Genomic DNA, 55,878 nt, shown 5'->3' with positions numbered 1-55,878 from the left:
GGCGGCCACCACCGAATTTGGAGCGCACATCACAGGCGTGACCTTGTCCACCGAGCAACTCGGCTTTGCCAATGCCCGCATGCAGGCCCAGGGCGTGCAGCAGCATGCTGATTTGCGCTTGCAAGATTACCGGGACATTGCAGACGAACCCTTCGACGCCATTTGTTCCATCGAGATGATCGAGGCGGTGGGGCAAGCTTATTGGCCCACATATTTCCAGACCATCAGCCGCCTGCTGAAACCCGGCGGCCGTGCGTGCGTGCAAAGCATCACCATCGATGACAGTCTGTTTGAGCGTTACCTGCAATCGACCGACTTCATTCAGCAGTACATTTTCCCAGGGGGCTGTTTGCCAAGCCCTGGCGAGTTTCGCAAACAGGCGCAGGCCGCAGGCTTGCAGGTGGTGGACGAGCTGAACTTTGGTCCCGACTATGCCGAGACATTGCGCCGCTGGCGAGAGCGTTTCATGCAGCAAGTCGACGAAGTGCAAAAGCTGCAGTTTGACGACCGCTTCATCCGCCTGTGGGCGTTTTACCTGGCCTATTGCGAAGCTGCGTTCGACGAGGCCAACATCGATGTGATCCAGTTCACGCTGACCAAACCAGGATGAAACCCATGAATGCACACTTTGACAAGACCTCGACATGGGCGCATGGTGTGCGTCGGCACTGGGTCGGTTACTGTCTGTGCATGGGCATTGTGGGTGGGGCGTTCTTTGCCGCCAAAGCGCAAGCCCAAGCCAGCATGGAGAGTTCGAACATCAACCCCAATGCCGAGTTCAGTCGCCCAGAGGTTGCAGCTTTGAGCGGCGTGGTGCCTACAGCGCCCGTGCGTTTGCGCGTCTGGGGTTTTGAGGTTTACGACGCCCGGCTTTGGACGCCTTTGGGGTTTCGCCACAGCCAGCACGCACAACACCCGTTCGCGCTGGAGTTGCAATATTTGCGCCGCCTGGAAGGGGCCTCGATTGCAAGCCGATCGATTGACGAGATGCGGCGCGTGGGCAGCTTCAGCGACGCCCAGGCGCAAGGCTGGTTGTCGGCCATGAGCGCCTTGTTTCCCAATGTCAGCCAGGGCGATCGCATCACCGGCGTCAACCTGCCAGGTCTGGGCGCTGAATTCTGGGTCAACGGCCAACGCGTCGGGATGGTGAAAGACCCCGCCTTTGCGCGTTTGTTTTTTGGTGTCTGGCTGGACGAGCGCACTTCCGAGCCCAAGATGCGTGCGAAATTGTTGCAAGGCCTTCAGCCATGAGCATCGCCACATCGGCATCTGGCCCAGACCGTCAGCGCCGCGCCGCAGCGGCCTATGGCCTGCTGGGTTTGCCACTGGCCTTTGTGGCCTTGCCGGTGTATGTGCATTTGCCCAATTTGTATGCCCAGCAATATGGCGTGCCTTTGGCGGCATTGGGCGCGGTGCTCTTGCTCAGTCGCAGCATCGATGCCGTGGTCGATCCGTGGCTGGGGCGCTGGGGTGACCAACTTTTTCGCCATTCATGGCGTGCCGTCTGGCTGGCGGCGATGCTGTTGGCTTTGGCAGTGGCCCTGGGCTTTGCGGCTCTGTTTTTTCCGCCGTCGGCGGTTTTGTCGGCGCCGCAGTTGCTGATCTGGGTGGGCGGTGCGCTCACGCTCAGTCACCTGGCCTACAGTGGACTGGGCATCTTGCACCAGGCTTGGGCCGCGCGCCAGGGCGGTGGTGGCATCGCGCAAAGCCGGTGGGTGGCCTGGCGTGAAGGCTGGGCCTTGGTGGGTGTGTTGTTGGCATCGGCCTTGCCCGCCCTTTGGGGCTGGCCCATGACCACGGCCCTGCTGGTCATCATGTTGGCCCTTGGCTTGTTCACCTGGCAGCGCACGGCCAGGCAAGCCGCACCCATGCAAGCCCCATTGCCGTCCGAACTCGACCCTGCACACAATGCCGTGAGTTTGTGGCAGCCCTGGCGCTATGCCGGCTTTCGCCGCTTGTTGGTGGTTTTTGTTTTGAATGGCTTGGCCAGTGCTGTGCCCGCGACCCTGGTGCTGTTTTTCGTGCAAGACCGTTTGCAGGCGCCCAAGGCCATGGAGCCGCTGTTTCTGGGTTTGTACTTTGCCGCCGGTGCCTTGTCGTTTCCACTGTGGCTCAAGGTGATCGACCGCATCGGCCTGTTGCGAACCTGGGCGCTGGGCATGGCCTTGTCGGTGTTGGCCTTTGTGAGTGTGATCGGGTTGGGCGCGGGCGATACCACCGGGTTTTTGCTGGTGTGCGCGTTGTCGGGCATGGCGCTGGGGGCAGACCTGACGGTGCCTGGTGCCCTGCTTAACCAGTTGATCGACCGCTGCGGTGAGCGCGGCCGCACCGACGGCGCCTTCATGGGCTGGTGGAATCTGGCCACCAAGCTGAACCTGGCCTTGGCTGCTGGCCTGTCGCTGCCCTTGCTGAGCTTGTGGGGCTATGCGCCGGGACGGCAAGACACAGATGCTTTGTTGGCGCTGGGCCTGGCGTATGGCTTGCTGCCATGCGTGCTCAAGCTGATGGCTGCACTGGCTTTGTATGTGGGTTTGATGCGTGCACCCGCTTTGGCACACACGGCCTGATGCGAGCGCCATGCCTCCGTATGAATTCGACTCAAATTTTGAAAATGGGAGCTTGCACATGAGTACAAAAATGGATCGCCGAAACGCAATGGTCCGCCTGGGTGCTTTGCCCGTTGTTGCCACTGTGCCCTTTTTGGCCAGCTGCGCGGGGCCGCAGGTGCAAAGCTATGCGCAAGAAAAGCCTGTACTGGATTTGCGCACCTACTTCACGGGCACCATCGACGCCTGGGGCGTTTTTACCGACCGCAGCGGCCAAGTGGTCAAGCGCTTCACGGTGGTGATGGACTGCAGCTGGAATGGCGATGAAGGCGTGCTCGACGAGGCCTTTGTTTATTCGGATGGCACCCGACAGCGTCGCATTTGGCGCCTCAAGGCGGGGCCCAATGGCGCCTACACCGGGCGTGCCGACGACGTGGTGGGCGAGGCCGCAGGCCAGGTCAGTGGCAACGCGTTTCGCTGGGGCTACACACTGGCGCTGCCGGTGGATGGCCGTACCTGGCATGTCGATTTTGACGACTGGATGTACCTCATGGACGACCGTGTCATGCTGAACAAAGCCACCATGAGCAAATGGGGCGTGAAGCTGGGTGAAGTCACCTTGTCGTTCACGCGCCGAACGCCTGTGTTGGCCAAGCCGGTTTGAGCCGCATGAGTGCGACCCCTTCCATCGCCGCCAACCGTGCCGACGATGTGCTGCAAAAAAGCAGCCCGCAGCCCCGGCTTGCAGTGCCCAAGCGCAGCTGGCTGCAGCTGAACACGCCCATCGCCCACTGGCATGGCCGCAGGGTCTGGCTGGTGGGAGCGTCAACAGGCATTGGCCTGGCGTGCGCCCAGGCTTTGCGTGCGGCTGGCGCCATGGTGGTGGTGTCGGCGCGCAATCCGCAAGGCGTGCAAAACTGGGCTGCGCAAGACCCGCTTGTGCAGTGGCGCCCACTTGATGTGGCTGTCAACGCCGATGTACAAGCCACCGCCCGTGCCATTTTGAGCGAGGGCCCGCTGGACCTCGTGGTTTACGCCGCCGGCTACTACCGCGCCCAGCGCGCGACAGCCATCGATCTGGACGATCTGTTGCAGCATGACAAAGTCAATTACCAGGGCGCGCTGCAAGTGATCAACGCAGTGTTGCCCGATATGCTGGCGCGGCAAGGCGGACACATCAGCTTGCTCAGCAGCGTGGCGGGTTGGCGCGGTTTGCCCAACGGTCTGGCCTACGGCCCGACCAAGGCGGCGCTCACGCATCTGGCAGAAACCCTGTACCTCGATTTGCAAGACCAGGGCATTGGTGTGAGCGTGGTCAACCCCGGTTTTGTAGATACCCCACTCACCGCCCAGAACCAGTTCACCATGCCGGCGCTCATCAGCTCCGAGCAGGCCGCGCTTGAAATGCTCAAGGGCTGGGCGCAGGGACAGTTTGATATTCATTTCCCCAAGCGCTTTACCTTGTGGCTCAAACTGCTGCGGCTGCTGCCTTACCGCTTGTACTTTCCGCTGGTGCGCAAGTTCACAGGCTTGTGAGGGTGGGTTTTGAAAGTCTCCATGAACACCCGACAATTCACCCAAAACCTCGCCACATTTTTTGAAACGCTGTCACCACAAAGCGTCGCGCAACTGCACACGCTCTACGATGCGCAAGCCCGGTTCAAAGACCCTTTCAATGAAGTCCAGGGGCTGCCCGAGATTGAGCGAATTTTTCGCCATATGTATGTGGCGCTCGACCGGCCCCACTTCGTCATCACAGGCCAGCTGGTCGATGGTCAGCAGGCATTCCTGACCTGGGAGTTCCGCTTTCATTTCAAGCGCTTTGACACCACCACCTTGCAAACCGTGCGGGGCGGTAGCCACGTGGCGTTCAACGAACAAGGCCTGGTGACGCTGCACCGCGATTACTGGGATGCGGCAGAAGAGTTGTACGAAAAATTGCCGCTGGTGGGCGGCGTCATGCGCTGGCTGAAAAAGCGCGCTAACACCTGAGCCCTTGCAGCAGCTGCACTCAGCGGTAAGTGCCTATGACTCAGAACTCAAACCCACCCTGCTGGCGCACCGCTGCCGATGCGCTGCCTGCAAGCAAATCGACCAGCAGCTGTGCTTGCGTCAAATCTTGGGTCTGGGTGCAAATGCCCAAGGTGTAGTCGGTGCTCAGTTCAAATTCGGGTGGCAACACATCCACCAGTGTCACCCCTTCGGTGTAGTTGATTTCGGTCACTTGCGTGCATCCAATCAAGCCACTTTCGAGACTTTTGCCCATTTCACCCATGGCCGTCGCACCGTTGGGAAATGGGCGAAATTTGTGGCGCAGGCTTTCATCGAGCCCCAGCGCCTTCAACACCCGCATGAAGTGGATGCCAGCCGTCGACATGTCTGGGTCTGGAAAATAAATGGCTTTTGCTGCGCTCATGGCTGCGTGCAGTTCTGCGCGTGTTTTCACCGATGGATGAGGCGTGCCGCTGCGCACGGCCACGCCTGTCCTGACCTTACCCAGCGAACGGACGCTTTCGGGGACGACATGGCCCGAGGTCACCAGTTGATCGATGAGGGGCTTTGTCAATATCACTACATCGCAAGGTGCACCCTCCAACAATTTGGCGTGCATGGCACCTACTGCGCTGAAGGTACCGATGATCTGAGCATGGGTCGATTTTTCGAACTCGGCCTGAACCGCTTTGACCACTGCTGCGGCTGCGCCGCCACTCAATACATGCATGTTGCTCTTTCAATCAAGGGGGTTAATGGTGGGGTGGGGTGCTGTCGGCATGGAGGATCTTCAGCATGTTTTCCGGCGTGAAAGGCATGTGCCGCATGCGCACACCCATGGCATCAAAAATGGCGTTGGCAATGGCTGCGCCAGTTGGACCCGAGCTGCACTCGCCAGCACCCAGCGAGGGTCTGCCTTGGCCGGTCATCAGGCTGACCTCAACCAAAGGCATGTCGCTGAATTTCAAAATGGGGTAACTTGTCCAGTCGCTTGACGCAATGCCTTGTGGGCTGAGCTGAGCCGATTCACAAAGAGCCCAACTGGCCGATTGCAAGGCGCCGCCCTCCAGCTGGTTAACGGCACCTTGGGGATCGACCACATGACCCAGGTCGGCGACCCAGAGCCTTTTCAGCCTGATCTTTTCAGCCACCACCAACTCGACCGCCACTGCACAATATGCGCCCATATTTTTGTACCGCGCATAGGCCAGACCTCGGCCCCAGCCTTCCGGTTTGTTGCCGGGGCGGGTGCTTGTCCAGCCCGCCATAACGGCCAGCTTTTGCAAGACCTCAGCAGCGCGCACATCAGCAGTGCCGCTCAGATGGTCCAGCCGGAACGCCAGAGGATCTTTGCCATATCGGTGTGCCAGTTCGTCCATGAACGACTCTGCGGCAAATACATTGGCTGGTGCACCCAAGGCGCGCATGGCTGAAACGCGAAAAGGCATGTTCAGCACGCGGTGGTTGAGTACCTTGACGCAGGCGATGTCGTAGGGGGGTTGTGCGTTGCGCTCTGAACCACCGCCCACGGCCATGGCGGCATTCACCGCCATGGTGACCGGGAGCGCATTGGCTGTTTGCCATGCGCCGAGCAAGGCTGGTGTTTTGCCGCGTCCAGGGCGGGTGCCATGGCCCTGGCTCCAGACGGATTGGGTCCATTCGAGCAATTGCCCTTCAGGGCTGATGCCCGCCTCGATGTGCACAAGCATGGCCGGTGCCAAGGGCGCATGGGCCAATTCGGCCAGGCGCGTCCACTGTACCCGCACAGGTCGACCTGCTGTGTGTTGTGCCAGCCATGCCGCATCGAAGGCCACATCGTCGGCGCCATTGTGGCCATAGCAACCAGCCCCTTCGACATGTGCGACTTGTACCTGTTCGGGGGCTATTTCAAAAGCCAACGCCAAGTCACGCCGCAAGTTGAAAATGCCTTGGCTGTGGCTCCAGACCTCGAGCCGCTGGTCTTCACGCCACACCGCAAGGGCGCAGCACAGGCCAATCGAGGCATGCTGCAGAAAGGGCCGGTGATACGCCGCACTCACACGTTGCATTTCAGTTTCAGTGGGCTTGTCCGCACCTTCAATGGCTTGCAGGGTATTGACCACCACCGTGGTTTCAAGGGCCTGCGATTTCAGCCAGCCAGGCAAGTCGTCAGGGTTCGGCACTTCGGCCCTGCAGCACCAGAGTTTTCCCTTTGCGGCATCTTCTTCAACCATTTGGGCGATGCGGGTGAGGGCGCTTTCAGACTCGGTCAATACACCCAGCAAGAGCCCATCGCGGACCACCTTCAAAACACCCGCACGTTTTTGCAAGTTGTTTTGCAAAGTCAGCATGTCGCTTTCAATCACAGTGGCCGTAAGCGTGCCCGGTCGAAACACCATGCCATGACACATGCCCGTCATGACGCGGTCTTGGATAAATTCGAATTCGCCAAAAACCTTGGCGACCATGTCGGGTCGCACGGCGTATTTGACTGACGGCGAACTGTCCAGCGATTGCAAGTCATTGCCAGTAACTGCATGGGCAGTATTGATGACGCTGTCCCAGAGAGTGCGGTCTGCCAGTTCGCTGTAGGTGGCTGAAGAGGCTGGGTCTGGCACGGTAAAAAGACCGTTGTCGCAGTGCACTGCGTCGATTCCCACGCCGCAGCGCTGGGCCATTTGCAAGCGGCAGGCTTCGCGCAAATGGGCGGCGGCGCAACGCAAAGCGGCCCCTGAGTGCTGTACCGACAAACTGCCTGAGGTCACGCCTTCATCAGGACTCAAGCGTGTGCTGGCGGGCACCATGTCGATCTGCGTTGCAGGCAGCCGCAATTCTTCGGCAACGATCAGCCTCAGCGCGTGCGAAATGCCTTGCCCCAGGTCTACCTTGCCCGAAAAAGCCTGGATTTGCCCTGCCGGCCCCAAGCCCAGCCATTGGCGCAGCAGAGGGTTCGCCTTGAGTGATTCGGTGTTCACACAGGGCCCAGCCGGGCAGCGGCTTTTTCAATCGCCCGAATCACCCGATTGTGCGCACCACAGCGGCACAAATGGCCATCGAGCGCTTGTACGATTTCTTGTCGGGTGGGTTGGTTTTGGCGTTGCAGCAAGGCAGCGGCAGACATCAAAATGCCACTGGTGCAAAAGCCACACTGCATGGCTTCCTCTTCAATGAACGCAGTCTGCAAAGCGTGCGGTTTGTCGCGGCTTCCCAAACCTTCCACTGTGGTGACAGATTTGTTTTCCACCGCCCACAAGGGTGTTTCGCAAGCGGCCACGGCATGGCCATCGACCATCACCCGGCAAGCGCCGCATTGGCCTTGCCCACAACCCATGCGCGTGCTTTTCATGTGCAGCGTGTTGCGCAAGACATCGAGCAGGGTTTGACCGCTTTCATCCGCCACGGACACGCCCTGCCCGTTCACGCAGAACGCCACTTCCCGAGTGATCATGGCTCAGTCCGGCTTGGCACCCGAGGCTTTGACGATGTTGGCCCACTTGGCGATGTCGGCGTTCAGGTATTGGTCAAACTCGGCCACATTCATCGACATGGGCACAGCACCCTGTTTGGCCCAAGCGGCCTTTACATCCGGGTTGTTCACGATCTTGCGCACTTCTGCGTTGAGTTTGTTGACCACATCGGCGGGGGTGCCCTTGGGGGCCATCAGGCCCAGCCAGATGGTGGCTTCGTATTTGGGCACGGTCTCGGCCACAGTGGGCAACTCCAGCAGGTTGGCCGAGCGCGCCAATCCGGTGCCGCCCAGTGCACGCACTTTGCCGCCTCGTGCAAACTCGGCCATGGTGGTTTCGGCATCGAACATCACATCCACCTGCCCGCCCACGATGTCGGTCCGGGCGCCGGAACTGCCTTTGTAGGGCACATGCGTCATGTCCACGCCAGCCATGTACTTGAACAATTCACCGGCCATGTGGTACGGCGTTCCGTTGCCCGATGACGCGTAGTTGAGCTTACCGGGTTTGGACTTGGCCAGTGCCACCAATTCACCCACTGTCTTGACGGGCACGGAGGGGTGCACCACCAGCAGCAGGTTGGAATAGTTCACCGGCGCGACGCCGACAAAGTCTTTCATCAAGGCAAAGGGCTTGCTTTGAATCAGTGACTCGTTCACCGTGTGGGTGTTGGACATCATGAGCAAGGTGTACCCGTCGGCTGGCGCCTTGGCTGCCAAGTCGGTGCCAATGATCGAGCCCGCACCGGGTTTGTTGTCAATCACAAACGACTGCTTGAGCTCTTCACCCAGCCGCTGTGCCATGAAGCGTGCATAGTTGTCAGCGGGCCCGCCTGAGGCAAAGGGCACCACGATTTTGACGGGGCGGTTGGGGTAGCTTTGCGCGTGTGCCAGGCCAGAGGCCATGGCCAAACTGAGGGCCAGCAGTTTCAAGTTATTGTGCAAGGTGAACATGTCGTGTCTCCGGTGGGTGGAAAGGGGGCGTCTCAAAATGGCCGTTGAACTCTGTGGATCAATCGACTTTGCCAATGCGGGTGACCAGGGCGCTCATCTCTTTGGCATCGGCTTGGACAAAACGCTCAAAGTCGGCGGCGTCCTGGTACATGAACGAAGTGCCAGAGGCCGTCAAGGCGGCGACCGCACGCGCATCTTGTGCGGCAAATCGAGCAGCTTGGCGCAAGCTGTCGACTACGGCAGTGGGTGTGTCGGCCGGCACAAACAGGCCCGACCACTGCGAGTACTGGATCGGCACACCCAACTCCTTCAAACTGGGCACATCGGGCATGCTGGCCAGCCGCCCCTCACCCCAGTGCGCCAGGGCGCGCAAGCGGCCCGAGGCAATGTGCTGTTTGACGCTGGCGGGGCCAGTCGACAAAGCTTCGATCTGACCACTCAGCAATGACAAAACAGCCGGACCTGCACCGGTGTAAGGCACATGCAGCATGAAGGTCGATGTGGCGGCCTTGAGCTGTTCCATCGGCACGTGCATGGTGCCGTAATTGCCCGATGAACCAAAGGAGATGCGCCCCGGGTTGGTCTTCACATAGGCCATGAAGTCGCCATAGGTTTTCCGGGGGCTGTCTGCGCGCACGACCAGCACCGTCGGGTCGGCCGTGAAGCGGGCAATCGGCTTGAGTTGGCTGACCAGAAACATGGGAGCACGCTGTAGGATTTTGTCTGCTTCGGGCAGGACCACCAAGGAAGACAAGGACATCAGCAAGGTGTAGCCATCGCCCTTGGACTTGGCGACTTGCGCCATGCCAATGCCGCCGCCCGCGCCGCCCTTGTTTTCGACCACGATGCTTTGCTTGAGGTGCCGTGACATGGCCTCGGCCACGGGGCGACCCACGGTGTCCGCCACCCCGCCCGGTGGGAAGGGCACCACCATCGTGATGGCCTTGTTTGGGTAGGTTTGCGCCAGAGCGCCCAAGCCCGAGCAGGCCATGACTGCACCCAGTGCGGCCCAGATCAATGCGCGTGTTGTCATGATTTATTCCTTTGTTTTTGCAAGCCGGCGCTTGTGCCCTGACGGCTATCCTGCAGTCAAACGAAACGGTTTTCGATGCTACCGACACCCTCAATTTCAACGCGGATCACATCGCCTTTGTTGATGTAGCGCGGGGGCTTCAGGCCCATGCCCACTCCAGCAGGGGTGCCCGTGGCGATGATGTCGCCAGGGTAGAGCGTGATCCCTCGCGAGATGGTCTCGATCAGGGTGGGGATGTCAAAAATCATGTTCTCGGTGGGACCATCCTGGCGCAACTCGCCATTGACCCAGCACCGCACTCGGGTCTTGCGTCCATCGATTTCATCTGCGGTCACGATCCATGGACCCATGGGGCAAAAGGTGTCGAATGACTTGCCCATGTCCCATTGCTGGTGACGCATTTGGACATCGCGGGCCGTCACATCGTTGACCACCGTGTAGCCAAAGACGTGCTTCATTGCATCGGCCTGGCTGATGTTTTTGCCGCCAAGTCCAATGATCACTGCCAACTCGGCCTCGTAGTCGATCTGTTCGGATACGTCCGGACCAGGCAGTTGCACATCATCGCTAGGGCCAATCACGCATTCGGGCACCTTGGTGAAGACGATGGGCCATGCCTGAGCGTCGGTGTTGCTGTCTTTGAAGACCGATGCTTGCAGTTCTTTGGCGTGCGCATGGTAATTGCGCCCCACACACCAAACATTGCGGCGCGGCAAAGGCAGTGGCGCTTCAAGCTTCACCGAGGCGATGTCCAGCGGCGGTCCTGAAAAAGCCGGCAAGGCATGGCCCGACACCATGGCCTCGATCAGGGCTTGGGCCCCGCTCGCGGCTTGGGCATCCGACAGGGCAAAAGCGGTGACTTGCAGGCCATCGGCAGAAACCTGGCCCACATGGCGTTTTCCGTGGTGGATAAAAGTCGCAATGCGCAAAGTGTTCTCCTTGGGGGGGTGTGGCAAACCCCGCGCCCATTGACCCGGTGTTTTCAACCAATTCGAACCATAATACGGAAAATTACCGGGTGGTCAAGACGCATACAGGACACGCCGCTTTTTCGGTTTACCCCCTGAGCGGGTCATTTTTCAAAGCATTCATCGGCAATCATCAGGTCCTCTGCCTATTTCAATTCGAGGCGGATCATTGGTATGATTTGGTTTTGTCAAAGCCGATACCCCCGTGGACTCTTCCTATCTTTTCCGTGCCAGCTTGCTCGCTGAGCTGCACAGTGGCCAATGGCAAATCGGGGAACGCTTGCCCACAGAGCGCGAATTTGGCCTGAAGTACCAGATCAGCCGCAGCACGGTGCGCAAAGTGCTCGCGGACATGAAAGCCCAGGGCTTGATTGAACAGACGGTTGGCAGCGGCACCTATGCCACTGAAAAGGCAAAGGCGTTCACCGGACCTCACCCAGCCAAGCCTGCGGCCGCCTCAGGCCTTGCTTGGCAAACCAGCCCTGCTGAACTGATGGAGGCCCGAATGGCCCTCGAGCCCGCCATCATTGAGATGGTGATAGGGCACGCCACACCGGCCGACTTTGCGCAAATGGCGCGCTGTTGCGACCACGCCGAAGCAGCGACCAGCGTGGAGGAGTTTGAGGTGTGGGATGGCTTGTTTCACGAAGCCATTGCAAGCGCTGCGCACAACAGCTTTGTGGCCAGCTTGTTCAAGCTGATGAACCAGGCCCGTGCCCAGGGCGAATGGGGCATGCTGAAAAAACGCAGCCTCACCCCCGAAAGGCGGCTCGCTTACCAGGCGCAACACCGAGCACTGCTGGCGGCCATTCAGGCCCGTGATCCCTTGCAGGCCAAAGAGCTGGCTACCGATCACTTGCGGCATGTCCGCAGGAACTTGTTGAACCATTGATTCAGGTGAGCGTGTGTGCGTTCCGGGTTGGCATGGCACGCTTGGCGTGCATGTTTTGCAGGCGATGGATCAGGTGGGCAAACTGTCGATGAAGCTCTGCCGTTGCGCCAGCTTGTCGTACAGCTTGTGCAGATTCGGGTAAGGCGTGCGCCAGTCGATTTGGGGAAAACGGAAATCCAGATAACCGACAGCGCAGCAGACAGCAATATCGGAAAGACTCAGGTGGATGCCTGAACAAAATGCCTTGTCACCCAGCCCGTTGCTCATGGCCCGCAGCGCATGCTGTATTTTGTCCAGTTGTCGATCGATCCAGGCCTGGCTGCGCTGGCTGTCGTCGCGCCCGGCCCACCCTGACTCCATGCGTGCAAGTATCGCTGCGTCCAGCAGGCCATCGGCCAGAGCTTCCCATGTTTTGACTTCTGCGCGTTCGCGCCCTCCTGTGGGGATGAGCTTGCCGACTGGTGACAAGGTGTCCAGATATTCCACGATCACCCGTGAATCGAAGACGGCCTCGTGGCCTTCCATGATCAGGCAGGGCACTTTGCCCAAAGGGTTGGATTCGTGAATGCGTGTGTCGGCTGACCAGACGTCCTCGCTTACAAATTGGTAGTCGAGTTTTTTCTCGGCCATGACGATGCGCACTTTGCGAACATAAGGACTGGTGATGGAGCCGATGAGTTTCATGTTGAACCGTGTCTGAGCAGAATGGCTGTTGATTCTAGAGTGTCCGGGTTCTTGCACGCTGACAGGCACCATTGAATGGGCTTGTAGGTTACCGGGGTCTTGGGAATTACAATCAAAGCATGAATTTTTCTCCCCTTTCCGCCTTGTCGCCGCTGGATGGCCGTTACGCCAGCAAACTCAATACCCTGCGTCCACTCATGAGCGAGCAAGGCTATATGCACCGGCGTGTGCAGGTCGAAATCGCCTGGTTCATCGCTTTGTCGGATGCAGGCTTTGCAGAGTTCAAGCCATTGACACCGGGCGCCCGCAGCTACCTGACGGCGCTGGTGAAAAACTTCTCGGAGGCCGATGCTGAGGCCATCAAAGTGTTTGAAAAAACCACCAACCACGATGTCAAGGCGGTGGAGTACTGGATCAAATCGAAGTTCAAGGACCGTCCCGAGCTTGAGAAAGCCTCTGAATTCGTACACTTTGCCTGCACCAGCGAAGACATCAACAACACCAGTCACGCGTTGCAACTCAAGGGCGCCCGCGCTCAGGTCATCTTGCCGGGCCTCGATGGCCTGATCGCCAAGTTGCGCGAGATGGCCCATGCCTTTGCCGAGGTGCCCATGCTCAGTCGCACCCACGGTCAAACCGCCAGCCCCACCACCGTGGGCAAGGAAATGGCCAACGTGGTGATGCGCTTGAAGGGTTGCCGGGAAAAGATCCAGGCGGTCAAGCTCATGGGCAAGATGAACGGTGCCGTGGGCAATTACAACGCCCACTTGTCGGCCTGGCCCGATTTCGACTGGGAAGCCTTTGCCCAAAAGGTCATCGAAACCCCCGAGCTGTGCGAAACACAGGCCAGCCAATGGGGCCTGGGCCTGACTTTCCAGCCCTATAGCATCCAGATCGAGCCGCACGACTACATGGCCGAGTTGTTCGATGCTGTGGCCCGCACCAACACCATCCTGATCGACTTGTCGCGTGACATCTGGGGTTATGTGAGCCTGGGCTATTTCAAGCAGAGCCTGAAAGCCGGCGAAATCGGTTCAAGCACGATGCCGCACAAGGTCAACCCGATCGATTTTGAAAATGCCGAAGGCAACCTGGGTCTGGCCAACGCGGTGCTCAAGCACTTGTCCGAGAAGTTGCCGATCAGCCGCTGGCAGCGTGACCTGACGGACTCCACCGTGCTGCGCAACATGGGCGTGAGTTTGGGCTATACCGCGCTGGCCTACGCGTCCTTGATGACCGGCCTGAACAAGCTTGAGCTGAACAAAGAGGCGCTGGCGGCCGACCTGGACGCGGCCTGGGAAGTGCTGGCCGAGCCCATACAGACCGTGATGCGCCGCTATGGCGTGCAGGGCGCTTATGAAAAGCTCAAGGAGGTCACGCGTGGCAAGACCGTGACTGCTGCCGATTTACATGGCCTGATCCAAGCCCTGGAGATTCCGCAAGCGGACAAAGACCGACTGCTGGCCATGACGCCCGGCAGCTATGTCGGCAAGGCCGCCGAGCTGGCACGCCGGGTCTGAAGGGATCACATGGCCCTCAAATCCACCATCTACAAAACCAATTTGTCGATCGCTGACATCGATCACAGTCATTACGAAGACCACCAACTCACGTTGGCCCGGCACCCCAGCGAGACCGATGAACGCATGATGATCCGCTTGCTGGCGCTGGCCATCAACGCTTACAAATTGCAGGCCGTGTGCAATGGCGACGGCAAGCTGGCTTTTGGGTCAGGCCTGTCCGACCCCGACGATCCGGATGTCAGCTTGCGCGACTTCACCGGGCGCACGCGCATGTGGATCGAAGTCGGTCAGCCCGAAGACAAGCCAATCATGAAAGCTTGCCAGAAAGCTGACGAAGTGCTTTTGTATTGCTTCAACCATGCGGCCGAAGTCTGGTGGAAGGGCATTGAGACCAAGCTCACACGCCTCGACAAATTGCAGGTCTGGCGGGTGCCTACCGAGCGCTCACAAGAGCTGGCCAAGTTGGCCGAACGCAGCATGCAATTGCAAGCCACCGTGCAGGAAGGCAGTGTGACCTTCAGCAGCGACAAAGGCAGCGTGCACATTGAATTGATCCGCTGGAAGTGAACGCGCCCTCAAATCGGTGGGTAATCCGGGTGGCATGAAGTCCACACCCGTAAACATCTTCAAACGGCGGGCTTCAAGTCTAGTGAAGCCTGTGCTTGGGCAGCAGTTTTGGCCCAGTGTCGATCCTCGGCCGCGCGCTCGGCGTATTTGTTGAAGCGCCATGAGGTGCCATCGACCGTGATGCGCTGCCAGACGGCACGTTTTTCACCCGGGGTCATTTCTGTCCACAGTTGCACTTCTTCAAAACTCCGGCCACAGCCCTTGCAGGTTTCATCGCCCTGGCTGGTGGAGCAAATCGCAATGCAGGGTGTGTCTGGTGTGCTGGCGTACCAGTCTTGCCAAGCCTCTGCTGCCGCGACAGGCAGTGTGAATTCGTCGGCCAGGTCGTGTTTGTAATAGACCATGAGCGCATAAACCTCGCCCAATGCACGCAGCTCGCGCGGAAGCGTGACCCCGTCTGGGGATCCGTTCTTGGTGCGCCAGTGGTTGATGGCGGCTTCAATGTCGGTGATGTGAATTCCGGCCATGGTGCGAGAGTAAAGGAATGCGATCATAGCGCCTTCGCAGGACTATTGGCGCTGGGTAAGCTATGCCGTGGCCATCGTTGCTGTTCTGGCGGCTGGCTGGCTGAGCACAAGAAAGTCTGAAGCCCAACCCTGAAACTCATCGCTCGGTTTGCATTTCCCGAATTTGGGCTTGTACCTGGCGCAGCCGGGTGTCCACAATCGTTGCTTCAATGTGGTCGCCAGCTTGAAGGCGGTTGTTTCTGGCCCAGTCCTGGGCTGCCCTGAAGCGGTCCACCGCACCGGTCCAGTCCATGCGGGCCATTTGGGCCTCGCCTTCGGCGCGCAGTGATGGCAGCGTCTGGCCCTGCAAAGCCAGCATACTGGCCAGCGTGGTCCAGGCTTGCGCATCGTAGGGCGCTTGCGTGACTTGTTCGCGCAATTGTTGCGTGATGGCTGTGCGCGCCGGATGCGAAGGCAGACGCAACAAAGCTTGTGCTGTCGCCATCATTTCAGGGCGCTGTAGCGGCTTGCTGCCCAAGGTCTCCAGCATGCTCAGGGCGACATCAAAGCGTGCTTGTCGGGCCGCCACTTCTGCTTGAAGCAAAGTCACAAGACGCCTTGTTGCGGGCGTATTCGCTGTCCATTGAGACAGGTTTTGCAGGCTGCGCTCGGCGGCGGCGAAGTCCCTGAGTTGCAGGTGGGCCAAGGTGGCGGCATACAAGGCGCCTGCTTTTTGTACAGGCGTTGCCTGTGCCGAGGTGCTGTTGTTATCCTGGGTCCAGGCCTTCAAGGCTTCTACACTGCTCTGCGACATCACCCGGGCACGCGCGGCCAGCATGGCCTGCTCGGTGTCCGCAGAGGGGCGTGAATGGGCACCGTTCAGTTGCAAGCGCGCCTGCATGTCAGCGATGCGCTCGGTGGTCAAGGGGTGGCTGCGCAGGTAGGGGTAGGCACCGTTGTCATTCGCACCCGCGGCCAATTGCAGTTTGCCAAACATGCCCACAAAACCTTGCGGGTCATAACCCGCATCCTTCAGCACCCCATAGCCCACCCTGTCGGCCTCACGCTCCATGTCGCGTGAATAGCTCAGCTGTGACTGGATGGCGGCCGCCTGCCCTCCCACGATCAGGCCTTGTGCGGCTTGTGGGTTTTTGCTGGCTGCCAAGGCCCCCAAAATCATCGAGCCAATGACCCAAGGGGTCATCTTGGACTGCTCGTCCATCGAGCGTGCAATGTGCCGCTGCGTGACATGGCTCAACTCGTGCGCCAGCACCGAGGCCAGTTCGTCGTTCGAGCTGACCACGGCGATCAAGCCCAAGTGCACGCCCAGATAGCCACCCGGCAGTGCAAAGGCATTCACGGACCGGTCTCGCCCCAGCAAAATGCGCCAGGCAAAACGCACTTGCAAGTCAGGCGACAACTCTCCGCGAGCCGCAGCCGCCTTGACCAGGGGTGCCCAAAGGCGCTGGATGTATTCATCCAGAATCGGGTCTTCCAGATAGTCTGGGTCGCGGTACAGTTCGCGCGCGATGCGGTCGCCCAATTTGCGTTCGGCGCCAAGAGAAATGCCTTCGCTGTTGCCCAGGGACGGCAATGCATTGGATTGGCTCCAGCCTGACTGAAGGGCAGAGGTGGCCAGCAGTAAAACCAGCATCAGTTTGGAGGGGCGGAAAATGTTTTTCAAGGCGATGAATGTCCTGGTGCATGACCTGTTGATGGCCGTATGATGCGCCATTCTTGACAACCTTTTGTAAATGGTTTTAACCATCACAGCCATGACCCAGTCTACCGATGTCTTGACCCATTTCGATGCCCAAGGCCAGGCCCATATGGTGGATGTGGGGGGTAAAACCAGCACACGCCGTATCGCGGTAGCGACCGGGCGCATCGAGATGTTGCCCGCCACACTGGCATTGATCCAATCGGGCACCGCCAAGAAAGGCGATGTGCTGGGCATTGCCCGTATCGCCGGCATTCAAGGGGCCAAAAAAACCTCGGACCTGATCCCGCTGTGCCACCCGATCGGGTTGACCCGAGTGGCAGTCGATTTTGAAGTGTTGACCGCAGACAATGCCGTTGCCTGCACGGCCACTGCCGAAACCATCGGCCAGACGGGTGTCGAAATGGAAGCCCTGACCGCCGTGCAAGTGGCCTTGCTGACCATTTACGACATGTGCAAAGCCGTGGACCGGGGCATGACCATCAACGGCGTGACCTTGCTGGAAAAGCATGGGGGCAAAAGTGGCCGCTGGGTGGCTGAAAAATAACCGCAGGCCTTGCGCCATCGATCAAACAGGTTGGCCGTGCCAACACTTCAGACACCGTATTTCGGTTGTATTTGGCATTTAAAAGGGGATAAATAGTCAGGCCATCCTAAACCCCAGAGCCCGGAATGTTGAAAGAAGTCGAACCGGGATAAGTCTGGACAGGTCAATAAAATGACTGTTTGATGACTTTATCTGGTGACAACTTCAGAAGTTGTTCTAAAAAATAGGGACTCCCCATGAAAACAAGGCAAATTATTTTTACCGCTGTTCTTTTGGTGGCCTCTTCGGCCCATGCCCAAGCTTGGCGAGATTGCATCAGGGGATCAATGGGCCCGGGTGGCTGCGAATCAATGGGCCCAGGCGGCGGCATGTCAATGGGCCCTGGTGGTGGCCAATCAATGGGCCCAGGCGGCGGCCAATCCATGGGGCCTGGCGGCGGCATGTCAATGGGCCCTGGTGGTGGCCAATTAATGGGCCCAGGCGGTGGTCAATCAATGGGACCTGGCGGTGGCAAGTCAATGGGCCCAGGCGGCGGTTTGTCTATGGACAATCCACGAGGTCTCAACCCGGACACGATGAGACCCTACAGACAATGAACGCGGAGTAATCCGCGCGAGTGCAAACCAATGACTTGCCTGTTTTTCTTCGGGCCTGCAGCACCCTGGAATCAAACCCGTCCCATGTCAAAGGCTTGGCAAACAACAATGGACATTCACGTTGTCATTGCAAAACAGTGATGACTCTTTCTGTGGGGACCCATTTCATGGTGTGGGCATTGGCTCGGACGGGAATGCGGCGGACCATCTGGCCAGGTGCAGCCGCACCAGATCCTGTCGCCCCAGAATGCTTGCGCTTTTGATCAGTTGGCGCACCACCATGGGCTCTGGCGAGTAATGCAGCATGTCCAGGCTTGTGGTCAAGACCCATGATGCATTTTGTGGGGTGACTGGTGTCATCGTCAGTTCGGCAAAGGTGCCCGATCGCTTAAAAAACCAACTGCTGCGCGCTGCGCCTAGAGGGTCTGCACCCCAGAGCGACCAACGGTGTTGTGCAGGCAGGTAGATCTGCCTTGCGCGTGCATAGTCAGCGCCCACCATGCAGACGGTTGCCAAGACCAGCCCACCTGCCAATCTCACGGGCAAAGAGGTCCCAGTGTTGTCGCCCGATGCCGGGGACATGAACAGCACGCCACACAACAGCACAGCCATTTGGAAAGGTCCGTACCAAAGCGGAAATTCAAGCAGGCTGTGCAGGCCGATCACGGCCAGAACCGACCAAGCCAACTGCTGATCGGGCAAGCGGCTCAGCCACGGGCGGGCTCGGACCAGCACGGCCAGCAAAGCCACGCCCAAACCAGCGGTGATGGGAACTCCCAGGGTGACCGCCAGGTGCAAAGGCAGATTGTGAGCATTTCCCAGGATGTCACAGAAACGGGTATCCGTACCCTCGTACAGCGTGATGTAGTGGGCGTATTTGAGCTCGTCCCAGTCCCATCCTGTCCAGGGCTTTTCACCGATGAGCTGGATCACATTGCCCCAGAGCACGCGACGGCTACCGCAGCCATCGTTGTTGCCCATTCGGACCCATGCCCCGGAGATGTCTTGCCCGGACTGCCCGTTCAACAACCAGGGCAAGGCCCAGTTGCCCAGCAGGTAAATTGCCAAGGCCCAAAATGCGAGAAGGGGCGACAGGCTTTGCGTTTCAAAACGGCTGCGGAAAGACCAGAAAACCGCCAGGCAGGTGACCAGCAGCATGTGCAACAAGCCTGTGCGCGAAGCCGTGGCGGCGTTGCCAATGGCGAGCAAGGCCAGCATCCACAGCGCATGTTGTGTCTTGAGCCCATTCGCTCGCCACCAAAGGACGGACAAGACGCCGATGCCCGAGAGTGTGGCCAGTTGGTTGCGCTGCCGCAAATTGGCGTTGGCCTCACCCAGGCCCGTCACATGCAGCCAGGGGCTGAAGGCAGATGCTGCGCCAAAGTACTGAATCAGGCCCATGACGCTGCTGATCAAGGCAGCCCAAGCCCAGGCGCGGGCAATGTCGATGGGCTTGACGGGCTGACCCAGCGCCAGCAGGCAGCCGATGCAGGCCCAGCTGAGCAGCAGGGGCACGGTGTTGGGTTGTGGTGCGGGCGACCAAGGCGCCACCCAGGGCAGCAACAGCAGCGCGAGGGGCAGCAAGGTGGTCAGCCAAATTGGCTTGCTCGAAGGTTCCGCTGGGTAAGGCCTCAAATTCATGACGCATGCGCCATGAAAAACGCCCTGCATTCAGCAGGGCGTTGGGATGAGCAAGAAAAGTTCAAGAAGCCTTGCATGAAGCGGGCAGGTATTTCACCGGCAAACCGTTGCTGCTGGCCGGACCGCAGCGCCAACCCGAGATGGTTTTGCCGCCATCGGTGTTGCCATTGATGGGCGTGTCTCCGGTTTGCAGAGGGGTCAAAGCGATGGCATTGGACGATGCATTGGTGCTGCCCCTCAAGGCGTCATGGTTACCCACCACCGTGATCACACCATTGCCATCCACGGCCACGCTGGCCACGTATTTGCTGGTCTGGCTTTCGCAGACCTTGGGCAAAGCATCCGACACATTGGCATCCGATGATGAACTGATGGCTTCGTTGACCGCTGTTTTGCAGCCATTGGCCGCCAGCAGCATTTCAGAGGCTTTGGCCCTGACCGTGTAATCCTGGTACGCCGGCAACGCCAGCGCGCCCAGAATGCCGATGACCGCGATCACGATCATCAACTCGATCAATGTCAAACCGTGTTGGTTTTTTTTCATGATGCCCCCTGGTGAATGGAGTTGTATGGTAATACATTCACCTTTTAAACGCTCAATTTAGGATTAAGAGGGGGCGTCTTCGATGTGTAGGGGGCGGCGAGACATGATCAGTTTGCCCAAGGCCAATACCAGCAAGGCGCCTGCAATGCCCATGCCGTATCCCCAGGCTTTGTCTTGTGGCAAGTAAGCCACCAGGCCTGGATCGGTCTGAATCATGGTGCCGGCAATCCAGCCCAGCAGCATGCCGCCTGCGGTGATGATCATGGGGAATCGGTCCATCAATTTCAGGACCAGTTGGCTGCCCCAGACGATGATCGGGATGCTGACCAACAGACCGAAGATGACCAAAGGCATTTGGTGGTCTGCATTGCCAGAGGTCTGAGCGGCTCCGGCAATGGCGATCACGTTGTCCACGCTCATGACCAGGTCAGCAATGATCACGGTTTTGACTGCACCCCAAAGTTTGTCGCTGCCCTTGATGTTGCTGTGGTCGTCGTCTTGATCCGGCGTCAAGAGCTTGACACCGATCCAGATAAGCAAGACGGCACCCACGAACTTGAGGAAAGGGATGGCCAGCAGGGTGAGCGCGAAAAAGATCAGAACGACGCGCAAGACGATGGCGCCTGCTGTGCCCCACATGATGCCTTTGGTACGCTGGTGGGGAGGCAATTGTCGGCAAGCCAGCGCGATGACCACGGCGTTGTCGCCGCCCAGCAAGATGTCGATCATGATGATCTGGCCTACGGCGAACCAGAAAGCAGGGGTCAGAAATTCTTCCACGGTATTCCTTTTGTCACGGGCACAAGGCCAGTGAAGCATGATTTCAAAAAACGGAAAGCCGGATTGTCCCGCAAGACATCCGGCTTCGGCATTGTGGCAAACCACAGCCCCCGCTAGGGGCCAAAGTTTACTTCAGCTGGGCCTTGAGCAGTTTTCCCAATTCTGATGGGTTGCGTGTGACGATGAAGCCGCACGCTTCCATGATGGCCAGTTTGGCGTCGGCCGTGTCGGCACCGCCTGAGATCAGTGCACCGGCATGGCCCATGCGTTTGCCTGGAGGGGCAGTCACACCGGCGATGAAGCCGACGATCGGTTTTTTCATATTGGCTTTGCACCACATCGCAGCTTCGGCTTCGTCGGGTCCGCCGATTTCACCGATCATGATGACGGCGTCGGTGTCCGGGTCGTCGTTGAACGCCTGCATCACATCGATGTGCTTCAAACCGTTGATCGGGTCGCCACCGATGCCCACGGCGCTGGACTGGCCCAGGCCGACTTCGGTCAGCATGGCCACGGCTTCATAAGTCAGGGTGCCCGAACGGGAGACCACGCCAATGCGGCCTTTGCGGTGAATGTGACCGGGCATGATGCCGATCTTGATTTCGTCAGGGGTAATCAGGCCAGGGCAGTTGGGGCCCAGCAGCAAGGTCTTTTTGCCGCCAGCCGCTTCCTTGGCATTCATTTTGTTGCGCACTTCGAGCATGTCGCGCACCGGGATGCCTTCGGTGATGCAGATCGCCAGGTCCAGATCGGCTTCAACGGCTTCCCAGATGGCAGCAGCAGCGCCGGCTGGGGGCACGTAGATCACCGACACAGTCGCGCCTGTGTTTAGAGCGGCTTCTTTGACCGAGGCGAAGATCGGGATGTTGAAGATCGACTCGCCCGCCTTCTTGGGGTTCACGCCCGCGACAAAGCAGTTTTTGCCGTTCGCGTATTCCTGGCACTTTTCAGTGTGGAACTGACCGGTTTTCCCGGTGATGCCCTGGGTGATGACTTTGGTGTCTTTGTTGATGTAGATCGACATTTTGGATTCCTAATCAGATGCGGACGGCGCCAAAGAGCGGTCCCGCAAAGTTAATCAGTTGGGGACAAAGCTGAAGATCTGTCCCACAAAGACATTTATTTGACGGCAGCGACGATGGCTGTTGCGGCTTCGGCCATGGTGTCGGCAGAGATGATGGGCAGACCGGACTCGGCCAGCATTTTCTTGCCCAGCTCGTCATTGGTGCCCTTCATGCGCACCACCAGTGGCACGGACAGGTTCACGGCCTTGCAAGCCGTGATCACGCCGGTGGCGATGGTGTCGCACTTCATGATGCCGCCGAAGATGTTGACCAAAATGCCTTTGACATTCTTGTTGGACAACATGATCTTGAAGGCTTCAGTGACTTTTTCGGCCGTTGCGCCGCCGCCCACATCCAGGAAGTTGGCCGGCTCGCCACCGAACAACTTGATGGTGTCCATGGTGGCCATGGCCAAGCCAGCGCCGTTGACCAGGCAACCGATGTTGCCGTCCAGACTGATGTAGGCCAGGTCGAACTTGGAGGCTTCGACTTCAGCCGGGTCTTCTTCGTCCAGATCGCGGTAAGCCACGATTTCGGGGTGACGGAACAGGGCGTTGGCATCGAAGTTGAACTTCGCATCCAAAGCCATCACGTTGCCTTTGCTGTCGCGGTTCAGCGGGTTGATTTCCACCAACGAGGCGTCGGTTTCCATGTAGCACTGGTACAGCTTCTTGAAAATGTCCACGGCCTGAGCGGTGGAGTTAGCAGGCATGCCGATGGCGTCTGCGATTTTTTTGGCCTGGGCGTCGCCCAAACCCGTCAACGGGTCAATGAACTCGGTGATGATCTTCTCGGGGGTGGCGTGCGCCACTTCCTCGATGTCCATACCGCCTTCGCTGGAGGCAATGAAGGCGATTTTTTGTGTGGCGCGATCAGTGACCACAGACACGTAATACTCTTTGTTGATGTCAGCGCCGTCTTCGATGTACAGGCGACGGACTTTTTGCCCTTCTGGGCCAGTCTGGTGGGTCTTGAGCTGCATGCCCAGGATCTCGCTAGAGATGCGCTTGACGTCTTCAATGGTTTTAGCCACTTTGACGCCACCACCTTTGCCGCGGCCTCCAGCGTGGATCTGAGCCTTGACCACCCAAACCGGGCCACCCAGTTTTTGAGCGGCTTCAACCGCCTCTTGAACGGTGAATGCTGCGATGCCGCGGGGGACGGGAACGCCGAATTGACGCAAGATTTCCTTGCCTTGGTACTCGTGAATCTTCATGAGGTCTTTTCTCAGAGAGTGGTTGATCTGACCGGTCCGCCGAGGTGATTCTCCCGCCAGCGGGCTCTGGACACTGCAGTTGGCGACTGTATCATGCTGCAATGCACCAATCTTGAGCCTTGCGTCTTACATTGACTTGACGCTGAGCACCAAAATCCTTGCAAAGGTAATCCATATGGCCAAAATATTCATCGATGGCGAAGCGGGAACCACCGGTTTGCAGATTCGCGAGCGCCTGGCTTTGATGCCCCAAATTCAGGTGCTGAGCATTGACCCCGCCCGTCGCAAAGACCCTGAAGCCAAACGCGAGATGATGGCTGCCGCCGATCTGGTGGTGCTGTGCCTGCATGACGATGCCGCCATCGCGTCGGTGGCCATGGTCGACAGCCTGCCAGGCCGCAAGCCGCGCATTGTGGACGCATCCACGGCGCACCGTTGCCACCCGGAATGGGTCTTTGGCTTTCCCGAGCTGGCGACCGAGCAGGCCGCCGCTGTGCGTCAGGCGCAGCGCGTGGCCAATCCGGGCTGCTACGCGACAGGGGCCATTTCCATATTGCGGCCCTTGGTTGATGCGGGGTTGTTGCCGCGAGATTTTCCTGTTTGTTTGCCCTCAGTCAGTGGCTACTCGGGTGGGGGTCGCGCCATGATCGAAGACTACGAAGCGGGCAAGGCGCCGCTGTTTGAAGCCTATGCCCTGGGCCTTAATCACAAACACATCCCCGAAATCATGCGGTATGCCGGTCTAACCTGCCGCCCTTTGTTTGTTCCGGCGGTAGGCAACTTCCGTCAGGGCATGCTGGTGCAGTTGCCCTTGCACCTGGACACCTTGCCCGGCAAACCTTCCGGCGCCGATCTGCACGATGCATTGCAGGCGCACTATGCTGCCAGCCAGGCGGCTGGCGGCTGGGTCAGTGTGATGCCTGCCACGGCAGATGCCAAACTGGACGCCACAGCACTGAACGACACCAACAAGCTCGAAATCCGGGTGTTTGCCAACGAAGCCGCCCGTCAGGCTGTGGTCATTGCCCGCCTGGACAACCTGGGCAAGGGCGCCAGTGGTGCGGCGGTGCAGAACATCCAGCTGATGCTGGGTTTGTAATTCGGCGTGTGTGGCCCAGCGAACGGTCACCCCCGTAATTGCGCCGGATACTTCAACCAACGACAGAGCCTTCTGGCGGCTCTCCCCAGCTTGATCAGCGCCTTCGGGCGCAGGACAAAGCAAGGTGGTTTCCCTGGTCACCAGGGAGGTTCATTGGGGGGAGCCCTCAGAAGGCTTTGTTTTTTGGCTTCGCCAATTGCCTGCAGTGCGGCTCAATCTTCCAGATCTTCGGCGCCTTGAATGATCTTGCGCACCACTTCGGAATGGAAGCCCCGGGTCAACAAGAACCGAACTTGTTTGGCCCGCTCCTTGGGGTCGACGGCCGGTCGGTCAAATTTTTTGCGCCACATGGCCAGAGCTCGGCTGTACTCGGTTTCGCGCAGGCCCGCCAGGGCCTCAGTCACAGCTTCGCCCGACAAACCTTTTGACGCCAGCTCGTGTTTGATTCGGCTGGTGCCCAGTTTGGACGCACGCCGGTGCACCACCGACTCGATCACCCGCCCCTCGTTGATGAAGTCCCGCGCTTGCAAATCGTCCAGGGCCTTGGCCAGTTCGCCGGGCTCTTGGGCGTGGGGCGCGAGTTTGCGTTCCAGCTCGGTGCGGGAGTGTTCACGCTGGCTCAAAAGCCGCAGGGCGCGGCCTTTGAGCGAGGGTTGAAAAGCAGGTTTGCTCAAGTTCAGTCGGCCTTGGCTTCTGCAATGGCCGATTCCAGCAAGCGGATGCCCAGGGATTCGCGCACCTTGTTTTCGATCTCACGGGCGAGTGCGGGGTTTTCGCGCAGGAATTCGCGGGCATTGTCGCGGCCCTGGCCGATTTTTTCGCCCTGGTAGGCGTACCAGGCACCTGACTTGTCAACGATCTTGGCGGTGACGCCCATGTCGATGACTTCGCCTTCGCGGCTGATGCCTTCGCCAAACAGGATATCGAACTCGGCGGTCTTGAAGGGTGGCGCGACCTTGTTCTTGACGACTTTGACCTTGGTTTCGTTACCAATCGCTTCGTCACCCTTCTTGATGGTGCCGGTGCGGCGAATGTCCAAACGGACCGAGGCGTAAAACTTGAGCGCATTGCCGCCGGTGGTGGTTTCGGGGCTGCCGAACATGACACCGATCTTCATGCGGATCTGGTTGATGAAGATGACAGTGCAGTTGGTCTTCTTGATGGTGGCGGTCAGCTTGCGCAGCGCCTGGCTCATCAAACGCGCTTGCAGGCCGGGCAGGCTGTCGCCCATGTCGCCTTCGATTTCGGCCTTGGGGGTGAGGGCTGCCACCGAGTCGATGACCACCAGGTCCACCGCGCCGGAGCGCACCAAGCTGTCGACAATTTCAAGGGCCTGTTCGCCGGTGTCGGGCTGGCTGACCAGCAGCTCTTGCAGGTTGACGCCCAGGTTCTGGGCGTACTGCACGTCCAGCGCGTGCTCGGCGTCCACAAAGGCACAGGTGCCGCCCAGACGCTGCATCTCGGAGATGACTTGCAGGGTCAGGGTGGTTTTGCCGGAAGACTCGGGGCCGTAGATTTCGATCACGCGACCACGGGGCAGGCCACCCACGCCCAACGCGATGTCCAGGCCCAAAGAGCCGGTGGAGACGACCTGGATGTCAGCGATGACCTCGCCCTCACCCAGACGCATGATGGTGCCTTTGCCAAACTGCTTTTCAATCTGAGCCAGTGCGGCTTGCAGGGCTTTGGACTTTTCGCTGTTGTCGTCGATCATGAAAATCTCCTTGAATATCAATGGTTTGGGGCATCAGATTCAGCAGAAATGCGTCGTTTACTGGATGCTTGAACAGTACTGTAAACGAGCTGTATAAAACTGTAAACACTATTTTTAGTCAGTTTACCTTATCATTAACCCATGATGAAAACTGCCCAAAATCTGGCCGATGCGTCCACACCTTTGCAGGACGAGCGCTGGCGCCAAACCCATTTGGGGCGCCTGCTGGGTCACGCCATGCGCCGGTTCGATGCGCGCGTGCTGCACTTGATGGCGGGCAACGAGGGGGTTCCTCTGGCGCTGGCCAATCTGGCCTCACGCGATCAGATCAGCGCGGCCCATGTGCACATCACTCGGCATTTGGCGCTGGAAGGTTCGCGACTGACCGACCTGGCAAAGGCTGCAGGCATGAGCAAGCAAGCCATGGGCGACCTGGTGGACCAGTGCAGCGCTTGGGGCTTGGTGCAGCGAGAGCCCGACCCACTGGATGCACGTGCCCGGCGGGTGGTGTTCACACGGGTCGGACTGGCGTGGCTGCAGGCTTTCAAGGACGCTGTGGCGCAAGCCGAAGCCGAATTTCGCGAGGCGGTTGGCAAGGATGTGGCCACCGTGGTGGCCCTAGGGCTGGAGGCCTATGCCATCTGACGCGGGTTCGTCCGCAGCGCAACAGTTTCATCTCGGCATGCCGTTTGGCAGACACTAGAATCACAGCAGTGAGTGCGTTCAGCCAGGCTGGGCGGCACACCGCACAACAACAGGAGACAGCCATGCGAATTCTGATAGCCGAAGACGATCAGGTGCTTGCCGATGGATTGCTGCGGACTTTGCGCAGCGCTGGCGCGGCGGTGGACCATGTGGCCAGCGGCAGCGAGGCCGATGCGGCCTTGATGACCAACAACGAATTCGATTTGCTGATCCTGGATCTCGGCTTGCCCAAAATGCACGGACTGGAAGTGCTCAAGCGTTTGCGCGCCAGAGGCTCCACATTGCCTGTCCTGATTTTGACGGCGGCGGACAGCGTTGAAGAGCGCGTCAAGGGGCTCGACTATGGCGCTGACGATTACATGGCCAAGCCCTTCAGCTTGCAAGAACTTGAAGCCCGCGTGCGGGCCTTGACCCGCCGGGGCATGGGCGGCGCCACCTCGCAGATCAAGCATGGCCCGCTGATTTACGACCAGTCAGGCCGCGTGGCCACCATCGACGGCAAGATGGTGGAGCTGTCGGCGCGAGAGCTGGGCTTGCTCGAAGTGCTGCTGCAACGCGCAGGCCGTCTGGTCAGCAAAGACCAGTTGGTCGAGCGTCTTTGCGAATGGGGCGAAGAGGTCAGCAACAACGCCATCGAGGTGTACATCCACCGCCTGCGCAAGAAGATTGAAAAAGGCCCGATCCGCATCGCCACTGTTCGAGGTCTGGGTTACTGCCTCGAAAAGATCCCGGGCTGAGAGCCCGCCGATTTCCAGCGCACCGCTAAAGAGTTAAGGACCAGGCCGCCATGAAATCACGCGGCTGGAGCGTTAGCATTTTTAAACGAGAACAAAGATCCTTGTTTGGCGAAATCCTCGACTGGATGCTCACGCCCCTGTTGTTGCTGTGGCCCATCAGTCTTGCGCTGACCTGGCTGGTGGCGCAAGGCCTGGCCAACAAGCCCTTTGACCGAGCACTGGTTTACAACGTGCAAGCGCTGGCCCAACAGGTCAAGCTGGGGCCTGACGACCGGGTTCAATTTAACCTGCCTCAGCCCGCCAGCGAACTGCTGCGCGCCGATGAAACTGATCTTGTTTATTACCAGGTGCGCGGCGGCTATCAGGAGCATTTGAGTGGTGAGCGGGACTTGCCCTTGCCGCCAGCAGGCCAAGATAAAAGCAGAAGCTACGAGGTGCACATCCGCGATGACGAGATGCGCGGGCTTGAAGTGCGTGTGGCCTATACCTGGATACAGCTGGATGCCGAGGGAAAGCAACCGGCATTGGTGCAAGTTGCCGAGACGCGAGAAAAGCGCTCTGTGCTGGCGGCCGAGATCATCAAGGGCGTGATGCTGCCCCAGTTTGCCCTATTGCCTTTGGCGGTGCTTTTGGTTTGGCTGGCGCTGGTGCGCGGCATCAAGCCGCTGTCCGAGCTGGAAGAGCGCATCCGTGCGCGCAAATCGGACGACTTGAGCCCTCTGGACGACAAGGCCGTGCCCATGGAAGTGGCCCCGTTGGTGGTGTCGGTGAACGACCTGCTGGAGCGATTGAAGGACTCCATCGTCACGCAAAAGCGCTTTTTGGCCGATGCGGCACACCAGCTCAAAACACCTTTGGCAGGCTTGCGCATGCAGGCGGACCTGGCGCAACGCTCAGGCTCCAGCGAGGAAGACCTGAAGAAATCCCTGAAGCAAATTGGCCGTGCGAGCGTGCAGGCCACGCACACCGTGAACCAGTTGTTGTCGCTGGCCCGCGCAGAGGGCGGAGGCGCCCACCTGCCCCAGCAAAGCTGCGACATGGTGACGATGGCCAGCGAAGTCCTGCAAGACTGTTTGCCTGGTGCCATGGACAAGGGCCTGGACCTTGGCTACGAGGGTGTGCAGCCCGGCACCCCCGGCGCACAAGTGCAAGGCAATCCAACGCTGTTGAAAGAAATGCTGCGCAACCTGGTCGAAAACGCCATCCACTACACGCCAAGTACACCCGAGCGACAGGGGGTGGTCACGGTGCGTGTGCTGGTCGACCCCTACAGCAAAGCACTGGTCATGCAGGTCGAAGACAACGGCCTTGGCATCCCCCAGGCTGAACAGGACCTGGTGTTTCAGCCGTTTTACCGGGCACTGGGCACCAACGTGGACGGCTCAGGCCTGGGCTTGCCCATCGTCAAGGAAATCGCCCAACAACATGGCGCTTCGATCGCCGTGGATGCAGCCCATCCTGGCCACGTGCCTTCGGGTGCTTGTTTCACCCTGCGTTTCAGCGCACCGGCTTAGGGACAAACAGCTAAGGCCATGGCTGGGGATGGTGCCCGTCACGAGCCTTTGGGCGGTTCGCCTCTTGCGACCGTGCAGTATTCAGGCAGGCTTGCCCATGTTGAGTTGCAAACGTTCGCGCTCGATGACGCGGGCCACCGCCGGTTGTGCTGCCACTTTTTGCACAAAGGCCCACAACTCGGGGTGCTCTTCGGGGGTGATGCCGGCGATCGTGCCCCAGCGGGTGAACGTCAGGCAATAGGCGTCCAGCGGGCCGAAGCGCTCACCGCTCAGCCAGGGCTGGCCTTTGGCGGCGGCCGCTTTAACCAAGTCTTGCAGTTCACCCAACATGCCCCGGAACAGTTGCGTGTTGTAGGGTTTGAGCGCTGCCTGCACATCGGGCAGGTCCGAGAACTTTTGCGGCATGAAGATGTGCGTGAAAGTCGGGTGCACGGTGTTGTTCATCCAGGCCAAAGTGGAGATAGCCTGAGCGCGCGCCAGGGATTCGGTGGGCAAAAAGCCTGCCTGGGGAAACAGTTGGTCCAGGTACAACACGATGGCCACAATTTGGCTGATGGGCTGGCCGTTGTTGACCAGAACGGGCACCTGGCCTCGCGGGTTGATGGCTTTGTAGTCGTCGCTGTTTTGCTCGCCTTTGTGCAGCTTGACCATGCTGGGTTCAAACTCGGCGCCGCTCATTTCTAGCAGGACATGGGGCACAAAAGAACAGGCGCCAGGGGCGAAGTGAAGTTTCAGGCTCATTGGGCAACTCTCCAAAAAAATCTCAAGGGTTTGAGGCGGGTGATGCTGCGCGCTTGTTGGCCACAGGCGCATCGGCTGCAGAAGGTGCCGGCACCGAGGCGGCAGGGACGGGTGCGCTGGCGGAGACCGGGGTGGCGTTTGGGGCGGTGTCTGGCGTGGCTGTTTCAGCGGCCAAGCGTTTGGCGGCTGCGGCAGGGGTTTCAACCTGGATGGCCGTGGGCCGAATCTGGTTCAACACGCGTTCAGGCTCGCGAGCGGTGTTGGGGCCCCAGCTCCAGCGGGCAAAAGCGTCAAATTGCCAAGCCAAAGCGGTCACATTGAGGACCAGTAAAGGGGCGATCAACCAGCGCATCTTCAAAGCGTGCTCTCCGATTTCAAAGGGCGCACGCTGACTTCAGCGCTGACGATGTCCTGAATACCAGCCGCTGTTTGCAGCCGCAAGGCCCCGTGGCGGCCCACACCCAGCGCCAGGCCGACCTGGCCGTCGCTCACGTCTACGCGGCGGCCCTTGAGGACATCACGCGACTCAAAGCGTGCCTGCAGGGGTGTGAAGCCCTCGGCCTCAAAGGCCAGCAGGGTCTTGATCAGGGGGGCCGCTACGCGCGCCAGGCAGGTGTACGCCGTCATATCAGGCAACAACTCCGACAGGGCTGCTGGCGCAGTGTTCAGTCCATCTGCAGAGCGTGTGCGGATGTTCAGGCCGACCCCCACCACCACCTGGCTGCGACCGCCCATGCTCGCTGCCTCAACCAGGATGCCGCCGAGCTTGCGGTCCTGAAACCACAAATCGTTGGGCCACTTCAGGCCGACATCGGGGTGCAGGCTTTCTGCCAGGCTCAGGCCTACGGCCAGCGACAGGCCAGACCAGTCTTGGGGCGCAAGGGGCAGGCTGATGGAAAAAGTAAGCGAGTCGCCAGGCTGGCTTTGCCAGACGCGGCCCATTCGCCCCCGACCCGCGGTTTGCTGTTCTGCCACCAACAAAGTCGCCTCTTGCTGGCCCGCACGTGCGCGTCGCATCAACTCGCTGTTGGTCGAATCGATGGTGGGCAGCACCTCGACCGTGAAGTCGGGCAGCAAGGGAAAGATTTGCGCCCAGATCGCTTCGGCAGGCCAGGCAAGGGGCGAGATCATGGCTCAGCGCTTTTTGGCGGGCGCCTTCTTGGGCTGGCTGGCCTTGTCCGGTTTGGCCGCAGTTTTCTTTTTGGCGGCTTTGTTCAAAAGGCTGTCTTTGGCTGCCTTGGCCAATTTCTTGGGCTTTTCCAGCTTGAGAGGCTTGACCGCCTTGGCGGCTTTGTCTTTGGATTTGACTTTGACTTTTGTCTCAGCCTTGGCCTTGCTCTTTTTCTGGCTTGGAATTTTGGGGGTCTCTTTGCGCTCTTTGGGCGACAACAGCGTGCCCCGGCAATTTTTGCTACCGCACCAGCAGGGATATTCGGCCTTGAGCTTCTTGGTGTAAGGCTCGTCGATGATCAGCCCGTAGTCGTAATTCAGTTCTTCACCAGCTCGGATGTTGCGAATGGCCTTGATGAAGATGCGGTCCTTGTCTTCATCGGCTACACAGTTGGGGTTGCAGCTGTGGTTGATCCAGCGTGATGAGTTGCCGCCATGCAGCGCATCAATCACCCGGTCTTCGTTCACATGGAAATAAAAGGTGTGGTTCGGGTCTTTGGGGTCATGCGGGTGGCGGTCTTGCGCCTCGTCCCAGCTGATGACCTCGCCCACGTACTCGATGAGGGTTTCACCTTCGGCGATGTCTTGCAACGCAAACACCCCTTTGCCATGCACGCCGGAACGGCGCACCTGGATGCGCTTGCCGGTGGCGCTGGCGGAAGAACGGCTGGGGGAGGAAACAGAGGTTTTGGCCACGGCTTTAAAAATTTGTTATGGTGAATTCATGTGGGCGTGCGCGTGAGCGCGCCCGGGCGCGCACGCACACGCGAGACAACGGGATTGTAATGACATGAAGACATTGGTAATTGCAGAGAAGCCTTCGGTGGCTCAAGACATCGTCAAAGCCTTGACGCCGACCTCGGGCAAGTTCGAAAAACACGACGACCATTTTGAGAACGACAAATACGTCGTGACCAGCGCCGTCGGTCACCTGGTGGAGATCCAGGCGCCCGAACAATACGACGTCAAACGGGGCAAATGGAGCTTTGCCAATTTGCCGGTCATTCCGCCGCACTTTGACCTCAAGCCCGTGGACAAGACCAAGAGCCGCCTGAGTGCCGTGGTCCGGCAGGCCAAGCGCAAGGACGTGAACGCGCTCATCAATGCCTGTGACGCTGGGCGCGAGGGGGAGTTGATCTTCCGCCTGATCGAACAGTACGCTGGTGGCGCCAAGACGCTGGACAAGCCCGTTCAGCGCCTGTGGCTGCAGTCCATGACACCGCAAGCGATCCGTGACGGCTTTGACCACCTGCGCAGCAACCAGCAGATGCAAGGCCTGGCCGACGCCGCCCGCAGCCGCTCCGAGGCCGACTGGCTGGTGGGGATCAATGGCACCCGCGCCATGACCGCATTCAACTCCCGCGATGGCGGTTTCTTTTTGACCACAGTGGGTCGGGTGCAAACGCCCACGCTTGCTGTGGTGGTCGTGCGTGAAGAGCAAATTCGCAAGTTCATCAGCCGCGACTATTGGGAAGTGCACGCCGAATTCGCCGCCACTGCGGGCACCTATCCCGGCAAGTGGTTCGATCCGGCCTGGAAGAAAGAAGAAGACGCCGAGAAAAAAGCCGACCGCAAATGGACAGCCCGGGAAGCGCAAGCCATTGTCGATGCCGTGCGCGGCAAAAAGGCCACGGTCACCGAAGAGGCCACACCCACCACTCAGGCCAGCCCGGGCTTGTTTGATTTGACCAGCCTGCAGCGCGAAGCCAACGGAAAGTTCGGCTTTTCGGCCAAGACCACGCTGGCGCTGGCGCAAAGCCTGTACGAACGCCACAAGGCCCTGACATACCCGCGGACCGATTCACGCCATCTGCCCGAAGACTACGTGCCGGTGGCCAAGGAAACCTTCGAGATGCTCGCCGACAGCGGCATGAAACACCTGGCCCCGCACGCGCTCACGGCGCTCAACAACAACTACGTGCGCAAGACGCCGCGCGTATTCGACAACAAAAAAGTGTCGGACCACTTTGCCATCATCCCGACCCTGCAGGCTCCCAGCGGCTTGTCTGAGGCCGAGCAAAAGCTTTATGACCTGGTGGTGCGCCGCTTCATGGCGGTGTTTTTCCCCAGTGCCGAATACCAGGTGACCACCCGCATCAGCGTGGCCGCAGGCCACAGCTTCAAGACCGTGGGCAAGGTGCTTGTCAAACCCGGCTGGCTCGCCATTTATGGCAAGGAAGCGGCCGAAGAAGTGGCCGACGCCAAAGACGGCGACAAAGGCCAGAACTTGGTCCCGGTGCAGCCGGGTGAGCAGGTGGGTGTGGACTCGGTGGATGCCAAGGGCCTGAAAACCCGCCCACCCGCCCGCTATTCAGAAGCCACGCTGCTGGGTGCCATGGAAGGCGCAGGCAAGATGGTGGACGACGATGAGCTGCGTGAAGCCATGCAGGAAAAAGGCTTGGGCACACCTGCTACCCGCGCCGCCATCATCGAAGGCCTGATCAACGAAAAGTACATGCTGCGCGAAGGCCGCGAGATGATCCCGACGGCCAAGGCTTTCCAGCTGATGACGCTGCTGCGTGGCCTGCAGGTCGAAGAGCTGTCCAAGCCCGAACTGACGGGTGAGTGGGAATACAAGCTCGCGCAGATGGAGCAGGGCAAGCTGAGTCGCGCCACCTTCATGGCCGAGATCGCCGCCATGACCGAGCACATCGTCAAGAAGGCCAAAGAGTACGACCGTGACACGGTGCCTGGCGACTACGCCACGCTGAGCGCGCCCTGCCCCAACTGCGGCGGCGTGGTGAAAGAAAACTACCGCAGGTACACCTGCACAGGCGCAGACGGCGCCAGCGATGGCTGTGGCTTTTCGTTTGGCAAATCACCGGCAGGGCGCACCTTTGAGCAAGCCGAAGTCGAACAGTTCATGCGTGACAAGAAGATCGGCCCATTGGATGGCTTCCGCTCCAAAGCCGGCTGGCCTTTCGTGGCCGAAATGGCGTTGAAGTACAACGAAGAAGACAAGAACTGGAAACTCGAATTCGACTTCGGCGACGACAAGAAAAATGAAGAGAGCGGCGAGATCGTCGAGTTCACCGACGAGCCGCTGGGCGTTTGCCCCAAGTGCGGCAGCCCGGTGCACGAACACGGCAGCAACTATGTCTGCAGCAAGGCCGTACCCACCCATGCGCAGCCCACGCCCAGCTGTGACTTCAAAACCGGCAAGCTCATCTTGCAGCAGCCGGTGGAGCGCGAACAAGTGGTCAAGTTGTTGGCTGCCGGCAAGACCGATTTGCTCGACAAATTTGTCAGCAACCGCACCCGCCGCAGCTTCAAGGCCATGCTGGCCTGGAGTGCCGAAGAGGGCAAGGTGATCTTTGAGTTCGAGCAGCGCGAAGGCGGCAAGAAATACCCACCGCGCAAGACGGCCGCCAAAAAGACACCGTTTGGCAAGGTCGCTGTGAAGAAAGCCGTGGCGGCTAAAACACCGTCCGCCAAAAAAGTGGCCAAGACGGCTGCGCCCAAGGCGCCGCGCAAAGCCGCTGTGGGTACGCTCAAGCCCAGCGGCGCCCTGGCAGCCGTGATCGGTGATGGGACTTATGCACGCACCGAGGTGGTTAAGAAAATCTGGGACTACATCAAGGCCAACAACTTGCAAGACCCGGCAGACAAGCGCTCGATCAAAGCCGATGGCAAGTTGCAAGCGGTGTTTGGCAAAGACCAGGCCACCATGTTTGAGCTGGCCGGGATCATTGGCAAGCACTTGAGCTGACGCACCGACGGGTTGAGTTTGAAACGCCACGCAAGTCGTGGCGTTTTTTTTGCCACAAGCACTGGGTCTTGTGGCGCAAGCAGGGTGGTGTAGCCCATTCGGTGAATGAAAAATGACCGTCTGGTGGGTTCACGGGCAGCATTCGATGTTGCACACTGAAAAAGCGCCATTTACTGAACCTGCATAAAACCCAAGGACCCTCTCATGAACGCCTCACTTGCCAAAACCGCCTCATTGACCGCTGCCCTTGTGTTGTCGGTTTCCAGTTACGCAGTTCACGCCCAGGGCGCTGGCCCGGGTGTCGGTGGTGGCGCAGGGCCAGGCCCTGCTGCCAGTCCTGTGACAGGCTTGACCGCCAAGACAGAGCAGTTCGTGGAACGGCAAAAAGAGGCTCTACACCATCAGACACAAATCCGAACGCAAGAAAAGAACCTGTCGGACACGCGTGGCCAGATCAAAGCGCAAGACAAACTGCTCAAGCAAACGCGCGATCAAATCAAGCGGCAAGACCAACTTTTAATCCGCACGCGCGCCCAAATTCAGGACCATGCGCAAGACAAACCCGAGCTTCTGGACATGTTGCGCAAGCAAGAACAAGCTCAAGAGCGGTTGTTGACTCAGTTGAAAAGCCAGGAGCAAAGCCTGACCCAAACCCGCGAGCAGATCAAGGCTGAAGAACAGTTGCAAACCCAGTTGCGCGACCAGCTCAGAAACCGTTGATCATGGCTCGGAAAACCCAAGCTTGACCGGCAGAGCGGTCAAGCGCGGCTTCAGGGTGGCCCAGGCTGCGGCGGGCGTTGCCAGGGCGTCGACTTTGACCGGCGAATCGCCCGTGGCCAGCACCGTGGGCCATTGCCCGTTCGGGGTTGCCAGTGGCGTCAAGACCTGATGGATCAATCCGCGCACTACGGCAGCCGTTGCCAGAGTGCGCAATTCGGGCTTGTAGATCTTGCCGACGTTGGTGACGGGCATGCGTTCCAGCACCGTGATCGATTTGGGTTGGGCGGGCGCTTCGTCGACCCGTTGTGCAGTGAAGGCCAGCAACTCAGCTTCAGTGACTTGCTCGCCTGGTTTGAGTGTGGCAAACGCCACGGGCAACTCACCCGCGTAGGCGTCGGGCGCGCCCACGGCGGCGCACAGGTCGACGGCGGGGTGCGCGCCCAGCGCATCTTCAATCACCTTGGGGTCGATGTTGTGGCCCCCGCGAATGATCAAGTCCTTGGCGCGGCCAGACAGGTGCAAGCGGCCTTGTGCGTCGATGAGGCCCACATCGCCCGTGATGAGCCAGCCATCGGGGGTGAAGCTGCGCGCGGTTTCTGCGGCGTCCAGATAACCTGAAAACAGGTTGGGGCCCTGGTAGAGCACCATGCCTTTTTCACCCGCAGGCAGGTCTTGCCCGGTGGCCTGGTCGTCATGGCTCAACGCCACGATGCGCACGCGCGCATGGGGCAGTGGCCAGCCCACGCAAGCTGCAGGTGCTCTCAGCCCGAGTGGGGCCACGGTGCTCAGGCCCGCAGTCTCGGTCATGCCCAGGCTTTCGTTGATGTGCAAGCCCACCATTTGTTCAAAGCGTTGCGCCAGCTCTGGAGGCAACGGCGCGGCACCCGTGCGCACCGCACGCATGCGGGAGATGTCTGCGCCGTCCAGCGGCACACCCGCCAATGCCGCCAGCACGGTGGGCACGCCCGACATGAGGGTGCAGCGGTGGTGTGCGGCCAGGCGCCAGTAGTTTTGCACCACATCGCGGTTGCGAAACATGGACGCTGTGGGAATGATCACATGCATGCCGATAGCCAATGAGCAAAGGGCCCCGGGCAATACGCCGGCCACATGGAACAGCGGGTAGCCATTGATCGTCACATCGGTGGGTCGAAAGCCCTGCATGCTGGCGTTGGCCCAGGCGGTGAACACCTGTGCGCCGTGGCTGTGCCGCGCCAGCTTGGGCGCGCCGGTGGTGCCGCCAGTATGAAAGTAAGCCGCGATGTCGTCTGCGTTGAAAACCCGCTGGCTCAGCAATCGGTCTGCCACTTGCGCAGCCCGCAAGGCGTGGAAATCTTGTGAACCTTCGGGCAACTGATCGGCGGGTGGCAAAGGTCCGCCCTCGGGGTTGACCAGCAACACGGTGTGCAGGCTGGGCAACAGTGATTGCAAGCGAAGTGCCTTGGCCCGCATCTGGCTGTCGTCTGCCACGCCATGGGCGATCAGCACCTTGGCTTGGCTGGCGCTCAGCAGCGACAGCAGTTTTTCTTCACTCAGCAAAGGGTTCAGCGGTTGCACAATGCCTGCGGCTTCGCCCCCCCAAAGTGCCAGGTGGTAGGCCAGCCCGCCGGGCAACAAGATGGCCACCACATCCTGCGGGCCCAGTTGCAGGCTGAGTAGCATATTGGCGGTCTGGTGGATGCCTTGCAGCAGATCGCGGTAGGTCCAGGTGTTGTAAGGACCGCCGGGCTGGCCTGTTTGTAAAAACGTGAGTGCTGGCTGGTCGGCGTGGGCCAGAGCGCTGGCGCGAATCAAGTCGTAGGTGCTGGACCACGGCATGGCTTGGTCCAGGGGCGTGGCCTCGATGCTTTGGATGTCGGCCAGGGATTGAACGGGCGAAGTGACGGTCAGGTGCATGCCCGATGTTAGCCACAGTCTGGCGCGGGCTTTGTCACGCGGGCGGCAAGGCATGGGCCCGTTCAAGACGCATTCAAACAGCCAGGGTCATCAAGCTCGCGTTGCCGCCGGCCGCTGCCGTGTTGGTGCTGATGCTGCGTTCAGTGACCAGACGCGCCAGCGGCACGGCGCAGTCGCCGGGGCGCAAGGCCGTGAGTGTGACGATGGCGCCCGGGCGACGGGACAAGGTGGCCAGGGTGGCCAAGGTGGTGCGTGCATCCGCGTGTAGCAAAGCGGCATCTACGGAGCCTGGTGCATCGGGTTCTTGCAGGCTGATGTGTTGCTGCACCGCCGTAGGCAAGCCAGACCATGTGTCCAGTGTCGTATTTGGCCAAACGGCGTGGCTGCCCACGGCCAGCACGGCAGCCAGCTGCGTCAGGCGGTCATTGTTGGCGCTGTCGTGTTCGCCGGTCAGGCACAGCACGCGCGCACGGGCGTGCACGCGGTAAACATTGCGCTCGCCCGTGGGGCCCTGCAACAGGGCTTGCAGCCCTGCTGGGTTTGACGCTGCAAACTGCAAGCAGGCATGGGCCAGGGTCAAGTTGCTTTGAGACACCGCCCAGTCGTGCAGGGCCATCAGGGCAGGCTTGATGCGAGGCTTGTCTGCCGGACCGCTGGCTTGAACACTGCGCAAAGCGGCGTCCTGCGGGCAGTGTGCCAGCAGGCGCAGCAAATACAAGGGGCCGCCTGCCTTGGGGCCAGTGCCTGACAGACCTTCACCGCCAAAGGGCTGAACGCCCACCACCGCGCCCACCATGTTGCGGTTCACGTACACATTGCCCGCATGGGTGTGGTCAATGACCTGTGCAATGGTTTCATCGATGCGCGAATGCACGCCCAGAGTGAGCGCATAGCCAGTGTCGTGGATGGCTTGCAGCAAGTGGGGCAGTTCGTTTCGGGCATAGCGCACAAGGTGCAGCACCGGGCCAAATACTTCGCGCTGAAGCTCGGCGATGTTGTCGATTTCGATCAAAGTGGGTTGCACATAGGTGCCTGCGGGCAAAGCGCTCAGGCAATTGCGGCTGATGCGGTGAACGGGGTGGCTACGCTGTTGCATGGCTTGCACGTGCGCCTCGATGCCGCTTTGCGCCCGCGCATCGATGACCGGGCCGATGTCCACCGACAGCTGGGCCGGGGTGCCCAAGGTGTTTTCGGCCATCGCGCCTTGCAGCATCTCGATCAGGCGATCGGCCACATCGTTTTGCACGCACAGCACACGCAGCGCCGAGCAGCGCTGGCCTGCGGCTTCAAACGCCGAAGCCATGGCATCTGTCACCACTTGCTCCAGCAAGGCCGAGGAGTCGACCACCATGCAGTTCTGGCCACCAGTTTCGGCGATCAAGGGCACAGGCTGGCCGAGCGCATTCAGGCGCTCTGCCAGCGCCGCTTGCAGCACGCGGGCGGTTTCGGAGGAGCCGGTGAACATTACGCCTTGCGTGCGGGTGTCCTGCACCAGCTGCATCCCGACTTCAGACCCTTTGCCCGGCAGCAGTTGTAACGCTGCTTGTGGCACGCCAGCGGCCCACAGCGTTTGCACTGCTAGCGCGGCGATGACCGGGGTCGCTTCGGCGGGCTTGGCCAGCACCGTGTTGCCTGCTGCCAGCGCAGCAGCTACCTGCCCCACAAAAATTGCCAACGGAAAATTCCATGGGCTGATGCACACCACAGGACCCAGCGGCACATGGGTGGCGTTATCAAAGTCTCGCTTGGCCTGCGCGGCGTAATAGCGCAAAAAGTCCACCGCCTCGCGCAGTTCGGCCACGGCATGGCCCCAGGTTTTGCCGGCCTCGCGCACCAGCAAGGCCATGACGTGCGGGCTGTCGGCCTGCAGCAAATCTGCTGCGAGCTCCAGCAGGGCTGCGCGTTGTGGTGGCGGGGTGTAGGCCCAGCCTGGCGCCGCATCGGTGGCCGCTTGCAAAGCGGCGTTCACATCGTCGGCATGGGCGTATTGCACGCTGCCCAACACATCGCTGTGGTCTGCGGGGTTGCGCAGCACCTGCACGGCCCCGCCCACACAGCTTGCGGACAACAAGGGGGTCACGACCCAAGCATCCCTTTGTGCTTGCATGTGCGTGGCCAGCTGGCGCAGCGTGGGCTCGTGCACGAGGTCGGGCCCCTCTGCGTTGCGCCGCGCCGCGCCGTACAACTGCGCGGGCAGCACAATTTGGGGGTGCGGTTGGCCTGGGTGAGTGCCTTCGCGCAAGGCGTCCTGCGCCGTGCGTGCCACAGGGTCTTGTACCAAGTCGCCGATTGACACAGTGGCATCGGCCATGCGGTTCACGAACGAGCTGTTCGCGCCGTTTTCAAGCAGTCGGCGCACCAGATAAGCCAGCAGTGTTTTGTGCGTGCCCACGGGGGCGTAAATGCGGCAAGGACGCTGGAACTCTGTACCCCCACGCAGGCGCACTCCGTGTAGCCCGCTGCCCCCCGAGGGGGCGCTCGCTCGCCCGACCACCTGCCGGTACAGTGGCTCGCCCATGCCGTGCAGGCACTGGAACTCGTACTGACTGGCCTGGTAGTCGCCACCCATGTCTTGTGCCATGTGCACGATGGCCGCCAGTGTGTGGGCGTTGTGCGTGGCAAATTGCGGGTAAATTGCCTCGGGTGCCGACAGCAGTTGGCGTGCGCAGGCCAGGTAAGACACATCGGTGTGGTGCTTGCGTGTGTAGACCGGGTAATCGCTGTGGCCATCGACTTGTGCGCGTTTGATCTCGCTGTCCCAATACGCGCCCTTGACCAGGCGCACCATCAGCCGGTGGCCCGTGCGGCGTGCCAGATCCACCACAAAGTCGATCACGAAGGGGCAACGTTTTTGGTAGGCCTGGAGCACAAAGCCGATGCCGTTCCAGCCTTGCAAGCTGGCCGCGTTGCACAGGGCTTCAAGCAGGTCGAGCGACACATCGAGCCGGTCCACCTCTTCGGCGTCGATGTTCAGCCCGATGTCGTAGCGGCGGGCCAACATGGCCAGGTGCAGCACCCGGGGCAGCAGTTCATCCATCACGCGCTGGTGTTGGGACCGGCTGTAGCGCGGATGCAAGGCAGACAGCTTGATCGAGATGCCCGGGCCGTCCACCACGCCTTGCCCTTGCGATGCCTTGCCGATCGCGTGGATGGCGTTTTCATACCCGCGCAAATACCGCTGCGCATCGGCCTCGGTCAGCGCAGCCTCTCCCAGCATGTCGTACGAATAGCGAAAGCCCTGCACCTGCAGGGTTTGGGCGCGTTGCAAGGCTTCATCGATCGTCTCGCCCGTGACAAATTGTTCGCCCAGCATCTGCATGGCCAGTTCCATGCCCTTGCGGATCAGTGGCTCGCCGCTTTTGCCCACCAGCCGTGTGAGCGAGGCCAGCATCGCCCCCTCGCTGTGCGTGGCCACCAGCTTGCCCGTGAGCAACAGGCCCCAGGATGCGGCATTCACAAACAGCGAGGGGCTGTGGTCCACATGTTGGCGCCAGTTCCCCTGACCGATCTTGTCGCGGATCAGGGCATCGCGCGTGGCAGCGTCAGGAATGCGCAGCAGCGCCTCGGCCAGGCACATCAGTGCCACGCCCTCATCGGACGACAAAGCGTATTCCTGCATCAGGCTTTGCACGCGGCCCGCCCGCCCGCCTGGTTGCGGGTCTTCGCGCATGCCTGTCACCAGTTGCCGGGCCAGCGCGTCGGTGCGTTCGGCTTGTGGGGCGCTCATGTGGGCGGCCACCAGCAGTGGGGCCAATGCTTCGGCTTCCGGCACCCGCGTAGCGCGGTCGATGGCTTCGCGCAGTGCGCTGCGTTCGGGCATGGGGCCGCCAGGGGTGAACCGGGCGCCTTGCGTCGGGCTCATGGGGTTGGGGTTCAGGGGTGCGTTCATGGCGTTCTTTGCAGGGGCTGGCGGCAGTGCGCCAGCAACTTGTTGGATCAATACAAATCGCCATGATCCGGATTTTTGGCTAAATGTTTCACCAAATATTTGTCGTTATGTTGCATAAAATACGGCATGAGCACCGAAATTTCCGACATTGATCGAACCGATCGCCGCATCCTTGATCTGCTGCAGCGCGATGGCCGCATCAGCAATCTCAAGCTGGCAGAAGGCGTTTCGCTCTCGCCCACGGCGGTCTTGGCGCGTGTGCAGCGCCTGACCCGTGAGGGCTTCATCTTGGGGTATGAAGCGCGGCTCAACCCGCTCAAACTGGGCGCGGGAATGATGGTGTTTGTGGAGGTGCTGCTCGACCGCACCAGCCCCAATGTGTTTGACCAGTTCAAAGCTGCTGTGCAGGTGCGCCCCGAGATCATGGAATGCCACATGGTGGCCGGTGGCTTTGACTACCTGCTCAAGACCCGCGCCGCCGACATGAATGCCTACCGTGAGTTTGCAGGCACCGTGTTGTGGCAACTACCAGGGGTGCGCGAGACCCGCACTTATGCGGTGATGGAAGAGGTCAAGAACACCACGGCGCTGGCGCTGTGATGAGGCATCCCGTGCCCCCAGCCCTGGTGGTGGTTTTTGACGCGCAGTGCTTGCTGTGCCATCGGTGGGTGCAATTTTTGCTCAGGCACGATCACCGCGCTGTCTTCCGGTTCGCCGCCATTCAGGGCGCTACAGGGCAGGCTCTGCTGCGCCAGGCTGGTTTGCAGGTGGAGGGTTTGCAAACGCTTTTGCTGGTGGACGGAGAGCGAAGCTGGCAGCACTCCGGTGCAATCTTTCGCATCTTGCACCCCTTGGGTTGGCCATGGCGTGCCGCCTGGTTGGGTTGGCTGGTGCCGGCTATCTTGCGCGATGCGCTGTACCGCCTGATCGCGCGCAACCGCTACCGGATTTTTGGACGCACAGACGCTTGCATGATCGCGCCAGCCGATGTGAAGGCCCGGTTTTTAGACTGAGACACCACGCCGTTCAGCGGCATGAGCCTGCAGCCAGCGCCTGGCATTGCCGCTTGACTTCGGCCATGACCGGTCGGTCGCCGGGCTCAAGGCACAGGCAGGCTTGTGCCAAGTCATGAAGTGCCCGGCCAGCAGACGAAGGCGAAGATGAAGGCAATGGCAAATGTGCAGCCAGCTCCTCCAGCAAACAGCCAAAGGCCCGCACTTCGAGTGCCAGCAGTTGCCTGCACATGTCGGGTTGGTTCGCCGGCAGCTGCGTGGCTGCGCCAAAGTCGCCAAGTCGCGCCTCGCCCAGCGCAGGGTCTATCAGGATATTGTGCGCATACAAGTCGCCATGCATCACGCCCCGCTCGTGCAAATGGGCCACGGCATCGGCCACATCGCAGGCGATTTGCAAAGCCAGGGCATCCGACAAACCGAAACCGTTCGGGTACACGTCGCGTGTGCAGGTTTGCAAACTGGGTGGCCCCGCCAGATTGACGTGCCCTGCCGGGATCAGCGGCATCAACAAACCCTGGGCCTGCGTGGGGTGGCCGGTCAGACTGGCCACGGGGGTGGTGAGCGCGGGGTGCTGTCCAGCCGCCAGGCAAGCGGCCAGCTCGTCTGCGGGCAGGCCGTCGCTGGTGACGGCACCCTTGAACAATTTAAGCGCCAGAGGTTGAGGCCATCCATTGGCTTGTATGCGGTGGATGTGGCCCGAAGCCCCCTCACCCAGCAGCGCGCCCAGTTGCACGTTTGACCACGGCACGCCCGGTAAATCAGGCGTGGCCGAAAAAGTCCAGCCCATGGCATTGCCCGCCAGGGCCAGCCACGACAGGCGTGGTAATTCACTCAGCCATTGGGGCACCCCGCTCAGGCGGTTGGCCGATATTCGCAGCAACTCGAGCTGCTGCGCGGCCTGCAGACTCTCGGGCAGGGTCTGCAGTTGGTTGCCTGCCAGCATCAGCTTTTGCAAAGCGGGGCGTTGACCCAAAGCCTCGGGCAAAGTGGCCAATGCGTTGTCGGTCAGGATCAGCCAGCGCAGCGCGGGTGGCAAGGCCTTAGGCGGCACTTGTGCGATGTGGTTGGCCTTGAAGCCAACGACCTGCAAGCCATGGCAATCGCCCAGCACTTCGGGCAGCACAGAAAAATCGTTGTCCGATGCAAACAGCACTTGCAGCCGATGCAGGCGCGGCAGCTGGTGTGGCAAATCACTAAGCCGGTTGCCACTGATGTTGAGCACCTCCAGCGTGTCGGCCAGCTCAAAAATTTCGTCGGGCAGTTCCGTCAGGCTGCAAGCCAGATCCAGGCGCCGCACGCCAGCCAGGGCGCCGCTGCGCAGTTGTTCAAGGGTGTGCATGGGTGAATGTGCGTCAGCGGTCAGTTGCCAGGTGGATGGGGGTCTTGGTGCTGCGGATGCCGCTGGTCTGGCGCGGCCGCATGTCACACACATGCAAATTGTCACCCATGGATGGCAAGCCGGGCAAAACCCGCTCGCAACGGGTCGAACTTCGGGTGCTTTCCATGGCCACGCCAGTGCAGGGCTTGTTGGACAGTCGGGTGGGTGACACCAGGCGTGGCCCAGCCACGACAAGATGGCTGCTTGCCCATGCACCAGGAGTCAGACATGTCTTCATCCCCCCGCTGGAAAAACCGCCCGCCCGGCTCGAACTGGGGCGACTTCGGACCCGACGACCAATGCGGGCGCATGAACTTGCTGACCCCTGAAAAAGTGCTGCAAGGCATGGCCGAGGTGCGCACCGGGCAAAGTTTCAACCTGAGCTTGCCGCTGGATTTTCCAGGTGGCAATGTGCTCAACCCCAGGCGGCAACCCCCTGTGCTGCGCCCGACTTTGCGGGATGGCAAACCCAACATGAATTACCAGCTGTGGTGCGACGATGCGTCGTGCACCGATGTGATTTGCGACGACCTGGTGATCATGCATTTGCAGTACAGCACCCAATGGGACAGCCTGGCGCACGTGGGCTCGATGTTCGATGCCAATGGCGATGGCGTGCCCGAGCCGGTGTACTACAACGGCTTTCGGGCCGGCACCGATGTGGTGGGTCCCAGCGGCAGCGAGGGCGCCGGCATTTTCGGGTTCCCGGAAATTGCCCGCGAATCCACCTCGTCGGCCAAGGCGCTGGGCATCGAAAAAATGTCGGAGCGCTGCGTGCAGGGCCGCGCCGTGATGATTGACCTGCACGCGCACCTGGGGCGTGAGCGGGTGCGGGTGGGGTACGACTTGCTGATGGACATCATGAAAAAAGACCAGGTGGTGGTGGAGCCCGGCGACATGGTGTGCCTGCACACGGGCTTTGCCCAGATGCTGCTTGAGATGAACAAGCAACCCGACCCGCATGCGGTGGAGAACTCGTGCGCCGTGCTGGAAGGGCGAGACGACAAGCTGCTGCAGTGGATCACCGATTCGGGCCTGTCAGCCCTGATCGCCGACAACTACGCCGTGGAGGGTTTGCCCTCGACCCCCAAGCCGGGCAGCTGTGCCTCGCTGCCTTTGCACGAACATTGCCTGTTCAAGCTCGGGGTGCATCTGGGCGAGATCTGGCACCTCACGCCTTTGGCGCACTGGCTGAGGGCTGCTGGCCGATCCCGTTTTTTATTGACCGCTCCCCCCTTGCGCCTGCCGGGAGCCATTGGCTCACCCGCCACGCCCATCGCCACGGTGTGATGCATTAGGACGGACACGCCGGCATCTCAAAAAGTCTGGGGCGTTCTGGGGTGAGGGGTTTTAGGGAATACGCTGAAAGACAAAACGTCTTCAGCGGCCATACTGGCTTTTTTTGACTTTCAGAGGTTTTAGCTCATGAAAACATGGATCACACGCGTGGCTTGCGCGGCCTTGCTCGCTGGCTTTCCCATGCTGGCCTTGGCACAAGCCTGGCCCAGCAAACAACCCATCAAGCTGGTTGCGGTGTTTCCCCCGGGCGGCTCGGTGGACCAGGTGGCGCGCATTTTGGCCGTTCCCTTGTCGCAGCAACTGGGCCAAAGCGTGGTGGTGGAAAACAAGGGTGGCGCATCGGGCGTGATTGGCACGGCCAGCGTGCTCAATGCCCCGGCCGATGGGTACACCTTTGCGGTGGTGTTTGACACCCATGGCGTGAACCAGAGCCTGATGGCCAGCATGCCCTACGACAGCAAAAAAGACCTGGTGCCACTGGTGTTGGTGGGCACTTCGGCCATGATGCTGTCCACCCATGCGGGCACCGACTACAAGACGTTTGCCGATGTGGTGGCGGCTGCCAAAGCCAAAAAGAACGTGTCTTTTGGCACCATTGGCAATGGCAGCCTGGGCCACCTGGCCATGGCCTTGATGGCCAAAAACGGGGGCCTTGAGTTCAACCATGTGCCCTTCAAGGGCGGTGGGCCCTTGATGAACGATGCCATCGCCGGGCACATTCCCCTGACCATGAGCACGGTGTTTTTGAACAAGCCGCACATCGACAGCAAACGCTTGCGGCCCTTGGCGGTGACATCGGCCAAACGCGTGGCCGATTTCCCGGATGTGCCCACCATCGCAGAAGCGGGCTTTCCGGGTTTTGAAGCGCCAGCCTGGTGGGCCTTGTTGGCTTCGGCCAAAACGCCGCCCGAGATCGTCAAGCGCATGAACGAAGAACTCAACAAGGCGCTGGCCAGCCCCGAGGTGTCCAAGCGGCTGGTGGCACAGGGCATCGAAATTTCAGGCGGCAGCGTCGAAAAGGCCCGGACTTTCATCGATGGTCAAATCGACACCTGGGCCAAGGTGGTGCGCGATAACGGCATCAAGCCGGACTGAGACCTGTCAGCGATCAATCCACTGGTGGGGCGGCTGCATCCACCACCCGTTGCGGCTGCAGTTCGCGCACCCGGTGGTCGATGTAGTAACCACCAAATTCGGTGTACTTGAGCAAGACGCGCTGGCAAGTGCTGCAAGCAAACGCATCGCAGCGGTTGTATGGAAAGTACAGCGGGGCAATGGGCGCATCGGCTGAATCGTAGCGCGTGCCTTGGGGGTGAAATTCTTCAAAGGTGGGCTCGGGGGTGGGGGTATCCCAGTGGTCGCCAGCGGCCCTCAGGCTGCCCACTTTTTCCATTTGCGGGGCGGGCCAGCGGTCATCGGTGACGCTTTCCCATGCCGCGCAGTCGCCCACCGAGCAGCTGCATTTTTGCGCCAATGCAGCTTCGCCCAAAGCGCGAAGGCTGGTGGCGTCGAGCAAGCGTGAGGCCTCAGTTGTCTTGAACTTCACAGACGCTCCATGGCCTTGAACAATGCGACTTCACCCGAGTTCACCTTGGCACCACATCAGACCGGCTTGTCGCCCGCCAACGTGATGCGGTGCATGACCCGGCGAAAGCCGTGGTAATCGTTCACGGGGTTGTGCTGGGTGCAGCGGTTGTCCCAAACCGCCAGCGAGTGGGCTTGCCAGACAAAACGGCAGGTGAGTTCGGGCTTGATCTGGTGCTGAAAAAGGAAGTCGAGGATGGGCGTGCTTTCGGCTTCGGTCATGCCGACGATGCCCGAGGTGTGCGCCACATTGACATACAAGGCTTTGCGCCCTGTTTCGGGGTGCGTGCGCACCAGCGGGTGGTGGGCCAGATAGGCCTTGGGCGCGTCGTCCTTGCCATCGGATTTGATGCGGTCTTCGCGGGTTTTGGACACATCGGCCTTGGCCGAGCTGCTGATGCCCACCAGGCCATCCAGCAGCGATTTCATCGTGTCCGACAGCGTGTCCCAGGCCATGTACTGGTTGGCAAACAGGGTGTCACCGCCGTAGGGCGGCACTTCTTTGGCCAACAGCATGGAGCCCATGGGGGGGTGCTCCAGGTAGGTGGTGTCGGAGTGCCAGATGCCACCAAAGTTGACTTTTTCGTGTTCGAGTTTCTTGACCTCAATGACGCAGGGAAAATCGTTCAAGCCTTTGACAAAGGGGTACTCCACGGGCTGGCCCAGCGTGTGGGCAAACTGCATGAATTGTTCGGGCGCGAGGTCTTGGCCCCGGAAAAAAATGACCTGGTGTTGCAGCAAGGCTGCGCGGATTTCCTGCTGCAGATCGGCAGGGATGGGCCGGGTCAAATCGACCCCGTGGAGCTCGGCGCCCAAAGCACCTGCGATTCGGTGAATGATCATTTTTTCATTGTGTCACAGACCCTTGGGTAAACCCCCATGCGGCATGTCCACCGCGAGACAAGTGTGAGAGGAGCTTCGTGTCATTCTGATCCCCTTGTTTTTTGGAGTCGTCATGTTGAAACGTGGTTTGAAATGTTTGGCTTTGGGCATGTCCTTGTGTCTGGCTCAGGGCGCTGTGTTGGCGCAAGAATTTTTGTCCAGACCGGTGCGCATCGTGGTGCCGCAAACACCGGGTGGCGCATCGGACGCGCTGGCCCGCATCGTGGCCCAGAAGCTGAGTGAAAAATGGCAGCAGTCGGTGGTGATCGAAAACCGTGCGGGTGCGGGTGGCAACGTGGGCATGGAGCATGTGGCCCAGGCCAATGCCGATGGGCACACCTTGCTGATGAGCTACGCCGGATCGCACGCCATCAATGCGGCCTTGTACAAGAAATTGCCCTTCGACCCTGAGAAGGATTTTGAGCCCGTGGCCACTTTGGCCACCCTGCCCTTTGTGTTGGTGGTGCGCCCCGACTCCGCCGTGAAAAGCATCAAGGACCTGGTCGAGCAAGGCCAGCGCGCGCCGTTGACATTTGGCTCGGCCGGCAATGGCTCGGTCAACCATTTGCTGGGGGTCATGTTCAATGCCGCGGCCAACACCAAGCTGGAACACATTCCCTACCGGGGCGCGGCGCCCGCCATGCAAGACCTGATGGGTGGCCAGATCAACATGGTGTTCACCAGTTTGCCCTCGGTCTCGGGTGCCATCAAGAACGGCACGCTGCGTCCGGTGGCTGTGACCAGCGCGGTGCGTTCGGGCAATTTCCCCAATATTCCCAGCATCGCCGAATCGGGCTACAAAGAGTTTGATGTGTCGCCCTGGTTCGGGCTGTTTGCTCCGGCCAAAACCCCGGCAGCGGTGATTCGCCGCATCAACCAGGATGTGCAGGACGTCCTCAAAAGCAAAGACGTGATCGAGCGCTTCAACGCACAAGGCGCCGATGTGCTGATCACCCAGCCCGCCGAATTTGCCAGCATCCTGAAAAAAGACCTCGCCAAGTGGAGCGTGGTGGTCAAGGCTTCCGGCGCACAAATCGACTGAACCCCAACCAAGGCGAGAACGACATGAACCTGCACCCCATCACCCGCCGCACCGCTGTGGCACTGGCCTTGTGTTTGAGCACGGGCGCCTTTGCACAGAATTGGCCTGACAAACCCATTCGGATCGTGGTCGGCTTTGCGCCCGGTGGTTTCACCGATGTGCTGGCCCGCACCATTGGTCAAAAATTGCAAGACCGCCTGGGCCAGCCTGTGGTGGTGGACAACAAGGCGGGTGCGGCCGGCACCGTGGGCGCCGATATCGTGGCCAAGGCCAAGCCCGATGGCTACACCCTCTTGCTGGGCCACAGCAACTCCAATTCGGTGGCCCCTGCGCTCTACCCTAAGCTGCTCTATGACGTGGTGAAAGATTTCACGCCCATCATCCGTGTGGCGTCCACGCCCTTGCTCTTGACGGTGAACCCCGATGTGCCTGCAACCGATGTCAGATCGTTCATTGCACTGGCCAAACAAAAGCCCATGGGCTTGAGCTTTGCGTCTTCGGGCAGCGGCAGCGCGCAGCACCTGGCGGCAGCCCGCTTCATGCTGGCCACCCAGACCCAGATGAACCACATTCCCTACAAAGGCAGCGGCCAGGCGATTGTGGATTTGCTGTCCGGCCAGGTGAACCTGAACTTTGAAAGCCCACCCAATGTCATGCCGCATTACCAGGCGGGCAAGCTGCGGGTGCTGGCCATCACCAGCGAGAAACGCTCGCCCCTGATGCCCAATGTGCCCACCATGGCAGAAGCGGGCGTGGTCAATGCCGAAATGCTGCAATGGTTTGCCGTGCTCGGGCCCGCCAAAATGCCCGCAGACATCACCAAGCGCCTGAATACCGAAATCGCGGCGATCCTGAAACTGCCCGATGTGGCCGAAAAGATTGCCTCGCAAGGCGGCGAAATCATCGGTGGAACGCCCGAGTCTTTTGCGGCCTTCCTGCCCGCTGACAGCGCGTCCTGGGCCAAGCTGGTCAAGGAAGCCAATGTGCGGATGGACTGATTTGTGAAAGCCGCCATTCCCAAAACCACCGACCTGTGCGATGCCTGCGATGCTGCACAAGCCTGTGCCGTGCTGTTTCAAAGCTATGGCCTGCGGCGAGCCTTCACCGGGCCCATGCGCACCTTGCGTTGCCATGAAGACATTGCCCTCATGCGTGAGGCCGTTAGCCAGCCAGGGCAGGGGCAGGTGCTGGTGATCGACGGTGGCGGCTCGGTGGCGCGCGCCTTGTTCGGCGATGAGATGGCCGACCTGGCCTCGCGCAATGGCTGGGCCGGGCTGGTCATTCATGGTGTGGTGCGCGATGCCGATGAGCTCAATGCCATCGACATCGGTGTCAAGGCGCTGGGCACGGTGCCCAAGCGAGGCGAACGCACGGGCCAGGGCGAACGCGATGTGCCGGTGCACTTTGGGGGCGTGACCTTCACCCCCGGCTGCCACCTGGTGGCCGATGCCGATGGCGTGATCGTGTTGCCCGCCGGCATGACTGCGGCTGAGATTGCGGTTGACGATGTGGTGGCGGCAACCGCCGCCTACGCAGCGGGCACTGCCGCCGTCCCTCCCAAGCCATGACAGGCCGGACCCTGTACCAGCGCATCGTGGCTTCGCACACTGTGCGGCAACTGGGCGACAGCGGGCAAATTTTGCTGTACGTCGACCGACAGGTTCTTAATGAATACACCAGTCCGCAGGCATTTGCGGCCCTGCATGCGCAAGGGCGTTCGGTGTGGCGGCCTTCCGCCACGCTGGCGGTGGTGGACCATGTCAACGCCACCACGCCCGTGCGCAACGCCCGCACCATGGTGCTGGTCGATGCAGACCGCGCCCGACAGGTGAGCACCTTGGCCGAGAACTGTGCACGTCACGGCGTTGAACTGTTTGACATGCTGGACTCCCGACAGGGCATCGAGCACGTGGTGGCCAGCGAGCAAGGCTGGGTTTTGCCGGGCATGGTGATGGCCGCTGGCGACAGCCACACCACGACGCACGGGGCCATGGGGGCTTTGGGCTTTGGCATTGGGAGCAGCGAGATAGAACACCTGCTGGCCACCCAGACCTTGATTTACCGTCCTCAAAAAAACCTGCGTGTCACAGTGCACGGCCAACTGCAGCCCGGCATCACGGCAAAAGACCTGGTGCTTGGCCTGATCGCACAGATCGGTGCCGATGGCGCCTCGGGCCACGTGATCGAATACGCCGGTGAGGCGATTCGGGCGATGGGCATCGAAGGCCGTTTGACGCTGTGCAACATGAGCGTGGAGGCCGCTGCACGTGGGGCCATCGTGGCACCTGATGAGCGCCTGTTCGACTACTTGCATGGCCGTGCACGCGTGCCGCAAGGCGCGCAATGGGATGCCGCTGTGGCGCAATGGCGGCAGTTGCGCAGCGACGACGAGGCCGTGTTCGACCGCGAAGTCAGTCTCAACGCCAGCACCCTTGCCCCGCGCGTGACCTGGGGTACCAGCCCGGACCACGGCGTGTCCATCGACGGCGTGGTGCCCCACCCTGAAAACGAAGCCGACCTGCAGCGCCGTCAGGGCATGCAGCGCGCATTGGCCTACATGGATTTGCAGCCAGGGCAGGCCTTGCAGGGCTTGCCCATCAGCCATGCTTTTATTGGCTCGTGCACCAACAGCCGAATCGACGACCTGCGCGACGCGGCCCGTTACCTCAAAGGCCGGCGCGTGGCGCCTGGCGTTCGGGCCCTGGTGGTGCCCGGTTCATCGATGGTGCGTGCGCAGGCTGAAGCCGAAGGCCTGGGCCGTGTATTTGAAGAAGCTGGCTTCGAATGGCGCCAGGCGGGATGCTCGATGTGTGTGGCCATGAACGAAGACCACTTGAACCCCGGAGACCGTTGTGCCTCGAGCACCAACCGTAACTTTGAGGGCCGTCAGGGTCAGGGCGCACGCACCCACCTGATGAGCCCGGCCATGGTGGCGGCCGCGGCGGTCTGCGGTTCACTGACCGATCTGCGCACGCTGCGTTGCCATTGAAAGCGATGGCATGACCTCTACCAACCAAGCCGTTCAAACCATCGCAGGTGCTGCTGCGGCCCTGCCCTTGCCGAATGTCGACACCGACCAGATCATGCCCAAGCAGTTCCTCAAGGGCATCGACCGCCAGGGCCTGGCCAAGGGCTTTTTGCACGACATGCGCTTTGACGCGGCAGGGCGGCCGCGCAGCGACTTTGTCTTGAACCAGGCGCCGTGGGCATCGGCCCGTTTTCTGATCACAGGACCCAATTTTGGTTGTGGCTCGAGCCGCGAGCACGCGGTGTGGGGTTTGCGCGAGTTGGGCATTCGTTGTGTGCTGGGCACCAGCTTTGGCGGCATCTTCAGTGACAATTGCATCCGCAACGGCGTGCCTGCGCTGGTCTTGCCGGCTGCACAAATCGAGCGCCTGATGGCCCTGGCTAAAAACCCGGACCACTGCCACTTGACGCTGGATTTATCGGCACAAACCGTGCACACGCCAGCCGATGGCCAAAGCCTGCGGTTCGAGATCGATGCGCTGCACAAAGAGATGTTGCTCAACGGGTTGGACGCGGTGGGCATGAGCCTCAAGCACGCGCCACACATCCGTGATTTTGAAGACCGCTACCTGGCCGCCAAACCCTGGACGGTGGCCCCAACCGCACAAGAGACTGCCCATGGTTCATTACTTTGACGAAGCTCGCGTTCAGCAATTGTTGAGCGTGCCTGCATTGCTGCAAGGCGTGCGCGAAGCCCTGGTGGCACTGACATTGGGCCAGGTGGTGCAACCGCTGCGCATGGTCATGTCGATCGGTGAGGCCTCGGCCGATGGCCTGCTGTTTTTAAAACCCGCCCAACTGGGTGACGCCCTGACCACCAAGCTCATCACCCTGGTGCCGGGCAACGCCCGCATCGGCTTGCCCACTTTGCTGAGCACGATTGTTCTGATGGACCCGGCCACCGGCCAGACCCTGGCCGTGATGGAGGGCAACACCATCACCGCCATGCGCACTGCGGCGGCTTCTGCCGTGGCCGCCGATGCGCTGGTGCCGCACACCCCGCAGGTGGTGGCGATGCTGGGCAGCGGTGTGCTGGCGCGCAGCCACGCGCAAATGCTGCGTGCCGTGCGCGATGTCTCGCAAATCCGCGTGTGGAGCCCCACAGCAGCCAACGCGCAGCAGTGCGCCCACGACATCGGTGGCGTGGCCTGCGCCAGCGCCGAAGAAGCAGTGCGTGGCGCCGACATTGTGTGCACGCTGACCAACGCCAGTGAGCCCGTGTTGCAGGGGGCCTGGCTCAAGCCGGGTGCTTTTGTGGCGGCCGTGGGTGCGCCGCGCCCGACCTGGCGCGAGCTCGACGATGCGGCCATGCGGCATTGGGTGGTGGCCGACCAGCGTGAGGCCGCCGAAAAAGAATCGGGCGATGTGCTGTTGTCAGGCGCGCGGGTGGCTGCAGAGATCGGCGAAATCCTGTGCGGCCGTGTGCCGCCTCCCCCTGCGGGCACAACCATCATTTTCAAATCACTGGGCCAGGCGGTGGAAGACACGGTCGCAGCGCGTCTGGTCTACCGCGCGGCTTTGGCCGAACAGGCGCAAGCATGAGCTTGGCACCCAGCGCCCAACTGGGCACGGCAACGAGCGCCGATGTGGTGATCGTGGGCAGCGGCGTCATGGGTGCAGCCACCGCGTGGTGGCTAACCCGCTTGCAACCGGGGCTCAAGGTCATCCTGGTCGAGTCGGACACAGCTTACGAAAAAGCCTCGTCCTCTTTGTCGGCCAGTTCCATCCGCCAGCAATTCACATGCCCTGTCAACATCCGTCTGTCGCAATACGGCATTGCGTTTTTGCGCGAAGCCGAGCAACACCTGGGCCTGCCCGACCACTCGGTGGCGCTGGGTTTGCAAGAGCCCGGCTATTTGTACCTGGCCCAAGAGGACCAAGCGGCTGCCATGCAGACCGCCCACCAGATTCACAAAGAGGCCGGGGCCGATGTGGCCTTGCTTGGCCCCGAGGCCTTGCGGCTGCGCTACCCGTGGCTAAACGTGGACGATGTGGCGCTGGGCAGCTTGGGCCTGAGCGGTGAAGGCTGGTTTGACGGCCCGGCCCTGCACCAAGCCTTTTTGAAAAAAGGCATGTCACAAGGCGTGCAACGCCTGCACGATCGGGTGGTTGGCATGGACCACACGGCCTCGCAAGTGACCGGTGTGCGTTTGGCCAGCGGCGGCACTTTGCGATGCGGCCAAGTGGTCAATGCTGCGGGTGCCTGGGCGGGTGAGGTAGCGGCCATGGCCGGCGTGGTTTTGCCTGTCGAAGGGGCCAGGCGCACAGTGTTTGTGCTGTCTTGCCCCGAGCCGCTGGCGCATTGCCCTTTGCTGATCGACCCGAGTGGTTGGTGGCTGCGGCCCGAAGGCCGGTTTTTGATCATGGGCGCTGAGCCCTTGCACACCCAACCCGGCTTGCCGCTGGAGCCCGACTGGTCCGAGTGGAACGACGAGCAATGGGCCTCGCTGGCGCACCGCATCCCGGCTTTGGCCGCCTTGCGGGTGGAGCGCGCTTGGGCGGGCTATTACGAGATGAACACCTTTGATCACAACGCCGTGATCGGCCCGCACCCGATGCTGCGCAACCTGTATTTCATCAACGGCTTTTCAGGACACGGCATGCAGCACGCGGCTGGCGCGGGGCTTGCCCTGGCCGAATGGATGCTGTTGGGTGCATCGCAAACCATTGCGGTGGATGATTTGGGGTTTGAGCGGTTGGCACAAAACCGCCCGCTGCGCGAGCTGCAAGTGATCGGCTGAACGCTGCACACTAGGCACTGTCAGCAGCTTCAGCCGACAAGACTGTTCAAGCGCGCCCCACCACCCGCGCCATCTCCAGGCATTTGTTTGAGTAACCCCATTCGTTGTCGTACCAGGCCACCACCTTGATGAAGGTGCTGTCCAGCGCGATGCCTGCATCGGCATCGAACACGCTGGTGCACACCTCGCCACGGAAATCGGTGGAGACCACTTTGGCGTTGGTGTAGCCCAGCACGCCTTTCAGGGCGCCTTCGCTTTGGGCCTTCATCTCGGCGCAAATTTCGGCATAGGTGGCGGGGCTGTTCAGCTCGGCGGTCAGGTCGACCACCGACACATCGGAGGTGGGCACGCGAAACGCCATGCCCGTGAGCTTGCCCTTGATTTCGGGGATGACCACGCCCACGGCTTTGGCCGCGCCCGTGCTGCTGGGGATGATGTTTTCCAGAATGCCCCGGCCACCGCGCCAATCCTTGTTGCTGGGGCTGTCCACGGTTTTTTGTGTGGCGGTGGTGGCGTGCACCGTGGTCATCAGGCCACGCTTGATGCCCCATTTGTCGTTCAGCACCTTGGTGATGGGGGCCAGGCAGTTGGTGGTGCAGCTGGCGTTGCTGATGATGGCTTGCCCGGCATAAGTGCTGTGGTTCACGCCGAACACAAACATGGGCGTATCGTCTTTCGAGGGCGCCGACATCACCACTTTTTTGGCGCCTGCGGCCAGGTGCTTGCCCGCGCTGTCTTTGTCGAGAAACAGGCCGGTGGCTTCGATCACCACATCGGCACCGACTTCGTGCCACTTCAGGTTGGCTGGGTCGCGCTCTTGCGTCAGGCGGATCTTGTGGCCATTGACCACCAGGGTGTTGCCCTCCACAGCCACGGTGCCTTTGAAGCGGCCATGCACGCTGTCATATTCCAGCATGTAAGCCAGGTAGACCGGCTCCAGCAAATCGTTGATGCCGACGATCTCGATATCGTCAAAATTTTGCACTGCTGCGCGCAGCACCATGCGGCCGATGCGGCCAAATCCGTTGATCCCGATTTTGGTGGTCATGTCTGTCTCACTTTAATGGAAGCTGTCTTGGGCTGCAAGCCCAAACCGGGCCAGCCCATCGTGTAACCATCCTAAGACATTTTCGGTAATTTTGTTACAAAGCCTGGCTGTGACGCAGGTTTGTTCCGAGTTTGTAACTGTTCCGGAACGTTGCGGAACGTCACTGTAGTTGCTCTTATGCGTCACTGAAGATGCAATTTTTAGCAGCAACGTATTTGGTCTGCTTTAGGCTGAGTGCTGTCGGTCAGGTTCGGCTGTGCGAACGACGGAGGTCGCCGACACCGTACATTAGCCAAAGAGCGTGCGAACGAGAGCGATTGGCCCGACTGACATCCGCGTTAGGAGCTTGGGGCTCAAGTCCTGCCATTGAACGACGCCCGCAGTTCGCCAGCGGGATTCTAGATGGGCGATCTCTGGGACCCCGGCGAGACTGGTGCAAGTTCCAGTGCCAGTCTGCTGATGCTCTTAGTGTCCGCACGTCTAAGACATGCCGGACACGTCTTTCTGAAGCTTGTGCGTCGCACGACCAATTACGCGGTTAAAAGCAATCATCACCTCGTCATCCGGCAGACCAGCGACGCTTACACCAATCTCTGTCAGAAATGTGCGAACTGAAGTGGACCCCAAAGTCAGGACAGCCTTGATGGCAGTTTAAGTTGCACTCAACTTCTCGCAGCTGGTCGGCGCTGCCCCGCTTTTTGCCTTTTGTATTGCAGGCTCAATCTCAATCCTGACTTCCCCGGCCGCAGTCG

Annotated in this window: 54 protein-coding genes (1 of these 54 only partly in view); 27 read left to right on the top strand and 27 right to left on the bottom strand. The window is 60.5% G+C overall.

Annotation, left to right across the window (positions count from 1 at the left end; genetic code table 11):
* From B9Z45_RS05895 to B9Z45_RS05870, 6 genes are all read left to right on the top strand, one after another.
* Positions 1 to 610 carry the 3' end of a cyclopropane-fatty-acyl-phospholipid synthase family protein gene (locus B9Z45_RS05895; RefSeq protein WP_108406300.1) on the top strand. It extends 650 nt beyond the left edge of the window, so 610 of the gene's 1,260 nt are visible here — the last part of the coding sequence; its start codon lies off the left edge, out of view; it ends in the stop codon at positions 608 to 610.
* Positions 611 to 615: 5 nt separating this feature from the next.
* Complete coding sequence (locus tag B9Z45_RS05890) at positions 616 to 1,251, top strand: chalcone isomerase family protein (protein ID WP_233252090.1); 636 nt, start codon at positions 616 to 618, stop codon at positions 1,249 to 1,251.
* Complete coding sequence (locus B9Z45_RS05885) at positions 1,248 to 2,567, top strand: MFS transporter (RefSeq protein WP_108406299.1); 1,320 nt, start codon at positions 1,248 to 1,250, stop codon at positions 2,565 to 2,567. Before B9Z45_RS05890 ends, B9Z45_RS05885 begins: the two co-directional genes overlap by 4 nt.
* A gap of 58 nt (positions 2,568 to 2,625) precedes the next feature.
* Entirely contained in the window at positions 2,626 to 3,210 is a 585-nt protein-coding gene (locus B9Z45_RS05880) for a DUF3833 domain-containing protein (protein WP_233252089.1), read from the top strand.
* Between the two features lie 101 nt (positions 3,211 to 3,311).
* Positions 3,312 to 4,082 (top strand): SDR family oxidoreductase, encoded by a 771-nt coding sequence (locus B9Z45_RS05875; RefSeq protein WP_108406353.1) that lies wholly within the window; start codon positions 3,312 to 3,314, stop codon positions 4,080 to 4,082.
* Between the two features lie 21 nt (positions 4,083 to 4,103).
* On the top strand, positions 4,104 to 4,538 hold the full coding sequence (locus B9Z45_RS05870; protein ID WP_108406297.1) for a nuclear transport factor 2 family protein: 435 nt from the start codon (positions 4,104 to 4,106) through the stop codon (positions 4,536 to 4,538).
* Between the two features lie 40 nt (positions 4,539 to 4,578).
* Here B9Z45_RS05870 and B9Z45_RS05865 read toward each other — a convergent pair whose 3' ends face one another.
* The 6 genes from B9Z45_RS05865 to B9Z45_RS05840 are packed head-to-tail and all read right to left on the bottom strand — an operon-like array spanning position 4,579 to position 10,899.
* Positions 4,579 to 5,268 carry a substrate-binding domain-containing protein gene (locus B9Z45_RS05865; RefSeq protein WP_108406296.1) on the bottom strand — a complete coding sequence of 230 codons (690 nt, stop codon included), beginning with the start codon at positions 5,266 to 5,268 and terminating at the stop codon, positions 4,579 to 4,581.
* Positions 5,269 to 5,290: 22 nt separating this feature from the next.
* On the bottom strand, positions 5,291 to 7,492 hold the full coding sequence (locus tag B9Z45_RS05860; protein WP_108406295.1) for a xanthine dehydrogenase family protein molybdopterin-binding subunit: 2,202 nt from the start codon (positions 7,490 to 7,492) through the stop codon (positions 5,291 to 5,293).
* Positions 7,489 to 7,965: a (2Fe-2S)-binding protein gene (locus B9Z45_RS05855; protein WP_108406294.1), complete on the bottom strand. Its 477-nt coding sequence runs from the start codon at positions 7,963 to 7,965 to the stop codon at positions 7,489 to 7,491. Before B9Z45_RS05855 ends, B9Z45_RS05860 begins: the two co-directional genes overlap by 4 nt.
* A gap of 3 nt (positions 7,966 to 7,968) precedes the next feature.
* Entirely contained in the window at positions 7,969 to 8,937 is a 969-nt protein-coding gene (locus B9Z45_RS05850) for a tripartite tricarboxylate transporter substrate binding protein (protein ID WP_108406293.1), read from the bottom strand.
* A gap of 58 nt (positions 8,938 to 8,995) precedes the next feature.
* A complete protein-coding gene (locus B9Z45_RS05845) occupies positions 8,996 to 9,970 on the bottom strand; it encodes a tripartite tricarboxylate transporter substrate binding protein (protein WP_108406292.1) in 975 nt (324 codons plus the stop codon).
* Between the two features lie 56 nt (positions 9,971 to 10,026).
* Entirely contained in the window at positions 10,027 to 10,899 is an 873-nt protein-coding gene (locus tag B9Z45_RS05840) for a fumarylacetoacetate hydrolase family protein (protein ID WP_108406352.1), read from the bottom strand.
* Between the two features lie 244 nt (positions 10,900 to 11,143).
* On the opposite strand from B9Z45_RS05840, the gene B9Z45_RS05835 reads away from it, so the two are divergent.
* On the top strand, positions 11,144 to 11,830 hold the full coding sequence (locus B9Z45_RS05835; protein ID WP_108406291.1) for a FadR/GntR family transcriptional regulator: 687 nt from the start codon (positions 11,144 to 11,146) through the stop codon (positions 11,828 to 11,830).
* A 69-nt stretch (positions 11,831 to 11,899) separates the two neighbouring features.
* Here B9Z45_RS05835 and B9Z45_RS05830 read toward each other — a convergent pair whose 3' ends face one another.
* A complete protein-coding gene (locus tag B9Z45_RS05830; RefSeq protein ID WP_108406290.1) occupies positions 11,900 to 12,514 on the bottom strand; it encodes a glutathione S-transferase N-terminal domain-containing protein in 615 nt (204 codons plus the stop codon).
* Positions 12,515 to 12,633: 119 nt separating this feature from the next.
* Between B9Z45_RS05830 and purB the strand changes: the two genes are divergently transcribed.
* Together purB and B9Z45_RS05820 are read left to right on the top strand one after the other, a co-directional pair.
* On the top strand, positions 12,634 to 14,034 hold the full coding sequence (gene purB / locus B9Z45_RS05825) for an adenylosuccinate lyase (protein WP_108406289.1): 1,401 nt from the start codon (positions 12,634 to 12,636) through the stop codon (positions 14,032 to 14,034).
* Positions 14,035 to 14,043: 9 nt separating this feature from the next.
* Positions 14,044 to 14,604 carry a YaeQ family protein gene (locus B9Z45_RS05820; protein ID WP_108406288.1) on the top strand — a complete coding sequence of 187 codons (561 nt, stop codon included), beginning with the start codon at positions 14,044 to 14,046 and terminating at the stop codon, positions 14,602 to 14,604.
* Between the two features lie 59 nt (positions 14,605 to 14,663).
* Here B9Z45_RS05820 and B9Z45_RS05815 read toward each other — a convergent pair whose 3' ends face one another.
* Together B9Z45_RS05815 and B9Z45_RS05810 are read right to left on the bottom strand one after the other, a co-directional pair.
* Complete coding sequence (locus tag B9Z45_RS05815; protein WP_108406287.1) at positions 14,664 to 15,131, bottom strand: DUF3717 domain-containing protein; 468 nt, start codon at positions 15,129 to 15,131, stop codon at positions 14,664 to 14,666.
* A gap of 136 nt (positions 15,132 to 15,267) precedes the next feature.
* Complete coding sequence (locus tag B9Z45_RS05810; protein ID WP_108406351.1) at positions 15,268 to 16,764, bottom strand: M48 family metalloprotease; 1,497 nt, start codon at positions 16,762 to 16,764, stop codon at positions 15,268 to 15,270.
* Between the two features lie 121 nt (positions 16,765 to 16,885).
* On the opposite strand from B9Z45_RS05810, the gene moaC reads away from it, so the two are divergent.
* Positions 16,886 to 17,377 carry a cyclic pyranopterin monophosphate synthase MoaC gene (gene moaC / locus B9Z45_RS05805; protein WP_108406350.1) on the top strand — a complete coding sequence of 164 codons (492 nt, stop codon included), beginning with the start codon at positions 16,886 to 16,888 and terminating at the stop codon, positions 17,375 to 17,377.
* Between the two features lie 761 nt (positions 17,378 to 18,138).
* Here the strand turns inward: moaC and B9Z45_RS05795 are convergent.
* From B9Z45_RS05795 to sucC, 5 genes are all read right to left on the bottom strand, one after another.
* On the bottom strand, positions 18,139 to 19,614 hold the full coding sequence (locus tag B9Z45_RS05795) for a PglL family O-oligosaccharyltransferase (protein ID WP_158270384.1): 1,476 nt from the start codon (positions 19,612 to 19,614) through the stop codon (positions 18,139 to 18,141).
* A 61-nt stretch (positions 19,615 to 19,675) separates the two neighbouring features.
* The gene (locus B9Z45_RS05790) at positions 19,676 to 20,158 is read right to left on the bottom strand and encodes a pilin (protein ID WP_108406284.1); all 483 of its coding nucleotides are present in this window, start codon (positions 20,156 to 20,158) and stop codon (positions 19,676 to 19,678) included.
* 63 nt (positions 20,159 to 20,221) lie between these two features.
* The gene (locus tag B9Z45_RS05785) at positions 20,222 to 20,938 is read right to left on the bottom strand and encodes a TerC family protein (RefSeq protein WP_108406349.1); all 717 of its coding nucleotides are present in this window, start codon (positions 20,936 to 20,938) and stop codon (positions 20,222 to 20,224) included.
* Between the two features lie 127 nt (positions 20,939 to 21,065).
* Complete coding sequence (gene sucD / locus B9Z45_RS05780; RefSeq protein WP_108406283.1) at positions 21,066 to 21,962, bottom strand: succinate--CoA ligase subunit alpha; 897 nt, start codon at positions 21,960 to 21,962, stop codon at positions 21,066 to 21,068.
* A gap of 95 nt (positions 21,963 to 22,057) precedes the next feature.
* The gene (sucC, locus tag B9Z45_RS05775; protein ID WP_108406282.1) at positions 22,058 to 23,218 is read right to left on the bottom strand and encodes an ADP-forming succinate--CoA ligase subunit beta; all 1,161 of its coding nucleotides are present in this window, start codon (positions 23,216 to 23,218) and stop codon (positions 22,058 to 22,060) included.
* Between the two features lie 175 nt (positions 23,219 to 23,393).
* Here sucC and argC point away from each other — a divergent pair, with 175 nt between their 5' ends.
* Entirely contained in the window at positions 23,394 to 24,317 is a 924-nt protein-coding gene (gene argC, locus B9Z45_RS05770; RefSeq protein WP_108406281.1) for an N-acetyl-gamma-glutamyl-phosphate reductase, read from the top strand.
* Between the two features lie 212 nt (positions 24,318 to 24,529).
* On the opposite strand, the gene recX is transcribed toward argC, so the two are convergent.
* Positions 24,530 to 24,991 (bottom strand): recombination regulator RecX, encoded by a 462-nt coding sequence (gene recX, locus B9Z45_RS05765; protein ID WP_108406280.1) that lies wholly within the window; start codon positions 24,989 to 24,991, stop codon positions 24,530 to 24,532.
* Between the two features lie 2 nt (positions 24,992 to 24,993).
* Positions 24,994 to 26,031 (bottom strand): recombinase RecA, encoded by a 1,038-nt coding sequence (gene recA, locus B9Z45_RS05760; protein ID WP_108406279.1) that lies wholly within the window; start codon positions 26,029 to 26,031, stop codon positions 24,994 to 24,996.
* Between the two features lie 141 nt (positions 26,032 to 26,172).
* On the opposite strand from recA, the gene B9Z45_RS05755 reads away from it, so the two are divergent.
* From B9Z45_RS05755 to B9Z45_RS05745, 3 genes are all read left to right on the top strand, one after another.
* Positions 26,173 to 26,676: a MarR family winged helix-turn-helix transcriptional regulator gene (locus B9Z45_RS05755; protein ID WP_233252087.1), complete on the top strand. Its 504-nt coding sequence runs from the start codon at positions 26,173 to 26,175 to the stop codon at positions 26,674 to 26,676.
* Positions 26,677 to 26,798: 122 nt separating this feature from the next.
* Positions 26,799 to 27,473, top strand: a complete 675-nt coding sequence (locus B9Z45_RS05750; protein WP_108406347.1) for a response regulator transcription factor — start codon at positions 26,799 to 26,801, stop codon at positions 27,471 to 27,473.
* A gap of 50 nt (positions 27,474 to 27,523) precedes the next feature.
* Positions 27,524 to 28,987 carry a sensor histidine kinase gene (locus tag B9Z45_RS05745; RefSeq protein WP_108406278.1) on the top strand — a complete coding sequence of 488 codons (1,464 nt, stop codon included), beginning with the start codon at positions 27,524 to 27,526 and terminating at the stop codon, positions 28,985 to 28,987.
* An 81-nt stretch (positions 28,988 to 29,068) separates the two neighbouring features.
* Here the strand turns inward: B9Z45_RS05745 and B9Z45_RS05740 are convergent, their stop codons facing one another.
* From B9Z45_RS05740 to B9Z45_RS05725, 4 genes are read right to left on the bottom strand one after another with little or no spacing between them, the layout of a single operon-like run.
* A complete protein-coding gene (locus tag B9Z45_RS05740; protein ID WP_108406277.1) occupies positions 29,069 to 29,728 on the bottom strand; it encodes a glutathione S-transferase family protein in 660 nt (219 codons plus the stop codon).
* Between the two features lie 22 nt (positions 29,729 to 29,750).
* Positions 29,751 to 30,086: a hypothetical protein gene (locus B9Z45_RS05735; protein ID WP_158270383.1), complete on the bottom strand. Its 336-nt coding sequence runs from the start codon at positions 30,084 to 30,086 to the stop codon at positions 29,751 to 29,753.
* Entirely contained in the window at positions 30,083 to 30,859 is a 777-nt protein-coding gene (locus tag B9Z45_RS05730) for a biotin--[acetyl-CoA-carboxylase] ligase (RefSeq protein WP_108406275.1), read from the bottom strand. The genes B9Z45_RS05735 and B9Z45_RS05730 overlap by 4 nt, the downstream gene beginning before the upstream one ends.
* Positions 30,860 to 30,862: 3 nt before the next feature.
* Positions 30,863 to 31,594, bottom strand: a complete 732-nt coding sequence (locus tag B9Z45_RS05725) for an SET domain-containing protein (protein ID WP_108406274.1) — start codon at positions 31,592 to 31,594, stop codon at positions 30,863 to 30,865.
* A gap of 94 nt (positions 31,595 to 31,688) precedes the next feature.
* Between B9Z45_RS05725 and B9Z45_RS05720 the strand changes: the two genes are divergently transcribed.
* Together B9Z45_RS05720 and B9Z45_RS05715 are read left to right on the top strand one after the other, a co-directional pair.
* Positions 31,689 to 34,607 (top strand): DNA topoisomerase III, encoded by a 2,919-nt coding sequence (locus B9Z45_RS05720; protein WP_108406273.1) that lies wholly within the window; start codon positions 31,689 to 31,691, stop codon positions 34,605 to 34,607.
* Between the two features lie 204 nt (positions 34,608 to 34,811).
* The gene (locus tag B9Z45_RS05715; RefSeq protein ID WP_108406272.1) at positions 34,812 to 35,327 is read left to right on the top strand and encodes a hypothetical protein; all 516 of its coding nucleotides are present in this window, start codon (positions 34,812 to 34,814) and stop codon (positions 35,325 to 35,327) included.
* On the opposite strand, the gene B9Z45_RS05710 is transcribed toward B9Z45_RS05715, so the two are convergent.
* Positions 35,328 to 37,223 carry an AMP-binding protein gene (locus B9Z45_RS05710; RefSeq protein ID WP_108406346.1) on the bottom strand — a complete coding sequence of 632 codons (1,896 nt, stop codon included), beginning with the start codon at positions 37,221 to 37,223 and terminating at the stop codon, positions 35,328 to 35,330.
* Positions 37,224 to 37,296: 73 nt separating this feature from the next.
* Positions 37,297 to 41,112: a trifunctional transcriptional regulator/proline dehydrogenase/L-glutamate gamma-semialdehyde dehydrogenase gene (gene putA / locus B9Z45_RS05705; RefSeq protein WP_108406345.1), complete on the bottom strand. Its 3,816-nt coding sequence runs from the start codon at positions 41,110 to 41,112 to the stop codon at positions 37,297 to 37,299.
* Between the two features lie 126 nt (positions 41,113 to 41,238).
* Here putA and B9Z45_RS05700 point away from each other — a divergent pair, with 126 nt between their 5' ends.
* Positions 41,239 to 41,712 (top strand): Lrp/AsnC ligand binding domain-containing protein, encoded by a 474-nt coding sequence (locus B9Z45_RS05700; protein WP_108406271.1) that lies wholly within the window; start codon positions 41,239 to 41,241, stop codon positions 41,710 to 41,712.
* 23 nt (positions 41,713 to 41,735) lie between these two features.
* Positions 41,736 to 42,125: a thiol-disulfide oxidoreductase DCC family protein gene (locus tag B9Z45_RS05695; protein ID WP_108406344.1), complete on the top strand. Its 390-nt coding sequence runs from the start codon at positions 41,736 to 41,738 to the stop codon at positions 42,123 to 42,125.
* Between the two features lie 13 nt (positions 42,126 to 42,138).
* Here B9Z45_RS05695 and B9Z45_RS05690 read toward each other — a convergent pair whose 3' ends face one another.
* Positions 42,139 to 43,464 carry a leucine-rich repeat-containing protein kinase family protein gene (locus B9Z45_RS05690; RefSeq protein ID WP_108406270.1) on the bottom strand — a complete coding sequence of 442 codons (1,326 nt, stop codon included), beginning with the start codon at positions 43,462 to 43,464 and terminating at the stop codon, positions 42,139 to 42,141.
* 13 nt (positions 43,465 to 43,477) lie between these two features.
* On the bottom strand, positions 43,478 to 43,693 hold the full coding sequence (locus B9Z45_RS05685) for a hypothetical protein (RefSeq protein WP_146180879.1): 216 nt from the start codon (positions 43,691 to 43,693) through the stop codon (positions 43,478 to 43,480).
* Between the two features lie 38 nt (positions 43,694 to 43,731).
* Between B9Z45_RS05685 and B9Z45_RS05680 the strand changes: the two genes are divergently transcribed.
* Both B9Z45_RS05680 and B9Z45_RS05675 read left to right on the top strand, forming a co-directional pair.
* Entirely contained in the window at positions 43,732 to 44,793 is a 1,062-nt protein-coding gene (locus tag B9Z45_RS05680) for a cyclase family protein (protein ID WP_108406343.1), read from the top strand.
* Between the two features lie 135 nt (positions 44,794 to 44,928).
* Positions 44,929 to 45,897, top strand: a complete 969-nt coding sequence (locus B9Z45_RS05675) for a tripartite tricarboxylate transporter substrate binding protein (RefSeq protein WP_108406268.1) — start codon at positions 44,929 to 44,931, stop codon at positions 45,895 to 45,897.
* A gap of 13 nt (positions 45,898 to 45,910) precedes the next feature.
* On the opposite strand, the gene B9Z45_RS05670 is transcribed toward B9Z45_RS05675, so the two are convergent.
* The gene (locus tag B9Z45_RS05670; protein WP_108406267.1) at positions 45,911 to 46,348 is read right to left on the bottom strand and encodes a hypothetical protein; all 438 of its coding nucleotides are present in this window, start codon (positions 46,346 to 46,348) and stop codon (positions 45,911 to 45,913) included.
* Between the two features lie 56 nt (positions 46,349 to 46,404).
* The gene (locus tag B9Z45_RS05665) at positions 46,405 to 47,229 is read right to left on the bottom strand and encodes a TauD/TfdA family dioxygenase (protein ID WP_108406266.1); all 825 of its coding nucleotides are present in this window, start codon (positions 47,227 to 47,229) and stop codon (positions 46,405 to 46,407) included.
* A 112-nt stretch (positions 47,230 to 47,341) separates the two neighbouring features.
* Between B9Z45_RS05665 and B9Z45_RS05660 the strand changes: the two genes are divergently transcribed.
* From B9Z45_RS05660 to B9Z45_RS05630, 7 genes are read left to right on the top strand one after another with little or no spacing between them, the layout of a single operon-like run.
* Entirely contained in the window at positions 47,342 to 48,310 is a 969-nt protein-coding gene (locus tag B9Z45_RS05660) for a tripartite tricarboxylate transporter substrate binding protein (RefSeq protein ID WP_108406265.1), read from the top strand.
* A 23-nt stretch (positions 48,311 to 48,333) separates the two neighbouring features.
* Positions 48,334 to 49,308: a tripartite tricarboxylate transporter substrate binding protein gene (locus tag B9Z45_RS05655; protein ID WP_146180878.1), complete on the top strand. Its 975-nt coding sequence runs from the start codon at positions 48,334 to 48,336 to the stop codon at positions 49,306 to 49,308.
* Positions 49,309 to 49,311: 3 nt separating this feature from the next.
* Positions 49,312 to 49,878 carry a ribonuclease E activity regulator RraA gene (rraA, locus tag B9Z45_RS05650; RefSeq protein ID WP_199221851.1) on the top strand — a complete coding sequence of 189 codons (567 nt, stop codon included), beginning with the start codon at positions 49,312 to 49,314 and terminating at the stop codon, positions 49,876 to 49,878.
* Complete coding sequence (gene leuC / locus B9Z45_RS05645) at positions 49,875 to 51,299, top strand: 3-isopropylmalate dehydratase large subunit (RefSeq protein WP_108406263.1); 1,425 nt, start codon at positions 49,875 to 49,877, stop codon at positions 51,297 to 51,299. Before rraA ends, leuC begins: the two co-directional genes overlap by 4 nt.
* A gap of 10 nt (positions 51,300 to 51,309) precedes the next feature.
* Entirely contained in the window at positions 51,310 to 51,972 is a 663-nt protein-coding gene (gene leuD / locus B9Z45_RS05640; protein ID WP_108406262.1) for a 3-isopropylmalate dehydratase small subunit, read from the top strand.
* Positions 51,956 to 52,879, top strand: a complete 924-nt coding sequence (locus B9Z45_RS05635) for an ornithine cyclodeaminase family protein (protein ID WP_108406261.1) — start codon at positions 51,956 to 51,958, stop codon at positions 52,877 to 52,879. Before leuD ends, B9Z45_RS05635 begins: the two co-directional genes overlap by 17 nt.
* A complete protein-coding gene (locus B9Z45_RS05630; RefSeq protein WP_108406260.1) occupies positions 52,876 to 54,078 on the top strand; it encodes an FAD-binding oxidoreductase in 1,203 nt (400 codons plus the stop codon). The genes B9Z45_RS05635 and B9Z45_RS05630 overlap by 4 nt, the downstream gene beginning before the upstream one ends.
* A 46-nt stretch (positions 54,079 to 54,124) precedes the next feature.
* Here B9Z45_RS05630 and gap read toward each other — a convergent pair whose 3' ends face one another.
* On the bottom strand, positions 54,125 to 55,126 hold the full coding sequence (gap, locus tag B9Z45_RS05625; protein WP_108406259.1) for a type I glyceraldehyde-3-phosphate dehydrogenase: 1,002 nt from the start codon (positions 55,124 to 55,126) through the stop codon (positions 54,125 to 54,127).
* Positions 55,127 to 55,878 lie beyond the last annotated feature (752 nt).

The organism is Limnohabitans sp. 2KL-17 (genome assembly GCF_003063415.1).
GTDB lineage: Bacteria > Pseudomonadota > Gammaproteobacteria > Burkholderiales > Burkholderiaceae_C > Limnohabitans_A.
Note: the sequence above shows the minus strand (reverse complement) of the source record. Positions and strands in the feature narration are given on the sequence as shown.

Excerpts from the sequence above, each read along its gene's own strand:
- B9Z45_RS05890 (WP_233252090.1), top strand. The coding sequence starts at position 616 with ATGAATGCACACTTTGACAAGACCTCGACATGGGCGCATGGTGTGCGT.
- B9Z45_RS05885 (WP_108406299.1), top strand. The coding sequence starts at position 1,248 with ATGAGCATCGCCACATCGGCATCTGGCCCAGACCGTCAGCGCCGCGCC.
- B9Z45_RS05880 (WP_233252089.1), top strand. The coding sequence starts at position 2,626 with ATGAGTACAAAAATGGATCGCCGAAACGCAATGGTCCGCCTGGGTGCT.
- B9Z45_RS05870 (WP_108406297.1), top strand. The coding sequence starts at position 4,104 with ATGAACACCCGACAATTCACCCAAAACCTCGCCACATTTTTTGAAACG.
- B9Z45_RS05865 (WP_108406296.1), bottom strand. The coding sequence starts at position 5,268 with ATGCATGTATTGAGTGGCGGCGCAGCCGCAGCAGTGGTCAAAGCGGTT.
- B9Z45_RS05855 (WP_108406294.1), bottom strand. The coding sequence starts at position 7,965 with ATGATCACTCGGGAAGTGGCGTTCTGCGTGAACGGGCAGGGCGTGTCC.
- B9Z45_RS05850 (WP_108406293.1), bottom strand. The coding sequence starts at position 8,937 with ATGTTCACCTTGCACAATAACTTGAAACTGCTGGCCCTCAGTTTGGCC.
- B9Z45_RS05845 (WP_108406292.1), bottom strand. The coding sequence starts at position 9,970 with ATGACAACACGCGCATTGATCTGGGCCGCACTGGGTGCAGTCATGGCC.
- B9Z45_RS05830 (WP_108406290.1), bottom strand. The coding sequence starts at position 12,514 with ATGAAACTCATCGGCTCCATCACCAGTCCTTATGTTCGCAAAGTGCGC.
- purB (WP_108406289.1), top strand. The coding sequence starts at position 12,634 with ATGAATTTTTCTCCCCTTTCCGCCTTGTCGCCGCTGGATGGCCGTTAC.
- B9Z45_RS05820 (WP_108406288.1), top strand. The coding sequence starts at position 14,044 with ATGGCCCTCAAATCCACCATCTACAAAACCAATTTGTCGATCGCTGAC.
- B9Z45_RS05815 (WP_108406287.1), bottom strand. The coding sequence starts at position 15,131 with ATGGCCGGAATTCACATCACCGACATTGAAGCCGCCATCAACCACTGG.
- B9Z45_RS05810 (WP_108406351.1), bottom strand. The coding sequence starts at position 16,764 with ATGCTGGTTTTACTGCTGGCCACCTCTGCCCTTCAGTCAGGCTGGAGC.
- moaC (WP_108406350.1), top strand. The coding sequence starts at position 16,886 with ATGACCCAGTCTACCGATGTCTTGACCCATTTCGATGCCCAAGGCCAG.
- B9Z45_RS05795 (WP_158270384.1), bottom strand. The coding sequence starts at position 19,614 with ATGAATTTGAGGCCTTACCCAGCGGAACCTTCGAGCAAGCCAATTTGG.
- B9Z45_RS05790 (WP_108406284.1), bottom strand. The coding sequence starts at position 20,158 with ATGAAAAAAAACCAACACGGTTTGACATTGATCGAGTTGATGATCGTG.
- sucD (WP_108406283.1), bottom strand. The coding sequence starts at position 21,962 with ATGTCGATCTACATCAACAAAGACACCAAAGTCATCACCCAGGGCATC.
- sucC (WP_108406282.1), bottom strand. The coding sequence starts at position 23,218 with ATGAAGATTCACGAGTACCAAGGCAAGGAAATCTTGCGTCAATTCGGC.
- argC (WP_108406281.1), top strand. The coding sequence starts at position 23,394 with ATGGCCAAAATATTCATCGATGGCGAAGCGGGAACCACCGGTTTGCAG.
- recA (WP_108406279.1), bottom strand. The coding sequence starts at position 26,031 with ATGATCGACGACAACAGCGAAAAGTCCAAAGCCCTGCAAGCCGCACTG.
- B9Z45_RS05755 (WP_233252087.1), top strand. The coding sequence starts at position 26,173 with ATGATGAAAACTGCCCAAAATCTGGCCGATGCGTCCACACCTTTGCAG.
- B9Z45_RS05750 (WP_108406347.1), top strand. The coding sequence starts at position 26,799 with ATGCGAATTCTGATAGCCGAAGACGATCAGGTGCTTGCCGATGGATTG.
- B9Z45_RS05745 (WP_108406278.1), top strand. The coding sequence starts at position 27,524 with ATGAAATCACGCGGCTGGAGCGTTAGCATTTTTAAACGAGAACAAAGA.
- B9Z45_RS05740 (WP_108406277.1), bottom strand. The coding sequence starts at position 29,728 with ATGAGCCTGAAACTTCACTTCGCCCCTGGCGCCTGTTCTTTTGTGCCC.
- B9Z45_RS05730 (WP_108406275.1), bottom strand. The coding sequence starts at position 30,859 with ATGATCTCGCCCCTTGCCTGGCCTGCCGAAGCGATCTGGGCGCAAATC.
- B9Z45_RS05720 (WP_108406273.1), top strand. The coding sequence starts at position 31,689 with ATGAAGACATTGGTAATTGCAGAGAAGCCTTCGGTGGCTCAAGACATC.
- B9Z45_RS05715 (WP_108406272.1), top strand. The coding sequence starts at position 34,812 with ATGAACGCCTCACTTGCCAAAACCGCCTCATTGACCGCTGCCCTTGTG.
- B9Z45_RS05710 (WP_108406346.1), bottom strand. The coding sequence starts at position 37,223 with ATGCACCTGACCGTCACTTCGCCCGTTCAATCCCTGGCCGACATCCAA.
- putA (WP_108406345.1), bottom strand. The coding sequence starts at position 41,112 with ATGAACGCACCCCTGAACCCCAACCCCATGAGCCCGACGCAAGGCGCC.
- B9Z45_RS05700 (WP_108406271.1), top strand. The coding sequence starts at position 41,239 with ATGAGCACCGAAATTTCCGACATTGATCGAACCGATCGCCGCATCCTT.
- B9Z45_RS05690 (WP_108406270.1), bottom strand. The coding sequence starts at position 43,464 with ATGCACACCCTTGAACAACTGCGCAGCGGCGCCCTGGCTGGCGTGCGG.
- B9Z45_RS05680 (WP_108406343.1), top strand. The coding sequence starts at position 43,732 with ATGTCTTCATCCCCCCGCTGGAAAAACCGCCCGCCCGGCTCGAACTGG.
- B9Z45_RS05675 (WP_108406268.1), top strand. The coding sequence starts at position 44,929 with ATGAAAACATGGATCACACGCGTGGCTTGCGCGGCCTTGCTCGCTGGC.
- B9Z45_RS05665 (WP_108406266.1), bottom strand. The coding sequence starts at position 47,229 with ATGATCATTCACCGAATCGCAGGTGCTTTGGGCGCCGAGCTCCACGGG.
- B9Z45_RS05660 (WP_108406265.1), top strand. The coding sequence starts at position 47,342 with ATGTTGAAACGTGGTTTGAAATGTTTGGCTTTGGGCATGTCCTTGTGT.
- B9Z45_RS05655 (WP_146180878.1), top strand. The coding sequence starts at position 48,334 with ATGAACCTGCACCCCATCACCCGCCGCACCGCTGTGGCACTGGCCTTG.
- leuC (WP_108406263.1), top strand. The coding sequence starts at position 49,875 with ATGACAGGCCGGACCCTGTACCAGCGCATCGTGGCTTCGCACACTGTG.
- leuD (WP_108406262.1), top strand. The coding sequence starts at position 51,310 with ATGACCTCTACCAACCAAGCCGTTCAAACCATCGCAGGTGCTGCTGCG.
- B9Z45_RS05635 (WP_108406261.1), top strand. The coding sequence starts at position 51,956 with ATGGTTCATTACTTTGACGAAGCTCGCGTTCAGCAATTGTTGAGCGTG.
- B9Z45_RS05630 (WP_108406260.1), top strand. The coding sequence starts at position 52,876 with ATGAGCTTGGCACCCAGCGCCCAACTGGGCACGGCAACGAGCGCCGAT.
- gap (WP_108406259.1), bottom strand. The coding sequence starts at position 55,126 with ATGACCACCAAAATCGGGATCAACGGATTTGGCCGCATCGGCCGCATG.